The sequence below is a fragment of the Paracoccus fontiphilus genome, from assembly GCF_017356265.1.
GTDB lineage: Bacteria > Pseudomonadota > Alphaproteobacteria > Rhodobacterales > Rhodobacteraceae > Paracoccus > Paracoccus fontiphilus.
The window spans coordinates 1-48,890 of sequence record NZ_JAFNAW010000023.1 but is presented as its reverse complement, the minus strand read 5'-3'; the positions used below and the strand labels follow the sequence as shown (position 1 = coordinate 48,890).

Below are 48,890 nucleotides of genomic sequence, written 5' to 3'. Positions count from 1 at the left end.
GATTGGCCGCGGCCCGCGCCGGCCTGTCCCAGGCCCGTCAGGCCAGCGACCGGGCCGAGGCGCTGCTGGCCCGCGGCGTCGGCACCCGCGCCGCCCGAGACGATGCGCTTCGTGTCCTGTCCGAGGCGCAGGGCACGGTCGAACGCGCCGAAAGCACGCTGGAACAGGCCCGGCGCGCGGTCCAGGACACCATCCTGCGGGCGCCGGAAGAAGCCGTCGTCACCGCGCGCGACATGGCGCCGGGACAGATCGTCGGCGCGGCGCAGGTGGTGCTGACCATTGCCACGCTGGACGGGCTGGAGGCCGTGTTCGACGCTCCCGACCACCCCCGGCTGGACAGCGCCATGGGCGGCCCGGTGCGCCTGGACACCATCGACATCGACCGCCCCGAGATGCACGGAACCGTCACGGAAATCTCTCCCCTGGTTGATCCGGCCACGGGAACGGTAACGATGCGGGTTAGGATCGACGACATCAGGGGCGACACCGCCCTGCTGGGCGCGGCCGTGCGGGGGCATGTGGACATCGCCACCGACGCGGGGATCGCCGTGCCCTGGACGGCCCTGATGCGGGACGGGGACCACCCCGCGGTCTGGCGGGTGGACCCCGACAACCGCGTCAGCCTGGTGCCCGTGACCATCGGCCAGTTCACCAATGACGTGGTTTATCTGTCCGACGGGATCGAGGCGGGCGACATCGTCGTGGGCGCCGGCTCGCAACTGCTTTACCCGGGCCGCCAGGTCCAGCGGGCCGAGGTGCTTCCATGACGCGGATCATCGCCCTTCTGGCCGCGCTGGGCATGGCCGCGCCGTCCCATGCCCTTGATCTGCCGGCATGGCTCGATTTCAGCTCCCATGCCGAGGATGTGGTCCATGTCCGCCCCGTCGTGTCCGAGATCGTCGAGGACAGGGGAGAGGACGCGCGATGGGTTCCCGGCGTGGTGGCATCCCGCACCCAGGTGACGATGGCCTTCCAGACGCTGGGGCGGATGGTGTCGCGCAATGTCGATCTGGGCGACCGGGTGGCGCAGGGCGACGTCCTGGCGAACCTTGCGGCCGAGGATCTGGCGGCGACCACCCGCGCCGCCGAGGCGGCCCTGGCCGCGGCCGAGGTGCAGCGCGACACCGCGCGCCTGACGCTGGAGCGGACGCAGGCCCTGGCCGAACGCAACGTGGCGACGGCCGCGCAACTGGAACAGGCACAGCGCGCCGCCGCCGCCGCCGAGGCCGGGGCCGAGCAGGCGCAGTCCGCGCTGCTGCAGGCAAAGGACACCCAGGGTTTCGCCCGGATGACGGCGCCCTTTTCCGGCGTGGTCAGCGCGGTCTACGAGGCGCCGGGCAGCGTCCTGAGCGCGGGAACGCCGGTCCTGCAGCTCTCGGCCGAGGACCGGCGCGAGGCGGTGATCGACCTGCCGGAAGCCGCCCTGGCGGGCCTGCCCGACCAGGCGGTCTTCACCGTCTGGCAGCGCACCGACCCCACCCGAGAGGTCCGGGCCGTCCTGGACCGCATCGACCCGATCGCCGATGCCGCCACCCGGACGCGGCGGCTGTACCTGACCCTGCCGCCTGATTCGCCCTTCCGCCTGGGCGCGCTGATCCGCGCCCGGCTCGGCACGGCCGGAGAGCCGGCGCTGATGCTGTCCAGCGCGGCGATCTTCCGGCGCGACGGCGCCCCCCATGTCTGGCGCGTCCTGCGCCAGGGCGACGGGGCGCATGTCGAGGCCGTGCGGATCACCCCCGCCGCCGAACTCCACGGCCGCGTGCTGATCGGCGAAGGGCTTCGGCCCGGCGACGAGGTGGTCGTGCGCGGCGTCAATTCCCTGACGGACGGCCAATCCGTGGGGCCAAGGGTCCAGCCATGAACCGCTTCAACCTGTCCGACTGGGCGCTGAAACACCGCAGCTTCGTGTGGTTCCTGCTGATCATCTCGCTGGTGGCGGGAACGATCGGCTACAACAACCTCGGGCGCGAGGAAGACCCGAACTTCACCATCAAGATCATGGTCATCAGCGCCTCGCTGCCCGGCGCCACCGTGGACGAGACTCTGACCCAGGTCACAACCCGGATCGAGAAGAAGCTCGAGGAACTGGACGAGCTTTACTTCACCCGCTCGGTCACGGCGCCCGGCCAGGCGGTGGTCTATCTCGAGCTTCTGCCCACGGTCCGCGGCCCCCAGGTCCCCGAGGTCTGGAAGCGCGTGCGCGAGATGATGTCGGACATCCGGCCGGAGTTTCCGCAGGAATTCGCGGGCTTTCAGTTCAACGACGATTTCGGCGACGTGTTCGGCAACATCTATGCCTTCACCGCCGACGGCTTCAGCCCGCGCGAGTTGCGCGACCGGGTGGAGCGTATCCGCAAGCAGGTCGCGGCGCTTGACGCGGCCGGCAGGACCGACCTTCTGGGCGAGCAGGAGGAACAGATCTACCTCGAGTTCTCGGCCGCGCGGCTGGCGGCGCTGGGGCTGAACCAGCAGCAGGTCGTCGCCACCCTGGCCCAGCAGAACGCCATCCTGCCCTCGGGCGTCATCCAGGCCGGGCCGGAACAGGTGCTGGTCCGCGTCGGCGGGCAGTTCGACGACGCCGACGCGATCGCCGCCGTCAACCTGCGCGTGGGCGAGCGGTTCTTCAACCTCGGCGACGTGGCCACCGTCACGCGCGCCTATGCGGACCCGCCGCAGTCGCTGTTCCGCTACAACGGCCGGCCCGCCATCGGCCTGCAGATCGGTATGCGCGAAGGCGGCAACATCCTGGAGTTCGGCAAGGATCTGGACGCGCTGATGGCGCGCGTGGCCGCCGACCTGCCGGTCGGGATCGAGATGGCCAAGGTCGCGGACCAGCCGCATGTGGTCGATCATGCCGTGGGCCATTTCGTCCAGGCCCTGGCCGAGGCTGTGCTGATCGTCCTTGTCGTCAGCTTCATCAGCCTGGGCCTGCGGGCGGGTTTCGTCGTCACGCTGACCATCCCGCTGGTCTTGGCGATCACCTTCGTGATCCTGGATCTGTATGGCATCACCTTGCAGCGCATCTCGCTGGGGGCGCTGATCATCGCCCTGGGGCTTCTGGTCGATGACGCGATGATCGCCATCGAGACGATGATCTCGCGCCTGGAAATCGGCGAGTCGCTGGAAAACGCCGCCAGCTATGCCTGGACCTCGATCGCTTTCCCGATGCTGACCGGCACGCTGGTCACGGTGGCGGGCTTCATCCCCATCGGGCTGAACAGTTCCGCAGCGGGCGAGTTCACCTTTTCGCTGTTCGTGGTGATCGCCGTTTCGCTGGTCATCTCGTGGATCGTCGCGGTGCTGTTCGCCCCCCTTCTGGGGGTGACATTCCTGCGCACCTATGCGGCCCATCACCAGCCAAGGCCCGGCTGGTTGCGGCGGCGGTTCCACGGGCTGCTGCTGTGGTCGATGCGCTGGAAATGGATCGTCATCGCGATCACCCTGGCCTTGTTCGCCGTGTCCGTCTGGGGAATGCGCTTTGTCGAGCAGCAGTTCTTCCCGACATCGGACCGGACCGAGGTTCTGGTGGACATCGTCGAACGCCAGAACACCGCCATCGCCAGGACCCGCGCCGACATGGACCGTCTGGAATCGATCCTTGCGGACAATGAGGACGTGCTGTTCTGGACGTCCTATGTCGGCAGCGGTGCCCCGCGCTTCGTTCTGGCGATGGATGTGCCGACGCCGGGCCCCTACATGGGCCAGATCGTCATCCAGACGCCCGATCTGGCCGCGCGCGACCGGCTGAAGGCCTTGCTGATGGACACCGCCGCCCGCGAATTCGCGGGCGTGGACATCTACGTCAAGAACCTGGAGATCGGCCCGCCGGTCGGCAAGCCCGTCCAGTATCGCGTCAGCGCCCCCGATGCCGACGCCGCCCGCGACGCCGCGCGCAACTTGGCGGCCGTCCTGGCGGGCGAGCCGAGGCTGCGCGACATCTCGATGGACTGGAACGAGCCCGCGCGGGTGGTGCGGTTGGAAATCGACCAGGACCAGGCCCGCAGGCTGGGCGTGACCACGCAGGACGTGGCCGACATCCTGTCGGCGCTGTTTTCCGGCCAGACCATCACCCAGCTGCGCGACGACATCTTCCTGATCGACGTGGTCGGACGCGGAGAGGCGGACGACCGCACCTCGCTCGATTCGATCCGCAACCTGCAACTGAGATTGGCCAGCGGGCAGGGCACGCCGCTGTCCTCGATCGTCTCGCTGGACTACGGGACCGAGCAACCCTTGATCGCGCAGCGGGACGGCCTGCCCACCGTGACCGTCAAGGCGGATATCGCGACCAAGGACCAGCCCGCCACGCTGGTCAATGCGCTGGCTCCCGCCGTGGCCGAGTTCCAGGCGGGCCTTCCCTCGGACGTGACCATCACCGTGGGCGGCACGGTCGAGACCTCGGCCGACAGCCAGGAACCCATCGCCGCCGTTGTGCCGGTCATGCTGCTGGTCATGGCGCTGCTGGTCATGGTTCAGATGCAAAGCTTCCGCTTGACGTTGATCGTCTTTGCCGCGGCCCCCCTGGGCCTGATCGGGGTGGTGGCCGTGCTGGTCCCCTTCGGCGTGCCGATGGGCTTTGTCGCGATCCTGGGGATCCTGGCGCTGATCGGCATCCTGATCCGAAACTCGGTCATCCTGGTGCACGAGATCCAGGAACTGCTGCACAAGGGCCGCAGCCAATGGCAGGCCGTGTTCGAGGCCTCCGACAGCCGCGCCCGCCCGATCCTGCTGACGGCGGCGGCGGCGTCGCTGGCGCTCATCCCGATCGCGCGGCAGGTGTTCTGGGGTCCGATGGCCTTCGCGATGATGGGCGGCATCATCGCGGGCACGCTGATCACGCTGGTCTTCGTGCCAGCGCTTTATTGCGCGGTGATGCGGGTCAGGCCGCCGGCGGACCGGGCCTGACTTCTTGCCGCCCGTCTGCCTGCACCGTCGCGGTGCGGGCGGCATCCCCAGGCAACGCCTGCCGGCGGTGCCATCGCGGGACGCAGATGGCGGGTCAGCCCAGGTCGGGGAAGAACCTGTCGGACCCCGTGAAGATCTCGCAGCCGTTCGCCGTCACGCCGATGGAATGCTCGAACTGCGCCGACAGCGACTTGTCGCGCGTCACCGCGGTCCAGTCGTCGGCCAGGACCTTGGTTTCGGGGCGGCCCAGGTTGATCATCGGCTCGATGGTGAAGAACATGCCTTCCTCCAGCACCGGGCCCTTTCCGGGGCGGCCGAAATGCAGGACGTTGGGCGGCGCGTGGAACACCCGGCCCAGCCCATGTCCGCAGAAGTCGCGCACGACCGACATGCCGTGGCCTTCCGCATAGGTCTGGATCGCCGCGCCGATGTCGCCGAAGGTCGCGCCCGGGCGAACCGCCTCGATCCCCTTCATCAGCGCGTCATGCGTCACCTGGATCAGGCGGCGCGCCTTGATCGAGGCCTTGCCCGCCACGTACATCCGGCTGGAATCGCCGTACCAGCCGTCCACGATCACCGTCACGTCGATGTTCAGGATGTCGCCGTCCGCCAGGATCTTGTCGCCGGGAATGCCGTGGCAGACGACATGGTTCACGCTGATGCAGCTTGCGTGTTCATAGCCGCGATAGCCGATGGTGGCCGAGGTCACGCCCAGTTCCTCGACGCGGCGGGTGATGAAATCGTCCAGGGCGCCGGTCGTGACGCCGGGGCGGACCAGCGGCCCCACCTCGTCCAGGATCTGCGACGCCACGGCCCCCGCCTTGCGCATGCCCGCGAAATCCTCGCGCACATGGATGCGAATGCCTTCCTTGGTGATGTGGCTCTGGTCCATCGGTGATCCTTTCGTTCGCTCGCATAGATAGACCCGCATGGCCACTTGTTCCAGCCCCGCGCGAGGGCATAGAACCGGAGCGAGGCAAGTTTCAGGGGCAGGCGATGCAATCCGACAATCCGACGGCGGCGATCCTGGTGATCGGGGACGAGATCCTGTCCGGCCGCACGCGCGAAGGCAATGCCCATCACCTGGCGCAGGTGCTGTCCGCGACCGGCTTCGACCTGCGCGAAATCCGCGTCGTGTCCGACGACCACGACGGGATCGTCGCGGCCATCCGCGCCTTGGACCGCAGCCTGGGCGGGGCCTACGACCTGCTGTTCACCTCGGGCGGGATCGGACCCACCCATGACGACATCACCGCCGATGCGGTGGCCGATGCGCATGGCACCACCGTCGAGATCAATCCCGACGCGCGCGCCTTGCTGCAGGCCCGCTGCGACCGCATGGGCTACGAGTTGACGGAAAACCGCCTGCGCATGGCGCGCATCCCGGTCGGCGCCCGGCTTATCGACAATGCGGTGTCGGCCGCGCCGGGCTTCTCCATCGGCAACACCCATGTGATGGCGGGCGTCCCCGAGGTGTTTCGCGGCATGGTGGACTGGCTGATCCCGCGCCTGTCGGCCGGCCGCCCCGTCCAGTCGCAAAGCGTCGAGGTCCGGCGAGGCGAAAGCGACGTGGCCGAGGGGCTGAAGGCCGTGGCGGGCGAATATCCCGACCTGTCGCTGGGGTCCTATCCCTTCCACGACGACACCGGCTGGGGCACCAACCTGGTGGTGCGCGGCCTTGACGCGGCGCGCGTGGCCGAGGCGATGGCGGTGCTGAAGCAGCGCCTGGCGCTGTGATGGACGCCGCCCTGGCCCGCGCGTTCGAGGACACCTGGCCTGCTGCGGAATACGCCGATGCCGGGGGCCTGCGGGTCGGGCGGGGCCTGGGTGCCGGGGGCCGGGTCAGTTCGGCCCGTGCGGTCGGGACATGGCGGCCTGACGACATCGGGGCCGCCGAGGCGATCCACCGGGGCTGGCACCAGCAGCCGATGTTCCGGGCCTTGGACGACGACACCCGCCTGATCGATGCGCTGCGTGCCGCCGGATACCGGCGCGAGACGCCGACCGCGATCATGGAGGCTCCGCTGTCCGCGCTGACCGGCCAGCCGATCCCGCCCTTGACGACCTTCGCAATCTGGCCGCCCTTGGCGATCCAGCGCGACATCTGGACGGCGGGCAACATCAATCCGGCGCGGCAGGCGGTGATGGACCGCGTGGCCGGGCCCAGGACCGCCATCCTGGGCCGCATCGACGACCGCGCGGCGGGGGCGGGCTTTGCCGCGCTGCTGGGCGAGGTGGCGATGGTCCATGCCGTCGAGGTCCTGCCGCAGTTCCGCCGCCGGGGGCTGGCGGGCTGGATGATGCGGCAGGCGGCGGCTTGGGCGGCGGACCGGGGCGCCACCCGGATCGCCTTGGCCGTCAGCCGCGCCAACACGGGTGCCCGCGCGACCTATGACCGCCTGGGCTTCGTCGAGGTCGCGGGCTATGCCTATTACGCCAAGCCGCTATAGGGCGGCGCGGATGCTGGCGGCGATCAGGGCTGGCACCTCGGGCGCAAGGCCGATCGGGTCCAGCCGGGGGCCGCGGAAGCCGGCCTGATCCAGCGCCGCCGGCAGGTCGTCCAGGACATGCTCGGCCCGCAGCGCGAAGAAGGGCAGGCTGACGGCGCGGTCCAATCCCCGCGCGGCATCGGCGATGAAGGGTTCCTGTTCCACGAAGCCCGTGACGACGCGCGCGAACTGCGGGGCGATGCTTTCGGCCAAGGCCGTGGCGATGGTGTAGGACGCCTGCGACCGCTGCGAACCATGGGCGGACAACAGAAGGGTGGTGTCCTGCGGCGCCCAGCCCTGGGCAGCGGCGGCGGCATGGGCCTGGGCCACGATCAGGCCCGGCAGGGCCGGATCGGTGCCGAAGGGCCGCAGCACCCGCGCACCGCCCGCGCCCGCCTTTTCCAGCCGCCGGGGCAGTTCGCTGCGCGTGAACCAGCCCTCGGCCATGAACATCGGATAGATCAGGCTGTCGCCATCCGCGACGGCCGCAAGTGCCCCCGGCATCGCCAACGTCGCACCGGCGACCGGGCAACCGGGGTCACAGGTGGCGACGCGGGCGGCCAGATCCTCGATGGCCTGCTGCTGCGGGCCGGGATCGCCCGGCTGGCCGTGGGAGACGATGATTGCTTTGGCTGTCATGGTCGCATCAGTCGCGGAAATATTGCGCCAGGGCCTCGGGCATCGGAAACTCCTCCAATGCGCGGGCACGGCCTTCGGGAGACATCTTGGCGGCGGTCTTCTGGATGATGCGGTCCATCTTCTCGTCCGGGATCGCCGCCATGAAGTCGCCCAGATACCAGCGGATGAAGGTGAAGCAGATCACGTCCTCCAGCGCCTGCACCTCGGGGTCGCGCTTGAGACCCTGCTTGGTCAGCATCCTGCGGGCCTGGGCGATGTCGTCGTCGGCGTATCCCGCATCGGCCATGATGCCCGCGATGCGGTCCGCGTGGCGGCGGCCCTGTTCCTGGCGCCATTGCAGATAGCCCGCCCGGTCCATGGGATAGGCGTCGCGCGGCAGAAGCCAGCGTTCGATGTGCTGGCCCCGGCAGGCGATCCGCAGCGCGTCCGAGGCCTGGGGGAACAGATGCTGCTGCTGTTCGGTCATGCGCTGGCCGTAGAGCAGGTTGGCGGGCTTGCCCTCATCGAGGTTCGGGTCACGGGCATTGGCGGCGTCGATGGCCTGGAAGGCGTGGTCCAGTTGCGTGGTCATGGGGCGTCCTTTTTGCCGCAGTTTCACCCGCTGGCGGTCCGCGCCGCAAGCGGGTATCGAAGGGCCATGACCGGATGGATCGAATATGCGGCCGCTTGGGCCTGTTTTCTGGGCGCGCACATGATCCCGGCGCTGCCGGGGCCGCGCGGCTGGTTGATCGGTCGTCTGGGGCGGCGGGGATACCTGGCCGCCTTCAGCCTGCTGTCGATCGGGCTTCTGTACTGGCTGATCGTCGCGGCCGGACGCGCGCCTTACGTGCATCTTTGGGACCAGCCGGCCTGGAGCCGCTGGCTGGTCAACATCGCGATGCCCGTGGCGATCCTGATCGGGGCGCTTGGCGCCGGCATGTCGGGGCTTGTTCTGGCCTTCGCCTTGTGGGCGGGCGCGCATCTGGTCGCCAATGGCGATCTGGCCCACGCGATCTTCTTTGGCGGGATGGGGGTCTTTGCGCTGTCGGGCGTGGCGCGGTCGGGCCTGCCGGGGGCGTTTCGGGTGACATGGCAGCGGCTGGTGCTGGCGGTGCTGGTCTGGGCCGCGTTGCTGCACCTGCATCCGCTGGTGATCGGCGTATCGCCGTTGCCTGCCTGACGGCAGGCGAAGGCCGGGGCGCTGCCCCGGACCCCGGGATATTTTCGCCAAGATGAAATCAGGCCAGGCGGAAACCGTCCGGGATGGTGTCATGGCCGTCCAGGATCAGGTCGGCCATGACCCGTGCGATCTTCGGCGCCATGCCGAAGCCGATCTTGAAGCCGCCATTGGCGACGAAATGGCCAGGGCGGCCGGGCCAGGGACCCAGGATCGGGGCGCGGGTCCGGGCGCGGGGGCGGGCGCCCGCCCAGCGGTCGATCACCGGGGCGTCGTGCAGCCGCGGGCAGGTGGCGCGTGCCTTGGCGATCAGGGCGTCGATCTGGTCGTCGGGGTTCAGGTGGGCGTAGTCGTTTTCCGAGGTTGAGCCGATTGCCACCGTTCCGTCGGCATGGGGCACGATATGCAGACCGTCGGCAAAGACCTGAGGCGCATCGGGGGCGGCGTGGCGCATCAGCGCGGACTGCCCCTTGACGCCCTTGCCGATGGGGCGGCCCAGGTCGCGGGACAGATCCTCCAGCCCCGGCGTGCCGGTGGCCCAGAGGACCGGGCCGCCGAGGGTATCGGGGTCGTGGCCCTCGATGATCTCTCCGCCTTGGTTGCGGATGGCTGTCGCAAGCGCCGCGCCTGCCGCGCGGGGGGACAGGCGGGCGGTCAGCCCGTCGAACAGCCACAGGCCCGAGGGGCTGTCGGGAACCAGGTCGTCAGCCGGGGCGTCAGTCAGGCGCATGGCGCAATCCTCGGGCCAGCGGTCGGCCGCGGCGGCGATGCGGTCGCGCAGGCGTTCGGCGGCAGAGGCATCGGCGACGGGCTGCAGCCGTCCGGTGCGCGCGTAGCCAGGGGAAAGGCCGGACGCGGCCTCGACCCCGGACCAGAAGGCCGGGGCCATCAGCAGGCTGTCCAGCTGGAAGGCCTTCTTGGGGTTCCAGTTGTCCGGCGCGTGCGGGGCCAGGGCGCCGACATGGCCGCCGGACGATCCGGCGCCGATCCGCCGGGCCTCGAACAGCCGGACGCGGGCGCCGCGCCGGGTCATTTCCCATGCGCAGGACAGGCCGAAGATGCCGCCGCCGATGATCGTGACGCTTGTCAAAGCCGGTTCCCTTCCCCTAGCTGCAGGTCATGAGCGCGTTATCCGATCAAGACCCCGCCCGCCACCCGCAGCTTGACTGGCGCGACGGCGGCGTGCCGGTCTCCACCCGCTTCGACGATCCCTATTTCAGCCTGGCGGGCGGGTTGGCCGAGACGCGGCACGTGTTCCTGGACGGCAATGGCCTGCCCGGGCGGCTGCGGCCGGGGTTCCATGTGGCGGAACTGGGCTTCGGCACGGGGCTGAACTGCCTGGCCTTGGCGCAGGTGGCGGCGGTCCCGGTCGTGATGACCAGTTTCGAAGCCTGGCCGATGAGCCTGCCGCAGCTTGAACAGGCCCATGCCGCCTTTCCTGAACTGGCGGATCTTTCGGCGCAGCTTCGCGCAGGCTGGGGTGGCGGCGTGATCCGGGTGGGGCAGGTGGAGTTGCGGCTGGTGATCGGCGATGTCGCGCGGACGCTGCCGGACTGGCAGGGGCGGACGGATGCCTGGTTTCTCGACGGCTTCTCGCCCGCGAAGAACCCCGAGATGTGGGGCGAGGCCATCATGGCCCATGTGGGGCGCTGCACCGCGCCGGGCGGCAGCTTCGCGACCTATACGGCGGCTGGCGCGGTGCGGCGCGCCCTGGCCGAGGCGGGCTTCCAGGTCACCCGCCGCCCCGGCTTCGGCCGCAAGCGGCACATGAGCGCAGGGATCAAGCCCTAGCGCCCCACCCGAGGGATGCGGGTCGGGGCATAGACGATTTCGGGATGCGGGGGATGGCCGTGGGTGCGCGCCCAGAAGGTCCGCCCGCCAAGCCGCAGGAAGCGCGGCAGGGCAAGCACCGCCCCGGCCCCGAAGCCGCCGGCATGGGCCCAGTAGGCGACGCCGCCCCCGTCGGTGGGCGTGGTGGTGCCGCCGAAGATCTGGATCGCCAGCCAGACACCCAGCACGATCCAAGCGGGCAGCGTGAAGACCTTGAAGAAGATGATGAAGATCGCGATGATATCGACCCGGGCGCGCGGAAACAGCAGCAGATAGCCGCCCATCACCCCCGCGATCGCGCCCGAGGCGCCGACCATGGGAATGGTCGAGAAGGGATCGGCGGCGATCTGGGCGGCCGCCGCGACCAGACCGGCGGCCAGGTAGAAGGCGAGGAAGCCCAGCCGGCCCAGCTGTTCCTCCAGGTTGTCGCCGAAGATGTAGAGGAACAGCATGTTGCCCGCGAAATGCATGATCCCGCCATGCAGGAACATATGGGTCAGCAGGCCCCACAGCAGCTCGCCCTGGATCACTGCCAGGGGATAGAGCGCCAGCCGCGTCCACAGCCATTCGCCGCCCTGCACCATCGGCAGGGTCAGCAGGAACATCGCCCCGTTGATCGCGATCAGCGCATAGGTGACCCAAGGCCTTTGCTGCGACGGGTTGTGGTCGCGGATCGGGAACACCGGGTCAGCTTCCGCCGGCCGGGACGAGGCCGATGCGTTCCTTGCCCTCGGGGTCGATCAGGGCGATGCCGTCGGCCACGCGGCGGGCGGCGGTGACGCTGCCCAGGGCATTGCCGAAGCGCATCTCGGCCAGGTTGCGGTCCGCTTCCGCGCAGGCCATGCGGGTCATCACGGTGCCGCTGACCGTCATGGCGCCGTCGCGTTCGGTCAACTGCGCGCTGTAGCGGTTGCAGGGCGCGCGGCCCGTGACGCGGCTGCCCTCGCCGACCTCGAAGGTGACGGCGGCGGGGGCGGGGGCGCCGTCGATGCGGGCCACGGTGAAGCTGCTGCCCGGCCGCAGCATCGACACCGACCGTTCGCCCGCGTCCTGACAGGCGGCAAGGGCTGCTGTGGCGGCAAGAACGGCAAGGGCGCGGGCGATGGGCATGGGAAACTCCTGCTGTCCGGGCAGCATCGCGCGGCCTGCCGTCCGGCGCAAGGGCAGGCTGTTCGGCGGCCAGGCGCTGCGCTAGCATCCCCGCAAACCCAACAGGGGAGAGCGATTCCGATGACGACCATGACCGACCGCAAGAACGCCGCCATTTCCCGGGGCGTCGGCATGACCACGCAGATCTATGCCGAACGGGCCGAGAATGCCGAGATCTGGGACCGCGACGGCAACCGCTATATCGACTTCGCGGCGGGCATCGCGGTCGTGAACACCGGCCACCGCCATCCGAAGGTGATCGAGGCCGTCAAGGCGCAGTTGGACCGCTTCACCCACACCTGCCACCAGGTCGTGCCCTATGAAAACTACGTCGCCCTGGCCGAGCGCCTGAACGCGCTTGTTCCCGGCGATTTCGCCAAGAAGACCATCTTCGCCACCACCGGGGCCGAGGCGGTGGAAAACGCCATCAAGATCGCCCGCCATTACACCGGACGTCCCGGCATCGTCAGCTTCGCGGGCGGCTTTCACGGGCGCACCTTCATGGGCATGGCGCTGACCGGCAAGGTCCAGCCCTACAAGGCGGGCTTCGGGCCGATGATGCCCGATGTCTGGCACCTGCCGTTCCCCAACCCGCTGCACGGCGTCAGCAAGGAAGACGCGCTGAAGGCCCTGCAGCAGCTGTTCAAGGCCGACCTGGAACCCGCCCGCGTTGCCGCCATCATCCTGGAGCCGGTGCAGGGCGAGGGCGGCTTCTACGAGGTGCCCGCCGGCTTCATGGCGGAACTGCGCGCGCTGTGCGACCATCACGGGATGCTGCTGATCGCGGACGAGGTGCAGACGGGCTTCGCCCGCACCGGCAAGCTGTTCGCGATGGAACACCACGGCGTCGCCGCCGATCTGGTGACGATGGCCAAGGGGCTTGGCGGCGGGCTGCCGATCAGCGCCGTCACGGGCCGCGCCGAGGTGATGGACAGCCCCAACCCGGGGGGCCTGGGCGGCACCTATGCGGGCAATCCGCTGGGCGTGGCTGCGGCCCATGCCGTCCTGGACGTGATCGAGGAGGAGGGCCTTTGCGACCGCGCCACCCGCCTGGGCCAGCGGCTGAAGCAGCGGCTGGCGGCGGCGCGCGACCAGATCCCGCAGATCGCCGACATCCGCGGCCCCGGTTTCATGAACGCGGTGGAATTCAACCTGCCCGGCAGCGACAGCCCCAACCCCGATTTCACCAACCGCGTCCGCGAGGAGGCCTTGAAGCGCGGGCTGATCCTGCTGACCTGCGGCGTCTACGGCAACGTGGTCCGCTTTCTGGCCCCCCTGACCATCCCCGACGCGGTGTTCGAGGAGGCGCTGGACATCCTGGACGAAAGCCTGCTGGCGGCGCGGGGATAAGGCCGGGGCGGGAACCCTTGCGCCCTGATCCGGCTTTTTGAACGTCGGCGTCGGGGCGGCTGTCGCCCTGTTCGACGCTTTCGCCTTGTCCTGCCGTCAGGATCGGGGTTCAACGGTCATCCCGGACTGGAAGCTGCAAGGAACAACCATGGCGGAACGCAAGTGCATCGGGGTGATCCTGGGGTCCATCCGGGAAGGCCGGATCAACGACCGGGTGGCCTTCTGGGTCATCCGTCAGCTGGAAGGCCATGGATTCGCCACGCGCACCATCGACCCTGCCGATCCCGATCTGCTGCCGGTGCAGACCGGCGACGCGGCTGCGATCAAGCGCCTGCGCGAAAGGATGGCGAATCTCGACGGCTTCGTCATCGTGACGCCCGAATACAACCACGCCGAGCCGGGCCAGTTGAAGACGCTGATCGATTCCGTCACCGCGGAATGGTGGGCGCGGCCGGTGGGGCTGATCGGCTATGGCGGCATCTCGGGCGGCTTGCGCGCGCTGGAGGCCTTGCGGATCATCCTGGCGGAATTACATACCGTGACGCTGCGCGATACGGTCAGCTTTGCTTCTCCCTGGCGGAAGTTCGACGAGTTGGGACACATGACGGACCCCAACGACGCGGCTGCGGCCGAGGCGGCGATGGCGGTCTTCGCGCATCGGCTGGAATGGTGGGTGGACGCCCTGGCCGACGCACGCCACGCCCGGCCCTACCACCCCGAGGACGAGTGAAAGGAACCCCGATGACAGGCATCATCCAGATCGAGAGCCTTTCCAAGCAGTATGGCAGCGGCACCAAGGCGCTCAGCGATGTCAGCCTGACCATCGAGGAAGGCGAGATCATCGCCCTGCTCGGCCCGAACGGGGCGGGCAAGACCACGCTGATCTCGATCATCTGCGGGCTGGTGGTGCCCACCGGCGGCACGGTCCGCGTGGGCGGCCACGACATCCGCACCGACTGGCGCGCGGCCCGCAAGCTGATCGGCCTTGTGCCGCAGGAAATCGCGTTGGAGCCGTTCGAGAAGGTCATCAACTGCGTCCGCTTCACGCGCGGCCTTTACGGCGAGGGGCCCGACGACGCCTATATCGAAAAGGTGCTGCGCAGCCTTGCGCTGTGGGACAAGCGCGACGCCATGACCCGCGAGCTGTCCGGCGGCATGAAGCGTCGCGTCCTGATCGCCAAGGCCCTGGCGCACCGGCCCAAGGTGCTGTTCCTGGACGAACCCACGGCCGGCGTGGACGTGGCCCTGCGCCGCGAGATGTGGGAGGTGGTGGACCAGCTTCGCCGCGACGGCGTGACCATCATCCTGACCACGCACTACCTGGAGGAAGCCGAGGAAATGGCCGACCGCATCGGCGTCATCAACAAGGGACAGCTTCTGCTGGTGAAACCCACGTCGGAGTTGATGGGCGAATTCGGCAAGAAGACCCTCACGGTCGAACTGTCCGAGCCTCTGGCGGCGGTTCCCGCGGTGCTGGGGGATCGCGGCCTGCGCCTGTCGCCCGACGGCCGGTCCCTGGCCTATGAATATGACACGCGCGCCGACCGGACGGGCATCGCGCGCCTGCTGGGTGATCTGGCGGGGCAGGGGATCAAGGTGCGCGACGTGTCCACCCGGCAGTCCAGCCTGGAAGAGGTGTTCATGACGCTGGTTGCCGAACCGCGTCAGGAGGTGACGGCATGAGCGGCATCAACTGGCCCGGCGTGGGGGCGATCTTTCACCACGAGATGACGCGGTTCTTCCGCACCGTCATGCAGTCGCTGCTGTCGCCGGTGGTGTCCACGGTGCTGTATTTCGTGGTCTTCGGCGCGGCCATCGGCGGGCGCATCCAGTCGGTCGAGGGCGTGGAATACGGCGCCTTCATCGTGCCCGGCCTGATGATGCTGACGATCCTGCAGCAATCGGTCAGCAACGCAAGCTTCGGCATCTACTTCCCCAAGTTCAGCGGGACCATCTATGAATACCTGGTGTCCCCGGTCGGCTGGATCGAGGTCACGCTGGGCTTTGTCGGCGCCGCCGCAATGAAGGCTGTGCTGATCGCCCTGGTGATCCTGCTGACCAGCTTCTTCTTCGTGGGGGTCCATATCCTGCACCCGTTCTGGATGCTGGCCTTCCTGGTGCTGACCGCGACGGGCTTCAGCCTGCTGGGTTTCATCATCGGCCTATGGGCGAAGAGCTTCGAGCAGTTGCAGATCGTGCCGATGATGGTCATCACGCCCTTGGTGTTTCTGGGCGGCGCGTTCTATTCGTCGGACATGCTGCCGCCATTCTGGGAAGGCGTGGCCAAGCTGAACCCGGTCCTGTACCTGGTGTCGGGCTTTCGCTGGTCGTTCTTCGGCCTTGCCGACGTGCCGGTCGGCGTGTCCCTTGTGGCGGTCAGCCTGATGATCGCGGCGTGCTGCGTGGCGATCCGCTGGATCTTCGCGACGGGCTGGCGGCTGCGCGAGTGAGCCTTGCCGGTCCGGGCCGCAAATCCGCGCCTGCGGGTCCATGCGGACATATTGCCGGGCGGTGATGACCTGCATCTCCATGGACCTGTTCCAGCCGCCGAACCAGCGGTCGCGGATGCCGCCGCGGTAGTAGTTGCCCATGATCTGGTCCACCAGGGGCGGGATGATCTGGGTGTTCGGAATGCGCGGGGCGTGAAAGCCGATGCGCGCGCCGCCGCCCAGGCAGGCATTGGGCAGCGTCGTCAGGATGGTGCAGGCCGAACGGCAATAGCCGCGGATGCGCACCGTCTTGCCCGACTGCGCCAGCCGTTCGCGCAACTGGACCATCTGCAGGACGTTGCCGCCGCGATGGTTTTCCACGTCGATGAAGCGGCCGCGCTCGACGATGTCGGCATGGCTGGTGGCGGCCAGGGCGGCCAGCAGGGCGGCGGCAAGGATCAGGCGCATTTTGCTCATGCGGTCATCTTGCCGATCGGCCCCGGTTCTGGAAATCACGTTCTGGCGACAACGCGACAGGTCGCATCCCCCTTTTCTGGCGGCACCGAATCACCTATCTGCGGCGGATGCACATGAACCCGCCCGATCTGCGCCCCGACCTGGCGCGCGCCCGTATTCCCGATGAACGGCGGGAAGGCCAGCCAACCATTGGCATGGTCAGTCTTGGCTGTCCCAAGGCGCTTGTGGACAGCGAACGCATCCTGACCCGCCTGCGGGCTGAAGGCTATGCGATCAGCCCCGACTACAAGGGCGCGGACGCGGTGATCGTGAACACCTGCGGCTTCCTGGACAGCGCCAAGGCCGAATCCCTGGACGCCATCGGCGAGGCGCTGCGCGAGAACGGCAAGGTGCTTGTCACCGGCTGCCTGGGGGCCGAGCCTGAATACATCACCGGCGCGCACCCGAAGGTGCTGGCCGTGACCGGCCCGCATCAATACGAAGCGGTTCTGGATGCCGTCCATGCCGCCGTGCCGCCGCAGCCCGACCCCTTCATCGACCTGCTGCCCGCATCGGGTGTCAGCCTGACGCCGCGCCACTACAGCTATCTGAAGATTTCGGAAGGCTGCAATCACAAGTGCAAGTTCTGCATCATTCCGGACATGCGCGGCAAGCTGGTCAGCCGCCCCGCCCATGCCGTGGTGCGCGAGGCCGAGAAGCTGGTGCAGGCCGGGGTCAAGGAACTGCTGGTCATCAGCCAGGACACCAGCGCCTATGGTCTCGACCGCAGGTTTGAAACCGAGCGCGGCCACCGCGCGCATATCACCGATCTGGCGCGCGACCTGGGCTCCTTGGGGGCATGGGTGCGGCTGCATTACGTCTATCCCTATCCCCATGTCCGCGACTTGATCCCGCTGATGGCGGACGGCCTGGTGCTGCCCTATCTGGACATCCCCTTCCAGCACGCCCATCCCGACGTGCTGCGCCGCATGGCCCGCCCCGCCGCCGCCGCCCGGACCCTGGACGAGATCGCCGCCTGGCGCGCGATCTGCCCCGAGATCACCCTGCGATCCACCTTCATCGTGGGCTATCCGGGCGAGACCGAGGCAGAGTTCCAGACCCTGCTCGACTGGCTGGACGAGGCGCAACTGGATCGCGTGGGCGCCTTCCAGTACGAGAACGTCAAGGGCGCGCGGGCCAACGACCTGCCCGACCATGTCCCCGCCGAGATCAAGCAGGATCGCTTCGACCGCTTCATGGAAAAGGCGCAGGCGATCAGCGAGGCCAAGCTGCAAGCCAAGGTGGGCAGCCGGATCGAGGTGATCGTGGACAGCGTGGACGATCAGGGCGCGACCTGCCGCACCAAGGCCGATGCCCCGGAAATCGACGGCAACCTGTTCATCGACGAGGGCTTTGAAAGCCTCGCCCCCGGCGACATCGTGACCGTCACGGTGGACGAGGCGGGCGAATACGACCTTTGGGGCCGATTGTAACGCGGTCGCGCCGGCTACCCTGGATTGAAGGTGGCGGCGCGGCAGGCTGTCCGCTAATGGTGTTCGGGATCGCGAACCCTTTGGCGGAGGCCCAGCTTGAGCAGCGCGTCTGACGATCTTCTGGCCACCGCCGGCGCGGTCAGGTTCGGCACCATCCTGGCCGACCCGCCCTGGCAGTTCCAGAACCGCACCGGCAAGATGGCCCCGGAACACAAGCGCCTGTCGCGCTATCCCACGATGACGCTGGACGAGATCTGCGACCTGCCGGTCGCAACCGTCGCGGACACCCGGTCGCATCTCTACATGTGGGTGCCCAACGCGCTGCTGCCGGAAGGGTTGAAGGTCATGGAGCGCTGGGGCTTCACCTACAAGTCCAACCTGATCTGGTACAAGACCCGCAAGGATGGCGGTCCCGACCGGCGCGGCGTGGGGTTCTATTTCCGCAACGTGACCGAAATCCTGCTGTTCGGCGTGCGCGGCAAGGACGTCCGCACGCTGGATGCGGGCCGGTCCCAGGAAAACGTCATCGCCACCCAAAAGCGCGAGCACAGCCGCAAGCCCGACGAGCAGTACCCCCTGATCGAAGCCTGTTCCTGGGGTCCCCGGCTGGAAATGTTCGCGCGCGGCCCACGCCCCGGCTGGACCGTCTGGGGCAATCAGGCCGAGGCGTATCAACCCGACTGGCCGACCTATGCGAACCACTCGCAAAGCACCGTGGTGAAGTTGCCTTGAGTAGTCTGGGCACGGTCATGGACCCCGCGGGTCAACCGCGAAAGCCCGGCGCGCTCTGCATCGGGGCGCAGAAGGCGGGCACAAGCTGGCTGGCGCAGATGCTGGGCCAGCATCCGCAGATCTGGATTCCTCCGTTCAAGGAGGTGCAGTATTTCAACCACCTGTTCATTCCCGGCCACCAGAAATGGATCGGCTGGCATTACCGCCAGAAGCCGCAGGAAATCCGCGATCGCCACGCGAAGCGCGGCATCCCTGTTCCGCCAGATCTGGAAAGCTATCTGCAGTCCGTGACGCGCGGCAAGATGTTTCACAACCAGTGGTACAAACGCGTCTTCGCCCCCGCGCCACGCGTCGCCATGCCGATGGACTTCACGCCCGAATACTCGACCCTGCCGGACGAGGGGGTCGATTACATCGCGAACTTCCTGCCCAAGGCCAGGATCATCTACCTGATCCGCCATCCGGTCGATCGCGCCGTGTCGCAATTGCGCATGAACCTGCAGCGCGAAAAGCGGCGCCCCGAGACGCTGGCCGACTGGATGGCCGAGATCGACAATCCGGTCCTTTATGACCGGGGCGACTATGCCAGCTACCTGCCCCGCTGGCAGGCCCGCTTTCCCGACATGCTGGTCCTGCCCTTCGGCCGCATCGCCCGCGATCCGCAATCGGTGATGGATGCGGTCGAGGCCTATCTGGGGATCGGTCCCTATCTTTATTCCCATATCACCGAGAAGGTCTTCGCAAACCGCAACCCGCTGCAACCCCATCCCGAGGCCGTGGCAGCTTTGGCGGAAAGGATGGCCCCTCAGATGGCCTTCCTGGCGGACCATCTGGGCACTGATTTCGTCGAGGAAACGCGCTGACCTTTCCCATGCCCCCGCTTTCGCCTAAATAGCAGCAAAACCTGCAGGAGATTCTGATGGCGTCCTATCAGTTCGTGTACCACATGGACGGCGTGTCCAAGACTTATCCCGGCGGCAAGAAGGTCTTCGAAAACATCCGCCTGAACTTCCTGCCGGGCGTCAAGATCGGCGTGGTGGGCGTCAACGGAGCAGGCAAGTCCACCCTGCTGCGCCTGATGGCAGGCTGGGACAAGGATTTTTCCGGCGAGGCTTGGGCCGCCAAGGGCGCGGTCGTGGGATACCTGCCGCAGGAACCGGAACTGGACCCGGCGCTGAACGTGCGCGGCAACGTGATGGAAGGCGTGAAGGCCAAGCAGGCCAAGCTCGACCGCTACAACGAACTGGCCATGAACTACTCGGACGAGACCGCCGAGGAGATGGCGAAGCTTCAGGACGAGATCGACGCCGAGAACCTGTGGGATCTGGACAGCCAGGTCGATGTCGCAATGGAGGCGCTACGCTGCCCGCCGGACGATGCCGACGTGACCAGCCTGTCGGGCGGGGAACGCCGCCGCGTGGCGCTGTGCAAGCTGCTGCTGGAAGCGCCGGACATGCTGCTGCTGGACGAACCGACCAACCACCTGGACGCGGAAACCATCGCCTGGCTGCAAAAGCACCTGATCGAATACAAGGGCACGATCCTGATCGTGACCCACGACCGCTATTTCCTGGACGACATCACCAGCTGGATCCTGGAACTGGATCGCGGCCGGGGCATCCCCTACGAAGGCAACTATTCCGCCTGGCTGGAACAGAAGGCCAAGCGGCTGGAACAGGAATCGCGCGAGGACAAGTCCAAGCAGAAGACGCTGGAACGCGAGCTTGAATGGATCCGCGCCGGCGCCAAGGCCCGCCAGGCCAAGCAGAAGGCCCGGATCAACGCCTATAACGAACTGGCCAGCCAGTCCGAGCGCGAAAAGCTGTCGCGCGCCCAGATCATCATCCCGAACGGCGAACGCCTGGGCAACCGCGTGATCGAGGTCACGGGCCTGAAGAAGGCCATGGGCGACAAGCTTCTGATCGAGGATCTGGACTTCGCCCTGCCGCCCGGCGGCATCGTCGGCGTGATCGGCCCCAACGGCGCGGGCAAGTCCACCCTGTTCCGCATGCTGACGGGCCAGGAAAAACCCGACGCGGGCGAGATCGCCTATGGCGACACGGTGCACCTGTCCTATGTGGACCAGTCGCGCGATGCCCTGGACGCGCAGAAGACCGTGTGGGAGGAAATCAGCGGCGGCGCCGAGCAGATCGTCCTGGGCGACGCGCAGATGAACAGCCGCGCCTATTGTTCGGCCTTCAACTTCAAGGGCGGCGACCAGCAGAAGAAGGTGGGCCAGCTGTCGGGCGGCGAACGCAACCGCGTCCACATGGCGAAGCTGCTGAAATCGGGCGGCAACGTGCTGCTGCTGGATGAACCGACCAACGACCTGGACGTGGAAACCCTGCAGGCCCTTGAAGCCGCGCTGGAGGATTTCGCCGGCTGCGCCGTCATCATCTCGCACGACCGCTTCTTCCTGGACCGCCTGTGCACGCATATCCTGGCGTTTGAAGGCGATGCCCATGTCGAGTGGTTCGAGGGCAACTTCGAGGCCTACGAGCAGGACAAGGTGCGGCGTCTGGGGCCCGACAGCATCGAACCGAAGCGGGTGAAGTACAAGAAGTTCGCGCGCTGAACCGTATGGTGGGTTTCACCCCACCATCGCGACGTCGATGAAAGGTGGGGCGAACCTCCACCCTATGCCAGGAAACGCAACGCCCGCGGGCGTTGCGCAGGCTTCAGGCATTCACCGGCGGCTTGCCGGGGCAATCGGCCACGATCAGCGTGGGCGCCGGACCTGCGGCCTTGTCTGTCCCGATCGGACCTTGAGAGGCCAGAACCGGCGCGGCAAGCAGGCAGGCGGTGAGAGTGGCAAGGGAAAGTCGCGTCATGAGGGCTCCTGTCTCTTGTTGCGGTGGTTCAGCGTGACCCGAATCAGCCAATCACCCAAGACACAGGCGCGTTACCGGGCCCTTCTGCCCGGCGGGCGGTGTTCGGCCTGCGGCATGGAGGGGCAAGGCCGACGCATGGCGGGACGGACCGCATCGCTGTCGTCTAGGCCGTTGCCAGCATCCGGTCGAAGCTGCAAAGCTCCATCCCCTCGGCCGTCAGATAATCGAAATGCCGCTCGATCGCGCGCTCCACGTCGGCCCGGCTTGCCGGGCGCATTCCCCGCTTGCGCAGGATCTCGGGCGCGTGACGCGGGGTATCATTGTCGCCGCGATGTGTCACGATGTTGGGGAAATGCGGATCGGTGACCGCCACCAGGCGCGTGGGGATGGCATAATGACCATAGTCGAAGATCGTGCGCGATGAATGGCGGATTGCAGCGCCTGCACTGAAGAAGGGGCTGTACCAGTCATAGATGCCCTCGGTCGGTCCGTCCGTGATGCAATAGAAGATCGACGGGAAGCTGACGGCGAAATGAGCGTTGCGCCACATGCTGGCCGCATGGCGGCGCAGGCGGCGTATATAGTCCTTGGACACGCAGTCGTCGTCATCCAGGCGGAACTGGACCGTGTCGGCCAGATCTAGGCCGACCTCGGGCGCGATCTGCTGGATGGCATCGGAAATATGGGTCGGAGGAAGGAAGCGCAGCACGACCTGCTCCACGTCCCGGCAGATGGTTTCCAGACGCTTGCGATATTTGTCCGGCATCCGGTCCGACGAGGCGACCAGCAGGCGGAAGTCCCCATCCGACTGGTTCGCCAGCGACCGCAAGGTCAGATGCTCGAATGTCGCCAGACGGGCTTCGAGGCGCTCCGGCGCGAACAGGTCCTGCGCCTGCTTCAGGTAGATCGTCTCCAGCGCCTCGTCCGGCTGGTTGCGATAGGCTTTCCAGTCGCCCCGGCCCAGCATGGAAAAGCGGCAAATGCCAAGGATGTTGACGTCGCGGTCATTCATGAGGCGTTCCTATATTCGGGCGGGGCAACTTGCGACCGCGACTCGGGCAGACTTGTTGTCGTGTTTCGACGGAAGCCAGGTCAGGCTGCCGGCAAAGCCGTGCTGAACCGGTTTCCGGACCAGGCCACTGGGACCGGTCGCGTCCTGTCCCAGGTGGTCGGAAACCGTACCCTCTGTCACCCGGCTTACGGCCAATAGCGCGATGATCGGGTGGCGCCCCGTCCTGCTTCTGATCGGGGCGGCAGGGGATTTGCGGGCATTATTGGTTCGCGCGGAACAAGGCCGATGCGCCTGGCAGAATTGACGGCCACGCCTGATGCGGATTTCGCGCCGGTCGGCGGGACCTCCTGTCGTCAGCTTTGGCACGGTTGTGGGAAATTCCCGTGGGTCTTCAGTCCTACCCAAGCCGAAGTCCTGGCCGGCAACTGCCTGGTCCTCAACGGCCAGCGACTCGCGCGATATCAGTGCTGACACCGCGACGCCCGACACCGCCCAAAGACAGGACAGGCCCTGCTGAACGTCCGTAGGGCTGTCATGCTCAGGTATGACGTTGATGGTTTCAATGTCGTTCTGGTGAAAGGCCCGCCAGGACGCCATGGCTTCCGTCAGGAAGGGACCATGGGAGAGGTCGTCCCAGACAGCCTGCTCCTCGGGAAATACCGCTGCGTTCCCGATGGCCACGGTTTCACGTGACCAGCCTGCCTTCGGGAGTAGTTCGCTCATCGCCTGTCCTTGCTGCAGCCGGCAGGTTCGCCTTAAACGGTATTAACCAAAGCGCAGCTACACTTAAAGCGCGATCCCGCCAGAAGGTGGGACTGGTGTTCTAGGACCACTCCCACGGCCGCGTGAACTCACCCAGCTTGGCCTTGACCGCCGCTTCATCGACGTCTTGGGTGCGTGACAGCCGGGCCACCAGGCCGCGCTTCTTGTCCTCGACCACTTCGGCCACGCTGGCGCCGGTGCCGTGAAGGGCCGTGTCGTAAACGCGCTTGATGGCCATGCGGCGCAGGTCGGGCTTGAAGATCTTGCCGACGGCGGTCTTGGGCAGCTCGGGCAGGATCTCGATGTGCTTGGGAATGGCGGCGCGCTCGTGGATGTGGGCCTTGGCGTGGTCCAGAAGCTCGGTCTCGGTCGCCGTGGCGCCCGAGACCAGTTCGACATAAACGCAAGGCAGCTCGCCCGCGAAGCTGTCGGGTTGGCCGATGGCGCCTGCGAAAGCCACGGCCGGATGGGAAAGCAGCGCTTCCTCGATCTCGGCCGGGTCGATGTTGTGGCCGCCGCGGATGATCAGGTCCTTGGCGCGGCCGGTGATCCACAGATAGCCGTCCGCGTCCAGCCGCCCCAGGTCGCCCGTGCGCAGGTAGATGCTGTCGGCGAACAGCCTGTTGTTCTTGTCGGCCTCGGTATAGGTCGAGCCGGGAAAGACGCCGGGATTGGCCACGCAGATCTCTCCCACCACGTCGGTCGGGCATTCATGGACACGGCCCGCATCGTCGTGGTTCAGGATGCGGACATTGGTATAGGGCAGGGGGATGCCCACCGAGCCCACCTTCTTGACGCCGTCGATGGGGTTGCAGCTGACCAGGCAGGTCGCCTCGGTCAGGCCGTAGCCTTCGGCGATCTCGACCCCGGTGGCGGACTTGAAGCGGTTGTAAAGCTCGACCGGCAGGGGGGCCGAGCCCGAGATGGCGATCCGCAGCGACGAGACGTCGGCGTTGACCGGCCGCTGCATCAGCGCCGAGATCGCCGTCGGCACGGTGATGAGAAAGCTGCACTGCCAGCGTTCGATCAGCTTCCAGAAGTTGTCGAAGACCCCCTCGCCCCGGTATCCGGCGGGTGTGGGCATGACCACATGGGCGCCCGAGGCGATGCAGGACATCAGCACCGGATAGGCCGCGAAGACGTGAAACATCGGCAAGGGGCACATCAGCACGTCGTTCTCGTCAAAGAGCAGCGTTCCCCCAAGCCAGCCGTTGTAGATCATGCCGGAATACTTGTGCTGCGCGACCTTGGGCGTGCCGGTGGTGCCGCCGGTATGGAAGAAGGCCGCGACGCGGTCCTGCTGCACGTCCTCGAATTCGAGCCTCGTGTGGCGCTGCCCGCTGGTCGCGGCCTCGAAGTTCAGCACCTTGGCCTTGCCGCGGCGCTTCACGCGGGGGCGGATCAGCGGCACGATGTATCGCTTGATGCCGCGCAGGTGGCGGTTCAGGTCCACCTCGATCACATGGGTGACGCCGGGGGCGTTGGCGACGGCCTCGGCCGCCTTCTGGGCCACGTCGGTTTTGGGAAAAGCGCGCAGCGTCACCAGCACCTTGGCGCGGGTTTCGCGCAGGATGCCCGCGATCTGCTGGGCGTCCAGAAGCGGGTTGATCGGGTTCACGATCCCGGCGGTCGCGCCCGCCAGCAGGACCACCGGGGTCTCGATGCTGTTGGGCAGCAGATAGGCCACGGTGTCGGTCGGGCCGACGCCCAGCTTGCGGAACAGGTTGGCGGTCTCGGTCACGCGCTCCAGCAGGTCCTGCCAGGTCAGCGTGGTCGCGTGATCCTTGGGGCCGGACAGAAGCTGGAAGCTGATCGCGGGCCGGTCGGGAAACCGTTCGGCGGTGCGGGCCAGGAACCCGTAGATCGTGACCGGAAGACCGCGCGCCTCGTAGGGCATCTCCGCTTCCAGGGCATTGCGGTCTTCATAGCTGACGAAACGGCTCATCCATCCTCCCCCAGGGACCATCCTCCTGATCCCGCTTTTGGATACAATGGTCTATCGGCGGGAAAAGGGGCAAGGGCCTTGGCCCACGGTGTCGCCGGGACGCGGCGTCAGGGGTGCGGGACGCCGCGTCAGCAAAGTGTCAGGCCTGGGGGATGCGCAGGGTCTGGCCGGGATAGATCCTGTCGGGGTCGGACAGCATCGGCCGGTTGGCCTCGAAGATGGCGTTGTACTTGCTGGCGCTGCCCAGATAGGCCTTGGCGATCTCGGACAGGGTCTCGCCCTTCTTGACGGTGTGGAAGACCGGGGCCTTGTCATCCGAGGGCAGATCGGCCTCGACCTTGGCGATGCCCTCGATGTTGCCGACGGCAAGGACCAGCTTTTCCAGCGTCTCGCGGTCGGCGCCCTTGCTTTCGATCTTCACGGTGTCGCCGCCGCGCAGGGTCAGGTGGACGTCGTCCTTGTCCAGGTTCAGCGCCTTGAGTTCCGCCTTCAGCGCCGCGACCTTGCGCGTGGTTTCAGGGTCCTGGGCGGGCTTGGCGGCGGCGGGCGCCTGCGCCGGCGCTGCGGCGGGGGCCTTGGCCTCGGCTGCCTCGGCCTTGCCGAAGACCGATTTCCCGGCGTCCTTCACGAAATCCCAGATGGCCATCATGCGTCCTTTCGGCTGTGTTTCCGGCTGATTTGATGAAAAACGCGGGGTTGAAGCAAGCGTTCCATCTGGTTATTGGCTGTCCGGCTGCCTAGATTGCAACCGTGCATTGTTAATCGATTCATACTTTCACTCGTAGGATGCACCTGCTTCAAAGGTGGGAACTCTATGACTCGATCAATCCAACTTTCAGCCGCAGCGCTGCTTTGCGTCCTCATGGCGGGCTGCGCCCAGACGACACCCGACATCGCGGCGCGCGGCGATGATCCCCATGCCATGCAACTGATGCCGGCGGGCAAGGCGACATGCCTTTCCACCAGCTCCAGCCAGAACGGCCACGGCGCGTCGGCGACCAATGCCGTGCGCCGCAGCGCGGGCCTGGCCCCGGTGCAGCCCGATCCCGTGCTGGCACGGGTGGCGGCGCAACATGCCTGCGACATGGCGCAAAGGGGCCGCATGACCCATGCCGGCAGCAGGACCAGCGGGCCGGGCCCGCGGGTCAAGGCCGCGGGATACGCCCCGAGCGTCACGGCCGAGAATATCGCCGCCGGCCCGTTCTCTCAGGACCGTGTCCTGGCGGAATGGAACGCCTCGGGCGGGCACCGGGCGAACATGCTGATCCCGCAGGTCCGCGACTATGGCATCGGCCAGGCGATCGGCCCGGACGGGCGGACTCGGTTCTGGGCGGCCGTCTATGCCGCGCCGAAGTGATCAGGCGGGTTCCGGCAGGACGGCCAGGTCGGTGAACTGCATCCGCGCCAGCCGGGCGTAAAGGCCGCCTTCGGCCACCAGGGCATCGTGGGTGCCCTGCGCCACGATGCGGCCGCCGTCGAAGACGACGATCCGGTCGGCCTTCTTGACGGTCGCCAGCCGGTGGGCGACGACAACGGTGGTGCGGCCCTCGGACAGGCGGCTGACCGCGGCCTGCACCAGGGATTCGGATTCGGCGTCCAGGGCACTGGTCGCCTCGTCCAGCAGCAGCACGGGCGCGTCGCGCAGGATCGCGCGGGCGATGGCGATGCGCTGGCGCTGTCCGCCCGACAGCATCACCCCGCGTTCGCCCAAGGGCGTGTCATAGCCTTGCGGCAGGGTGCTGATGAAGTCATGGGCATGGGCGGCCCGCGCCGCGGCCTCGACCTCGGCCGGGGTGGCATCGGGGCGGCCCAGGCGGATGTTTTCCAGCGCCGTGGTCGCGAAGATCACCGGGTCCTGCGGCACAAGCGCCATCGCCTGACGGAAATCCGCGCGGGCCATGTCGCGCAGGTCGATGCCGTCCAGCGTCACCTGGCCCGTCGCAGGGTCCCAGAACCGCTGGATCAGCTGGATCACGGTCGTCTTGCCCGCGCCCGAGGGGCCGACCAGGGCCACCGTCTCGCCCGGCCGGATGGTCAAGGCGACCCCGTCAAGGGCCGAGACATCGGGCCGGGTGGGATAACGGAAGCTCACGTCCCGCAGGACGATATGGCCGCGCACGGGGCGAGGCAGGGCCTTGGGTTGCGCGGGATCGGTCAGCACGTCCTCGGCTGCCAGAAGTTCGCCCAGACGCTCGGTCGCGCCGGCCGCGCGCTGCAACTCGCCCCAGATTTCCGACAGCGCGCCGGTCGAGCCCGCGACAAGGATCGCATAGATCACGAACTGCACCAGCTGGCCCGCCGTCATGACGCCGGTGCGCACGTCGCGCGCGCCGATCCACAACACGCCGATGACGCCCGCGAAGATCAGGAAGATCACGATGGCGGTCATCAGCGCCCGCGTGCGGATGCGCGACAGGGCCACGTCGAAGGACCGTTCCGTCACGTCGTCGAAGCGCGCGATGCTGCGGCCTTCATGCGTATAGGCCTGCACCGTCTGCGCGGCCAGAAGCGTTTCCGACGCCGCCCCGGACGATGCCGCGATCCAATCCTGGTTGGCGCGCGACAGCCCGCGCAGCCGGCGGCCCAGCCCGATGATGGGCACCAGGATCGCGGGCACGATCAGCAGGACCAGCCCCATCAGCTTCAGCGAGGTGAAGGCCAGCATCGCCAGCCCGCCCGCCAGGATCAGCATGTTGCGCAGCGCGATGGACAGCGACGATCCGATCACCGACTGGATCAGCGTGGTGTCGGTGGTGATGCGCGACAGGATCTCTCCGGTCATCACGCGCTCGAAGAAGGCGGGGGACAGGGTGACGACCCGGGCGAAGACCGCCTTGCGGATATCGGCCACGACCCGTTCGCCCAGCCGGGTGACGAAGTAGTATCGAGCGGCCGTGCCCAGGGCCAGCAGGGCCACGATGATCAGGGCCGCGCCGAAATATTCGTCCAGCAGCCCCGCCCCGTCGTCGAAATTGTCCACCACCCTCCGGGCCGCCAAAGGCAGGACCAGGCTGATGGCCGAGGTGGCCGCCAGCGCGATCAGCGCCAGCGCCACCTGGACGCGGTAGGGCCGGACAAAGGGCCACAACGCGCCCAGGGCGCCCACGCGCTTGCTGGTGGGCCGGTCGGAGATGATCGTCGTGCCGCGTGCCATGTCTGCCCTTGCCGGTCGATGTGCCCCTAGGGGTTTTAGGGGGTGCAAGGCCCTAGGACAAGCGCGGGGCGGCCGGCACCAGACGTCCGTCCGCCAGTTGTTCGGCGATGCGGTCCACCGCCATCGCCAGCTTTTCGTCGATGATGTGCAGGTACTGGGTCCAGTCGGACAGGTGCTGCAATTCGGCCACCCCGTCCGAGATTCCGCGCAACCCGATCAGCGGAACCCCGAAATGCTGGGACGCGCGCAGATGGGCGAAGGTCTCCATGTCCACCATGTCCTCGGCGATGGCGGCGTAGGCGGCGCCGCTGACGATGTTGGCGCCGGTGGACAGGGTCGCACCCGCGACCCCCTCGACTCGATGGGGCATGTCGACGCGGACGGGCAGGTCCAGGAGCGGCGTGCGCCCCTTCTCGAACCCCAGGGGCGAGGCGTCCATGTCGCGATAGGCGACCGCCGTGACCTGGTAGACCTCGGCCTGTTCCAGCCGGGCCGAGCCCGCCGATCCCAGCGACACGACCAGCCGGGGCCGTTCGCGCATCCCGGCCAGGGCGGCGGCCAGTTGCACCGCGCCCTCGACCGGGCCGATGCCGGTGATCAGCGGGTCGATGCGGGCGCGCAGGGCGGGGCCGTATTCGGCAGGGGCCGCCATGACGAACAGGACGGGGATGTCTGCGATCCGGTCGGGGGTCTTGGGGGGCATGGCTTCGCTTTCGGTTTCCCTTGCAGGGGTGGCATGGCGGGCGGCGGGCGGTCAAGCATTGGCCCTTGCGGGTCTTCGGCCTTCCGTGGCAACTGCGGGCCATGGGCAAGGTCAGCGAACTTTATCGGCAGCGCGTGGCGGAAGGGCGGATCGAGCCCGATCCCGCGCAGCAATCCGTCCTGCCGCATCTGGACCGGGTGCTGGATGACATCGCCGCAACGCCCCCGCCCGAAAAGCGGTCCGCCTGGCGCGCCTTTCTGGGCGTCGGCAACCCCGCGCCCGCCGCCCCCGCAGCCAGGGGCCTTTACCTCTGGGGCGGCGTCGGGCGCGGCAAGTCGATGCTGATGGACCTGATGGCCGAGGCCGCGACGGTGCCGGTGCGGCGCGTGCATTTCCACGAGTTCATGCAGGAAATCCAGGCCGGGCTGAACCGCGCCCGCCAGCGGGGCGACCAGGACACCGTGCGTCCCGTGGCGCTGGAGGTCGCGTCCACCGTCCGCCTGCTGTGTTTCGACGAGATGCAGATCACCGACATCGCGGACGCGATGATCGTGGGGCGGCTGTTCCAGGTCCTGCTGGAGCAGGGGGTGGTGATCGTCACCACCTCGAACCGGGTGCCCGAGGATCTCTACAAGCACGGGCTGAACCGGCAGTTGTTCCTGCCCTTCATCGACCTGATCCGCCAGCGGCTTGAAGTCGTGTGCCTGGACAGCGCCGTCGATCACCGGCAGGGCAGGGTGACAGGCGGGCAGGTCTGGTTCTGCCCGGCGGATGCATCGGCCAAGGCCGCGATGGACGCGATCTGGTCCGACCTGACCGGCGATGCGGCGGGCAGCCTGCAACGGATCGATGTCGGCGGGCGCAGCTTCGATCTGCCCTTGTTTGCCGAGGGGGTCGGCCGGTCGGGCTTCTGGGACCTGTGCGGCAAGCCGCTGGGGCCTGCCGACTACTTGGCGCTGTCGCGCGCGGTCGAGGTCCTGATGATCGACGGCATTCCCCGGCTGTCGGCCTCGAACTACAACGAGGCCAAGCGCTTCGTGACCCTGATCGACGCGCTTTACGAGGCCAAGGTGCGCCTGATCGCCAGCGGCGCCGACCAGCCGGAGCAGCTTTACAACGAGGGCGAGGGCTCCTTCGAGTTCGAGCGCACGGCCAGCCGCCTGCGCGAGATGCAGGACGCCGGCTGGGGCCGCGAGGCCTGAGCCGTCAGCCGTTTTCCCGCAGAACCCGGCCCGCCAGATACAGCGATCCGCAGATCAGCACGCGGGCCTGCGGGTCGCGGTCGATGATCCGTGCGATGGCTGCCGCCGCATTCCGCGCGGTGGTCGCGGTCATGCCGACGCTGCCCGCCACCTCTGCCGTGGCGGCGGCAGGCAGGGTGTTCGGCTCTCCGGGGATGTCGATGGCCGTCAGGGATCGGGCATGGGTGGCCAGGGGCCGCAGGTAGCCCGCGATGTCCTTGGTGTTCAGCATCCCGCAGACCAGATGCGTCGGGCGGGGCGGCATGGCGGCCAGGGTCGCGGCCAGGGCCTCGCCCCCCGCCGGGTTGTGGCCGCCGTCCAGCCACAGTTCGGCCTGCGGGCCTGCCAGATCGACCAGGGGACCGCGCTTCATGCGCTGCATCCGGGCGGGCCATTCGGCCTGCGTCACCGCCGCGCGGGCCTGGGCCTCGGTCGCGCCCAGATGGCGCAGGGCGGCAAGCGCAGTGCCCGCGTTCTGGATCTGGTGGGCGCCGATCAGGTTCGGCAAGGGCAAATCCCACAGGCCGTGGTCGTCCTGGTAGACCATGCCGTCGCGGTCGCGCGCGATCATCCAGTGCTGGCCATGGGCGAAGACGGGCGCCGTCAGGCCGGAAGCCTTGGCCTCGATCACGCGCAGGGCTTCATCCTGTTGCGGGCCGACGATCACCGGCACGCCGCGCTTGATGATGCCGGCCTTTTCCCCTGCGATCAGGGGCAGCGTGTCGCCCAGGTACTGCGTGTGGTCGATGCTGACGGGGGTGATGACCGTCAGGTGCGGGTTGTCGATCACGTTGGTGGCGTCCAGCCGGCCGCCGAGGCCGACTTCCAGCAGGGTGTAGTCGGCGGGTGTTCGCGAGAAGGCGAGGAAGGCCGCCGCCGTGGTGATCTCGAAGAAGGTGATCGGCTGGCCGTCGTTGGCGGCCTCGCATTCTTCGAGAGTCGCGGCAAGGTCGGCTTCCGCGATCAGGTCGCCCGCCAGCCGGATGCGTTCGTGGAAATGCGCAAGATGCGGCGATGTATAGGCATGGACGCGCGCGCCCCCGGCCTGGAGGCCCGCGCGGATCATCGCCTGGGTGCTGCCCTTGCCGTTGGTGCCCGCGACATGGATGACGGGCGGGATGCGGCGTTCGGGGTTGCCGAGGGCGGACAGCAGGCGGTGCATCCGGCCCAGCGACAGGTCGATGACCTTGGGATGCAGGGACATCAGGCGGTCAAGGATGACGTCGGAATGGCTCATGGTGGACAAGCCGGGGGCCAGCCCCCGGACCCCCGGGATATTTGGACCAAGATGAAGGAAGGCCGTGTTCAGACGGCCTTCTCGGTGACCGGCTCGGCCGCGACAGGGGCGGCCGAGGGTTCGGCGGGCGCGGGCAGGTCGGCGCGGGTGGGCGCGGGCAGGCCGCCCAGCATCCGAAGGATCGAGACCAGCTCGTCGCGCAACCGCTTGCGATGGGTCACGCGGTCCAGCATCCCGTGCTCCAGCAGGTATTCGGCGCGCTGGAAGCCTTCGGGCAGTTTCTCGCGGATGGTCTGTTCGATCACGCGGGGGCCGGCGAAGCAGATCAGGGCATTGGGTTCGGCGATCTGGATGTCGCCCAGCATGGCGTAGGAGGCGGTGACGCCGCCCGTGGTGGGATGGGTCAGCACGACGACATAGGGCAGGCCCGCCTCGCGCAGCATCTCGATCGCGACGGTGGTGCGGGGCATCTGCATCAGCGACAGGATGCCTTCCTGCATCCGCGCGCCCCCGGCGGCGGAAAACAGCACCAGCGGGCGCTTGGTCTTCACCGCGCGTTCGGCGGCGGCGATGATGGCGTTGCCCACATACATGCCCATCGACCCGCCCATGAAGCTGAAGTCCTGGGCGGCGGCGATGATGGGGGTGCGGCCGATTTCCCCTTCGGCCACCAGCATGGCTTCCTTTTCCCCCGTGGCCTTTTGCGCGGCCTTCATGCGCTCGGGGTATTTCTTCTGGTCGCGGAACTGCAGCGGGTCGGCTGTGGGTTCGGGCACCTTCACCTCGACAAAGGCGCCGCCGTCGAACAGCGCCGCGAAGCGGTCGCGGGGGCTGATCGCCAGGTGGTGGTCGCAGTTGGTGCAGACGTTGAGGTTGTCCGACAGCTCGCGGTGGAACAGCATCGTTCCGCATTCGGGGCATTTCGTCCACAGGTTCTCGGGCACCTCGCGGCGCGAGAACAGCGAATTGATGCGCGGGCGGACGTAGTTGGTGATCCAGTTCATTCGCGGGCGACCCATGCTGTTGCAAGCCCCCGAAATAGGCCGCGACGGGGGGAATTGCAATTGCCGCGGCGGGCGGGAATGATGCGCGCCATGTGGGCCTCGATCCTTGTCACGCTGCATACGACGGTCACCCTGGCCCTGATCGCGCGCGTCCTGATCCGCCCGCGGCTGGACCCGTCCGTCCGCCTGGCCTGGATCATGGTGATCGAGGCGCTGCCGGTGGTCGGCATCCTGGCCTATGTGCTGTTCGGCGAGGTGCGGCTGAACCAGGCCGAGGTCCAGCGCATGGCCGACGTCCGCGACCGGCTGACCAACCTGCGCGTCCCGAACCCCGCCGTCATCGCGGAGCCGCCGCATTACGCGCTGCCCGTGGTCGCGGCGAATGCGGCCGTGGGCGGCATGTCGGCGCTGACCGGAAACCGCATCCACCTGCTGGAGGAGGGCGACGAAGCCATCGACCGCCTGATCCACGCGATCGACAGGGCGGCGGATCACGTCCACATCCTGTTCTACATCTGGCTGCCCGACCATTCGGGGCAGAAGATGGCCGAGGCCGTGGCCCGCGCCGCCCGGCGCGGCGTCGAATGCCGGGTGATCGTGGATGCGCTTGGCTCGCGGCTGCTGGTTCGATCTCCGTTGTGGGCGCAGATGCAGGAGGCAGGGGCCGAATGCGTCACCGCCTTTCCCTGGGGCTTGCCCTTCATCAGCGTGCTGTTCCGCAGGCTGGATCTGCGCAACCACCGCAAGATCCTGGTCGTGGACAACCGCGTGGCCTTTTCGGGCAGCCGCAACTGCGCCGACATGGCCTTTGCCATCAAGCCGCGCTTCGCGCCCTGGGTGGACATCCTGATGTCGGTCGAGGGGCCCGTGGTGCGGCAGTTCCAGTCGGTCTTCCTGGGCGACTGGATGAGCTATACCGGCAAGGATCTGGGCGACATGCAGCAGCCCGTCGCACCCGTCGCCGATCCCGGAGAGATCGCGCAGGTCATCGCCACCGGGCCGGACCGGCGGCAGGGGTCCATTTCCGATTGCCTGGCGGGGATGCTGCACGCGGCGCGCGACCAGGTGGTCATCACCACGCCCTATTACGTGCCCGACACCGCCGTGGACGCCGCCGTCCGCGCCGCCGCCCGGCGGGGGGTCGAGGTCACGATGATCCTGCCCGCCCGCAACGATTCCCTCGTCGTGGGCGCCACCAGCGAGGGGTTCTACTTCGGGCTTCTGTCGGCGGGCGCGCGGATCATGCTGTTCCAGGACGGCTTGCTGCATTCCAAGATCATGACCGTGGACGGCCGCATGGGCATGGTCGGCAGTGCCAATCTGGACCGTCGCAGCTTCGAGCTGAACTACGAGGTCAACATGGCCGTCTTCGACCGGGAGTTCGTGGCCGAACTGGACGCCCGGCAGGACGGCTACATCGAGCGATCGCGAGAGATCACGCTTGAGGAGGTTCGCGGCTGGTCCATCCTGCGCCGGATTCGCAACAACCTGCTGGCGCTGGCCTCTCCGTTGCTGTGAGGAGGACATGATGGAACCGGACCGGATCGCGGCGCGACTGGAAGCCCTGGACGGCTGGCGGCTGTCGCCCGACGGCAGGGCGATCCTGCGGCGCTTCGAGTTCAAGGGCTTCGCCAAGGCGGTGGAGATGGCCAATCTGGCGGCCTGGCTGGGCAACAGGCGGAACCACCATCCCGACGTGTCCTTCGGCTGGGGCTATTGCGAGGTCGCCTTCACCACGCACGACGCGGGCGGGCTGACGGATGCGGATTTCGCCTGCGCCGCCCGGTTGAACGAATTGGTGGCCTAGCGCGCTTGTTCGCGCTGTGGTTGCAGTCTATCCACGAGGGGCGAGCGGAAAGGGCCCCGAATGGTCAAGCGTCTGTTTGAAATGCTGCGTGCCGGCGGGGACCGCGTCGACTGGGCGCGTGTCGCCGACAGGCAGGATCGCAGGCCGCGCCCGGTCGACCCCGAGTTGCGAAGCCGCGCGCAGGTCCTGCATCGCCAGCTGGGCCGGTTCCTGCAAGCCTCGGACCCGTGGATGCTGCGCCCCCTGGGGGTGCCGGACGACGACCTGCCGCCCGGCACCGACTGGCACTGGCGCCCGCGCCTGCTGCGCGGGCGGATCAGCCCGCAGGCGGTCGCGGCCCCCGGCAACGGGCACCGCCTGGGCGAGGACGCGGCCTTGTGGCACGACTGCCCGCACCGCGCCATGATCCTGCGCCAGACGGCCCGTCCGCGCCCCGGACAAGGGTCCGGCTATGCGATGCACCTGGAGATGCTGGGCTTCTCGGGCAGCTTCCTGTCCCTGGCGATCGACCTGCCGGACGACGTGCTGGCGCGGCTGGGCGCCGACCGCATCCTGCAGCTTGACACCAGGCTGGATGCCGAGCGCCCGATCACCATCTATGCCCGGATCAACCTGGTCCAGGGCCCGAACACCGAAACGATGCTGCGCCAGCTTGGCCATCCGGTCGAAGGCCAGGGCGCCGCGAGGCGGGTCGAGTTCGACCTGGCCTATGCCGATCTGGCGAACCGCCCCATCGAGAAGGCCTGGCTGGATCTGATCTTCGAATCGCCGCGCATGAACGCGGTCGGCATCAATGACGCGGTGGTATCGTGCCGCCCGCGTGCGCAGGCCTGAAGGAACGGCAATGAAATTCGAAAGCCATGGCGTCTCGGGCGGGTGCTGGAACGGCGCGCTGCAGGCGGCCAACCCGCCGGCCGCCCTGTCCGTGCTTCATCGTGGAGAGGTCGTGGCCGAGGCGAGCCTGCGCGATGCGGGTCCCGGCGTCTGGGCGGTGTCAGTCAGCCTTCCGCCGGCCGTCATCGACCAGGGCGCGCACAGCCTGCTGCTGGTCGCGGGGGACGAGGTCCTGTCCAGCCTTGCCCTGACCGCGGGAACGGTCGCGGGCGACGACCTTCTGGCCGAGGTCGCGCAACTGCGCGCCGAACTGGACCTGCTGAAACGCGAATTCCGGCGCCTTGCCGCAGGCGGCTGACCGCCCGCGCCCGCCCTGTCACCCGGCTGTCACGCTTTCTTGCGAAAACCTCGTGCCGTGGCTATATCGGCCCTTTCGCATTTGACCCCAAAGGTTTCGCATGGCCCGGATGCAGACGCCGTTCTACCTCATCGACAAGCCGGCGCTGCGCCGCAACATGGAAAAGGTCGCCCATCTGCGCGAGGCGTCGGGGGCCAAGGCGCTGCTGGCGCTGAAATGCTTTGCCACCTGGTCGGTCTTCGACTTCATGCGCGACTACATGGACGGCACGACCTCCTCGTCGCTGTTCGAACTGCGCCTGGGGCACGAGGAGTTCGGCAAGGAAACCCATGCCTATTCCGTCGCCTGGGCCGATCACGAGATCGACGAGGCGGTAGGTTACGCCGACAAGATCATCTTCAACAGCCTGTCCCAGCTTGACCGCTTCGACAACAAGGCGGCGGGGATCGCGCGCGGCCTGCGCCTGAACCCGCGCTTTTCCACCAGCGGCTTCGACTTGGCCGACCCGGCGCGGCCCTTCAGCCGCCTGGGCGAATGGGACCTGTCGCGGCTGGAGGCCGCGATGGACCGGATCGGCGGGGTGATGATCCACTACAACTGCGAGAACCGCGACTTCGACCTGTTCGACAGCCAACTGACCCGGATCGAGACCGAGTTCGGCCCCATCCTCAAGCGCCTGGACTGGGTGTCCTTGGGCGGCGGCATCCATTTCACGGGCGAGGGCTATCCGCTGGACCGGTTGGCCGACCGGCTGAAGGCGTTCCAGGACCGCTGGGGCGTCCAGGCCTATCTTGAACCCGGCGAGGCCAGCATCACCCGGACCACCTCGCTCGAGGTGAGCGTCCTGGACATCATTGACAACGGCAAGCAGGTCGCCATCGTGGACAGCAGCATCGAGGCGCACATGCTGGATCTGCTGATCTATCGCGAAACGGCCAAGCTGCCGCAGGACGGCGGCCACGAATACCAGATCGCGGGCAAGACCTGCCTTGCGGGCGACATCTTCGGTGATGCGCGCTTTCCGCAGCCCTTGCAGGTCGGCGACCGGATCAGCATCGCCGACGCGGCGGGCTATACGATGGTCAAGAAGAACTGGTTCAACGGCGTCGCCATGCCAGCCATCGCCATTCGCGAGGACGACGGCACCATCCGCACCGTCCGCGATTTCCCCTATGAAGACTACAAGTCCAGCCTGTCGTAAGGCACCCTCTCTGCAACCCGGAAAGGATCCGTAATTGGCCAAGAAGAACGTCCTCATCATCGGCGCGGGTGGCGTCGCGCAAGTCGTGGCGCACAAGGTCGCGCAATGGGCTGCCGAATTCGGCGAACTGCATATCGCCAACCGCACGCAGTCCAAGGCCGATGCCATCATCGACAGCCTGCGCGGCAAGGGCCACCAGATGCCCTTCGCCAGCCACGCGGTCGATGCGATGGACGCAGGCGCGGTCGAGGCGCTGATCCGTCAGGTGGACGCCGGGATCGTGGTGAACGTGGGGACGGCCTTTATCAACATGACGGTGCTGGAAGGCTGCATCCGCGCCGGGGCCGCCTATATCGACACGGCCATCCACGAGGACCCGTCGAAGATCTGCGAAACGCCGCCCTGGTACGGCAACTACGAATGGACGCGGCGCGAGGACGTGGCGGCGGCCGGGATCACCGCGATCCTGGGCGCGGGCTTCGATCCGGGCGTGGTCAACGCCTATGCCCGCCTGGCCGAGGATGAATACTTCGACAAGATCGACTCGATCGACATCGTGGACATCAACGCGGGCAGCCATGGCCGCTGGTTCGCCACCAACTTCGACCCCGAGATCAACTTCCGCGAATTCACCGGCGTGGTCTATTCCTGGCAGGGCGGCGAATGGCGCACGAACAGGATGTTCGAGGTCGGCCGCGAGTGGGATCTGCCGGTCGTGGGCAAACAGAAGGCATACCTGTCCGGCCATGACGAGGTCCACAGCCTTTCCGCCCGCTACAAGGACGCCGACGTGCGCTTCTGGATGGGCTTCGGCGACCATTACATCAACGTCTTCACGGTGCTGAAGAACCTGGGCCTCTTGTCCGAGCAGCCGGTGAAAACCGCCGAGGGGCAGGAGGTCGTGCCCCTGAAGGTCGTCAAGGCCGTGCTGCCCGACCCGGCCAGCCTGGCGCCCGACTACGAGGGGAAGACCTGCATCGGCGACCTGGTCAAGGGCACCCGCGACGGCAAGGCGGGCGAGGTCTTCATCTACAACGTCGCCGACCACAAGGAGGCTTTCCAGGAGGTCGGCAGCCAGGGCATCAGCTACACGGCGGGCGTGCCCCCGGTCGCGGCCGCGATCCTGGTCGCGCGCGGCATCTGGGACGTGAAGGCGATGGTCAATGTCGAGGAACTGCCCGCCCGCCCCTTCCTGGAGCTTCTGGGCGAGATGGGCCTGCCCACCCGCGTGATCGACGCGACGGGCGACCACCCCCTCTAGGCCGCCATCGCGGCCGACATGCGCGGCGGCCCGGAACGACCGGGCCGCCGCTTGCGTTTGCTGCCAAGGCATTGACCTAAGGGGGCGTCCAGGCCGTGGCCGACAAGCAATTCAGCTTTCCGCGTTTTCGACCGGAAGGCAGTGGCGCCAGCGGGCGCGCGGCCAACTGGGCTGTCATCGGAATCTTCCTGATCCTGGCCTTCGCGGCGATCGCCGCCGGGCGCGACTTCCTGATGCCGGTGACGCTGGCGGCGCTGCTGTTCTTCGTCTTCACCCCCCTGCGCCGCCTGGCCCGCCGCCGCGGCATTCCCGATGCGCTGACGGCGACGGGGGTGACGCTGGGACTGATCGTGACGGTGGCCCTGATCGCCCTGGCCGCCAGCGGCCCGATCAACCAGGCGGCCCAGAACCTGCCCACCATCAAGATCCGGCTTGAACAGAAGTTCAGCGAACTGCGCGAATCCTTCGAGGAATTGCAGCAGGCCGCCCAGGAGATCGAGGAGGTCCAGAACGCCGACGACAACGGCGACGAGCCCCCGACCGTGAGGGTCGAGGAGGTGGGCGACAGCCCCCTGACCTCCATGATGAAGTTCACGCCGGCGATCCTGGGGCAGGTGGTCTTCACGCTGTTCCTGCTGTTCTTCATGCTGGCCTCGGGCGATCTGCTGTATCTCAAGATCGTGCAAAGCTTCGATTCCATGGCCGAAAAGCGCAGCGCCTATCTGGCCCTGCGCCAGATCGAGGATTCGCTGGGCAACTACCTGGGCGCCATCACCATCATCAACGCGGGGCTGGCGCTGGCCATCGGCCTTGCCATGTTCGCTTGGGGGATGCCCGGCGCGATCCTGTTCGGCATCAGCGCCTTCGTCCTGAACTACATTCCTTATCTGGGCGCCATCATGGGCGTGGTGGTGTCCGGGACCGTGGCGCTTGTGGTCATGCCGGGCGTCTTCTGGCCCTTGATGGTGGCCGGGACCTATATGCTGCTGACCGCGCTGGAGGGGCAGGTGATCACCCCCTATTTCGTGTCGCGCCGGTTGCAGATGAACACCGTGGTCGTCTTCCTGGCCGTGGCCCTGTGGGCTTGGCTGTGGTCGGTGATCGGCATGATCATCGCCGTGCCGGTGCTGGTCGTGTTGCGGGTTCTGGCCGACTATGTCCCCGGCTGGGAAAAGTTCGGCAACTTCCTGGCGGGCGAAGATCCCCCGACCATCGAGGATGAGGACGAGGAGGAAGCCCGCGACATCGTCGAGGCCGGCGCCGAGGCCGAGGACGAAAGCGCCGCGCGCGACGCGACCGCCGCGGTCCTGACCGAGGACAAGGCCGACCGCTGAGATTTTTTCCGAACGGCAGAAAAACTTTCCAACTGCGCTTGGAAATGCGCGGGCCTTGACGTAAGCAATGGGAAAGTGCGCGATGGTATACCGTCGCCCGAGTCGGAAAGGATTTGTCGGATGAGCGAGACCAGTTACACTCAAAGGCATGGCCTCGACGTGGCCGAGGAACTTGCGGCCTTCGTGGAAACCAGTGTGCTGCCGGGCATCGGCGTAGAGGCCGACCGCTTCTGGTCGGGCTATGCCGAACTGCTGGGCGAATTCGCATCCGAGAACCGCGTGCTTCTGGATCGCCGCGCCGACCTGCAGGGCCGGATCGACGCCTGGCACAAGGCGCGCGGCAACCAGCCTTGGGACGTGGCCGCCTATCGCGCCTTCCTGACCGAGATCGGCTACCTGGTTCCCGAACCTGCGCCCTTTGCAATCGACAACGGCCGGATCGACCCCGAGATCGCGCAGGTCGCCGGTCCGCAGTTGGTGGTTCCCGTCAGCAATGCCCGCTTTGCGCTGAACGCCGCCAATGCGCGCTGGGGTTCGCTGTATGACGCGCTTTACGGGTCCGACGTGATGGGTCCGCCTCCGGCAGGCGGGGGCATCGACCCCGCGCGCCGGGATGCCGTCGTGGCCCGCGCCGCCCGGTTCCTGGACGAAGCCTTCCCGCTGGAAAGCGGCAGCCATGCCGAGGTGACGGCCTATCATGCGGATGACGGCGGGCTGACCGCCACGGTCGGGTCGTCCGACGGTGCGCTGCGCGATCCCTCGGCCTTCGTCGGCCGCCGGGTCGAGGGCGGGGACACCGGGCTGGTCCTGCGCCACAACGGCCTGCATGTGGAACTGGTCATCAACCCCGACCACCCGATCGGCGCGGCCTCGGCGTCGGGCCTGCGCGACGTGGTGCTGGAGGCGGCGCTGACCGCCATCCAGGATTGCGAGGACAGCGTCGCCGCCGTCGATGCCGCCGACAAGGTCGGCGTTTACGCCAACTGGCTTGGTCTGATGACAGGCGACCTGGCCGACACCTTCGAAAAGGGCGGCAAGCCCATGACCCGCCGCCTGGCTGCCGACCGCGAGGTCACGCGCCCCGACGGCAGCACCGTCACCCTGCAGGGCCGCGCGCTGCTGCTGGTCCGCAACGTGGGCCTGCTGATGACCACCGATGCGGTGCGCCTGAACGGTCAGGACACGCCGGAAGGGCTGATGGACGCCATGGTGACGGTCGCCTGCGCGATGCACGACCTGAAGAAGACCGACGGTCCCCGCAACAGCCGCGTCGGCGCGGTCTATGTGGTCAAGCCCAAGATGCACGGCCCTGACGAGGCCGCCTTCGCCGACCGCACCTTCACCAAGGTCGAGCAGATCCTGGGCCTGCCCGCCAATACCGTCAAGCTGGGCCTGATGGACGAGGAACGCCGCACCAGCGCCAACCTTGCCGCCACCATTCAGGCCCTGCGCAACCGGCTGTTCTTCATCAACACCGGCTTCCTGGACCGCACGGGGGACGAGATTCACACCTCGATGCAGGCGGGGGCGTTCGCCGGGCGCGATGCCACGCGCCGGTCGGGCTGGCTCAAGGCCTATGAGGATCGCAACGTGCTGATCGGCTTGAACGCCGGGCTTCGCGGCAAGGCCCAGATCGGCAAGGGCATGTGGGCCAAGCCCGATGCCCTGGCCGAGATGCTGCAGGCCAAGATCGCCCATCCGCAGTCGGGCGCCAACACCGCCTGGGTGCCCAGCCCGACGGCCGCGACGTTGCACGCGCTGCATTACCATATGGTCGATGTCGCCGCGCGCCAGGATCAGTTGCAGGGCCAGCCCGTCCCCGACCTGGACGCGCTGCTGACCCCGGCGCTGGTGGGCGAGACGCCCTTGTCGGCCGACGAGATCGCGCGCGAGGTGGACAACAGCGCGCAAGGCATCCTTGGCTATGTGGTGCGCTGGGTGGACCAGGGCGTCGGCTGCTCCAAGGTGCCCGACATTGACGACGTGCCGATGATGGAGGACCGCGCCACCTGCCGCATCAGTGCGCAACTGCTGGCGAACTGGCTGGAACAGCGGCTGATCACCAGCGAGCAGGTCGAGGACGCCCTGCGCCGCATGGCCGCCAAGGTGGACGGGCAGAACGCGGGCGACCCGAACTACATTCCCATGGCGCCCGGCTTCGACGGCCCCGCCTTCGAGGCCGCCCGGGATCTGGTGCTGACGGGCACCACGCAGCCCTCGGGCTATACCGAGCCCGCGCTTCACGCGCGGCGGCGGGAAGCGAAGGCCCTGCGCCGCGCCTGACACGAAAAGACCGCCGGTCCGATGGGCCGGCGGTTTTTCCTTGGGGCAGGGCGGGGGCGGGTCAGCCCTGCTTCTGGAACTCGAACTGGCGCACCAGCCACAGCGCGATGGCCGTCGCGACCGCGCCCGACAGCAGGTAAAGCCCCGCCGCGAACAGGCCCAGCGTGGTGGACAAGGTCAGCGCCGTCAGGGGCGCCAGCCCCGCGCCGAACAGCCAGGCCAGCGCCGAGGCGAAGGCCGAGTCCGTATAGCGGTTGCGGCTGTTGAAGGCCGACGCCACCGCGCCCGAGGATTGGCCGAAGCTGATGCCCAGGATCAGGAAGCCCGCGATCAGATAGGTGGACACGCCGGTCTTGCCGCCCGACAGCAGCAGGGGCGCCAGCAGGCTGAAGGCGCCGATGCCCAGCGATCCCCACAAAAGGACGCGGCGGCGACCGAACCGGTCGGACAGCCAGCCCGACACCAGGGTCGAGACCAGCCCGCAGGCCGCGCTGACCGCCAGCAGGTTCAGGAAGAAGGTCAGCGTTTCGTCGGTGTAAAGATAAACCCAGGACAGCGGAAAGACCGTGACCATGTGGAACATCGCGAAGCTGGCCAGCGGCACGAACGAGGCCAGCCAGATGGCCCGCCAGTCGGCCCGGAAAGTCTGGCGGATGCGGGTGGGCTGCAACTCGCGCGTCTCGAACGCCTCCTGGAACTCGGGCGAGGCGATGATGCGCAGGCGCGCGAACAGCGCCACCACGTTGACCGAGAAGGCCACGAAGAACGGATAGCGCCAGCCCCAGTCCAGGAAGTCCTGTTCCGACAGGTTCGACACCAGATAGGAAAACAGCAGCGCCGCCACGATCAGGCCGATGGGCGCGCCAAGCTGCGGCACCATGGCATAGAAGCCGCGCTTCCGCTTCGGCGCGCTCAGCGCCAGCAGCGAGGCAAGGCCGTCCCAGCTTCCGCCGATGGCAAGGCCCTGGCCGATGCGCAGCAGGGCCATGACCACGATGGCCCATTCCCCCGCCACCGCATAGGAGGGCACGAGGCCCATCGCCACCGTCGAGGTGCCCAGCAGGAACAAGGCCAGCGTCAGCTTGGCCACGCGGCCCTGCTTGCGGTCGATATACATGAAGATCGCAGTGCCGACGGGCCGGGCGACAAAGGCAAGCAGCACCAGCAGGAACGACAGAAGCGTTCCCTGCAACGGGTCCGCGAAGGGAAACAGCCGCGCCGGAAAGACGATCACCGAGGCGATCGCGAAGACGAAGAAGTCGAAGAATTCCGATGTCCGCCCGATCACCACGCCCACCGCGATGTCCGAGGGCGAGACGTGGATGTCGTCGGCATCCTTGCCGGGGCTTTGACGGTCAGGGGTTTGGGCGGATGTCACCATTGCGTGAAACACTCCGGTTTGGGCAAGACGGCTTGAAAGGCAAGACAGGCGGGATCCCGACGGACTCGCGCGGTTTGGACAGCCATGCACCAGAACGGCGGAAAAGAATACGCGACAAATTGTCTTATGTTTGACTTGGATCAAGGCGTTTATCTGGGCCGCAATCTCAGGGCGTCGTCGTCTGAACAACCGTGTGATTCGCGCGGTCAACGGGGTCATTACCGATCATGACACATCACTTGAAACGTTTATCCTGGCTTGCCCCCCTTCCGCTGCTTGCGGGCTGCAAGCCGGTCGTGCTGGCCCCCTCGGGCGACGTCGCGGCGCGCCAGGCAGAACTGCTGGTGCAATCGACCTTGCTGATGCTGATCATCATCGTTCCCGTGATGGCGCTGACCGTGTGGTTCGCCTGGCGCTACCGCGCCACGAACAAGAGGGCCAGCTATGACCCCGACTGGGACCATTCGACCAAGCTGGAACTGGTGATCTGGGCGATCCCGCTGATGATCATCATCTGCCTGGGCGCGCTGACCTGGGTCGGCACGCATCTGCTGGACCCCTACCGTCCGCTGGACCGGATCAGCGCCGAAAAGCCGGTGGAACAGGCGCCGTTGCAGGTGCAGGTCGTCGCGATGGACTGGAAATGGCTGTTCATCTATCCCGAACAGGGCGTGGCTTCGGTGAACCAGCTTGCCGTGCCGGTGGACCGCCCGGTCGAGTTCACGCTGACCTCGACCTCGGTGATGAACGCCTTCTACATCCCGGCGATGGCGGGGATGATCTATGCCATGCCGGGGATGCAGACGACGCTGCATGGCGTCTTCAACGCGCCGGGCGAATACCAGGGCCTTGCCTCGCACTATTCGGGGCACGGTTTCTCGGGGATGCGCTTCAAGGCGGTTGCCCTGGACGGCGCGGGCTTCGAAGACTGGGTCGCCCAGGCGGCGGACAGCGGCCGGACGCTTGACCGCGCCCGCTATCTTGAACTGGAAAAGCCCAGCGAGAACGTCGCGCCCATGGCCTTTGCTTCCGTCGATCCGCAGCTGTTCCAGCGTGTCGTGAACATGTGCGTCGAGGAAGGCCGCATGTGCATGGCCGAGATGATGGCCTATGACGCGCAGGGCGGCCTGGGCCTGCCCGGCATCGCCAACATCGCGGCGCTGACCGACCCGGACATCCGCGGCGCCGCGCGCCCCGTCCTGGGTCTGCCGCCCTTCCAGGTGTCCGGCATCTGCAGCGTCGAGGAGCTGGAGCAGATGCTTGCCAGCGCCGGCACGACCGAGCCTGCGGCGCCGCGCGACCTGTCGCCCATCCGCGGCCGCGGCCTTGACGCCCCGCAGGGCATCTTCGGGCGCCAGCCGGTGCCCGGCCAACTGACCCAGTCCGTGCCGCAGGACGGCGCCGACCAGAACCTGTAAGCGGAGCCGACCATGGCGATCAGCGCTGACGACATCCAAACCACCTTCCTGCTGGGCCGTCTGGACTGGCACGCGATCCCGCAGGACCCGATCGTCTGGGCGACCTTCGTGGTCGTCGCCATCGGCGGCGTCGCGATGCTGTGGATGCTGCACAAGTACCGCTTGTGGTCCTGGCTGTGGACCGAATGGTTCACCTCGGTCGATCACAAGAAGATCGGCATCATGTATATCGTGCTGGCGCTGGTCATGTTCGTGCGCGGCTTTGCCGATGCGATCATGATGCGGCTTCAGCAGGCCATCGCCTTCAACGGGTCCGAGGGCTATCTGAACGCCCACCACTACGACCAGGTGTTTTCCGCCCATGGCGTGATCATGATCTTCTTCGTGGCGATGCCCTTCGTCACGGGGCTGATGAACTATGTCGTGCCGTTGCAGATCGGCGCGCGAGACGTGTCCTTTCCGTTCCTGAACAATTTCTCGTTCTGGATGACGGTCGGCGGCGCGGTGCTGACCATGATGTCGCTGTTCGTGGGCGAGTTCGCGCAGACCGGCTGGCTGGCCTTCCCGCCGCTGTCGGGCCTGGGCTACAGCCCCTATGTGGGCGTGGACTACTACATCTGGGGCCTTCAGGTCGCGGGGGTGGGGACCACGCTGTCGGGCATCAACCTGCTGGTGACGATTATTAAGATGCGCGCGCCCGGCATGACCATGATGCGCATGCCGATCTTCACCTGGACGGCGCTGTGCACGAACATCCTGATCGTGGCCTCCTTCCCGGTGCTGACCGCGACCCTGGTCCTGCTGACGCTGGACCGTTACGTGGGCACCAACTTCTTCACCAACGATCTTGGCGGCAACGCCATGATGTATGTGAACCTGATCTGGATCTGGGGCCACCCCGAGGTCTACATCCTGATCCTGCCGCTGTTCGGCGTCTATTCCGAGGTCGTGGCGACCTTCACCGGCAAGCGGCTGTTCGGCTATACCTCGATGGTCTACGCGACGGTCTGCATCACCATCCTGTCCTATCTGGTCTGGCTGCACCACTTCTTCACGATGGGGTCGGGGGCGTCCGTCAACTCGTTCTTCGGGATCACCACCATGATCATCTCGGTGCCGACGGGCGCCAAGATCTTCAACTGGCTGTTCACCATGTACCGCAGCCGCATCCGGTTCGAGCTGCCGATGATGTGGACCATCGCCTTCATGCTGACCTTCGTGATCGGCGGCATGACGGGCGTGCTGCTGGCGGTGCCGCCTGCCGACTTCGTGCTGCACAACTCGCTGTTCCTGGTCGCGCATTTCCACAACGTCATCATCGGCGGCGTGCTGTTCGGCCTGTTCGCGGCGGTTTATTACTGGTGGCCCAAGGCCTTCGGCTTCCGCCTGGATCCGTGGTGGGGCAAGGTCAGCTTCTGGTTCTGGGTGGTGGGCTTCTGGACCGCCTTCGCGCCTCTCTACATCCTGGGCCTGATGGGCGTGACGCGGCGGATGCGGGTCTTCGATGATCCCAGCCTGCAGATCTGGTTCATCATCGCGGCCTTCGGCGCCGTCCTGATCGCCATAGGCATCGCCGCGATGTTCATCCAGTTCGGCGTGTCGATCATGCGCCGCGACCGGTTGCGCGACGAGACCGGCGACCCCTGGGACGGGCGCACACTGGAATGGGCGACCTCCTCGCCGCCGCCGGCCTACAACTTCGCCTTAACCCCGGTCAGCCACGGGCTGGACACCTGGTGGGACATGAAGCGGTATGGCCAGACCCGCCCGCGCGCGACCTATGTGCCGATCCACATGCCCAGGAACACCGGGGCGGGGGTCGTCATCGCCGGCTTCGCCACGATCTGCGGCTTCGCGCTGGTCTGGTACATCTGGTGGCTGGCGGTCCTGTCCTTCGCGGGCGTCGTCGCGGCCTCGATCCTCCATACCTTCAACTATGCCCGCGACTACCACATCCCGGCCGAGGAGGTGCGCGCCACCGAAGACGCGCGCGACCGCCAGCTGGCAAGCGCAGGGGTCTGATCCATGAGCACCGTTTCCCCCCAGGCCCCCGGCGATTTCTGGGAAGTCGAGCCGCACCACCATCACGAGGGCGCCTCGACCTCCATCGGGTTCTGGGTCTACCTGATGAGCGACTGCCTGATGTTCGCGATCCTGTTCGCGACCTTCGGGGTGCTGGGCGGCAGCTATGCCGCCGGGCCGGGGCCGAAGGATCTGTTCGACCTTGAACTGGTGGCGCTGAACACGGCCTTTCTGCTGCTGTCGTCCATCACCTATGGGCTCGCGATGCTGGCCATGGTCAAGAACAACAAGGGGGGCACGCTGGGATGGCTGGCCGTCACGCTGGTCTTCGGCCTCGCCTTCCTTGCGGTCGAGCTTTACGAGTTCAGCCACCTGATCCACCTGGGCGCCGGGCCGCAGCGGTCGGCCTTCCTGTCGTCCTTCTTCGCCCTGGTCGGCACCCACGGGCTGCACGTGGCCTTCGGCTGCTTGTGGCTGGTCACGCTGATGATCCAGGTCGGCCAGCGGGGGCTGATCCCCGCGAACCGCCGCCGCCTGTCCTGCCTGTCGATGTTCTGGCACTTCCTCGACGTGATCTGGATCGGCGTCTTCACCTTTGTCTATCTGCTGGGGATGATCTGATGCCCTCTATCCAGGCCGAAGGCGACAAGCACCACGCGGAACGCCGCGCGGAAGCGCATGGCGACCATCACGAGGACAGCCACGACCACGGCAGCGTCCGCTCCTACATGACCGGCTTCGTGCTGTCGGTGGTCCTGACGGCGATCCCCTTCGCCGTGGTCATGGGCGGGGGCTTCGAAAGCCGCCTGCTGACGGCGGCCGTGGTGGTCGGGCTGGCGGTGGTGCAGATCCTGGTCCACATGGTCTATTTCCTGCACATGAACACCCGCAGCGACGAGGGCTGGACCATGATGGCCCTGATCTTCACGGTGGTCATCCTGGTCATCGTGCTGGCCGGTTCCCTGTGGGTCATGTATCACATGAACACCAACATGATGCCGCAGATGGATCACGAGGCCCTGGGCCTGGGATCGTGACCGCCCACCGCCGCCCTGTCGCCCTGCTGGTCGCGGCGGGGGCCGTTTTCCTGGTGCTGATGGCGCTAGGCGTCTGGCAGGTGCAGCGGCTGGGCTGGAAGACCGACCTGATCGCGCGGGTGGATGCGCGTGTCGCGGCGGACCCCGTGCCCGCGCCGGGTCCTGCCGACTGGGCAGGGCTGACGGCGGACAATGCCGAATACCGCCGCGTCACGGTGACGGGGGAATATGCCCCCGGCGGCGACGTGCTGGTGCAGGCCGTGACGGAGCGCGGGCCGGGCTTCTGGGTGATGACCCCGCTTGAAACGCGGCAGGGTTGGCACCTGCTGGTCAACCGGGGTTTCGTCGCCACCGACCGCCGCGACGACCGCCCCCTGCCGGCCGGGCCGCAGACCGTGACCGGCCTGCTGCGCCTGTCCCAGCCCGGCGGCGCCTTCCTGCGCGCCAACGATCCCGCCGCGGGCCGCTGGTATTCCCGCGACACGCAGGCCATCGCTACCACCCTCGCCCTGCCCGAGGTTGCTCCCTATTTCATCGACGCCGACCGGACGGGAGAGGGCCAGCCCACCGGCGGCCTGACCGTGATCGCCTTTCGCAACAACCACCTCTCCTATGCGCTGACCTGGTTCGCCATGGCGGGCGGGTTGGTCGTCCTGACCGCCTGCGCCCTGCGCCGCTAGGGGCTTTCAGACCAAAGTGGCAGGAAGAATTCCCCTTTAACGCTGGAACCCGTCCCCGCGCAGTTGCACACTAGGCATGTTCAGCGCGAGGGGAGGATGCGATGGACGATCACAGCGAACAGGCCACAGAACAGGCCCATGCCGTCCGCCGTCTGGGGGCCGAGATCGGCGCGACGCTGATCGGCCATGACGTCTTGGTCGAACGTCTGCTGATCGCCTTGCTGGCGGGCGGCCACGTCCTGATCGAAGGCCCGCCCGGCATCGCCAAGACCCGCGCGGTCAAGGCGCTGGCGGCCCACCTGCCGGGCAGCCACGCGCGCATCCAGTGCACGCCGGACCTGCTGCCATCCGACCTGACCGGCACGCAGGTGTTCCGGCCCGAAACCGGCGGCTTCGACTTCATCCCCGGCCCGATCTTCCACAGCCTTGTCCTGGTGGACGAGATCAACCGTGCGCCCCCCAAGGTGCAGTCCGCGCTGCTCGAGGCGATGGCCGAGGGGCAGGTGACGACGGGCGGCATCACGCGGCCTCTGCCAGATCCCTTCATGGTCGTGGCGACCCAGAACCCCATCGAGCACGAGGGCACGTTCCCGCTGCCCGAGGCGCAGCTCGACCGCTTCCTTCTTCACCTGCGCCTTGACCTGCCGGGGGCCGAGGCCGAGCGCGCGATCCTGGATCTGGTCGAGGCCGAGGCGGTGGCGCCCGCCCCCCTGCGCGGCACGGCGGTCACGGCGGCAGACCTCGCCCGCGCGCGGGC

At 67.5% G+C, this 48,890-nt stretch carries 48 protein-coding genes; 32 read left to right on the top strand and 16 right to left on the bottom strand.

Annotated elements, in window-relative coordinates:
• From J0F76_RS10200 to J0F76_RS10190, 3 genes are all read left to right on the top strand, one after another.
• A partial coding sequence (locus J0F76_RS10200; RefSeq protein ID WP_207468805.1) for an efflux RND transporter periplasmic adaptor subunit occupies nucleotides 1-767 on the top strand: 767 nt, incomplete at its 5' end.
• Nucleotides 764-1,861 (top strand): efflux RND transporter periplasmic adaptor subunit, encoded by a 1,098-nt coding sequence (locus J0F76_RS10195; RefSeq protein WP_207468803.1) that lies wholly within the window; start codon nucleotides 764-766, stop codon nucleotides 1,859-1,861. The genes J0F76_RS10200 and J0F76_RS10195, both read left to right, overlap by 4 nt.
• Nucleotides 1,858-4,905, top strand: a complete 3,048-nt coding sequence (locus tag J0F76_RS10190; RefSeq protein WP_207468802.1) for an efflux RND transporter permease subunit — start codon at nucleotides 1,858-1,860, stop codon at nucleotides 4,903-4,905. The genes J0F76_RS10195 and J0F76_RS10190 overlap by 4 nt, the downstream gene beginning before the upstream one ends.
• Nucleotides 4,906-4,999: 94 nt before the next feature.
• Here the strand turns inward: J0F76_RS10190 and map are convergent, their stop codons facing one another.
• Nucleotides 5,000-5,797, bottom strand: coding sequence for a type I methionyl aminopeptidase (map, locus tag J0F76_RS10185; protein WP_207468801.1), 798 nt, complete (start codon nucleotides 5,795-5,797; stop codon nucleotides 5,000-5,002).
• Nucleotides 5,798-5,901: 104 nt separating this feature from the next.
• Here map and J0F76_RS10180 point away from each other — a divergent pair, with 104 nt between their 5' ends.
• Both J0F76_RS10180 and J0F76_RS10175 read left to right on the top strand, forming a co-directional pair.
• Entirely contained in the window at nucleotides 5,902-6,642 is a 741-nt protein-coding gene (locus tag J0F76_RS10180; RefSeq protein ID WP_207468800.1) for a competence/damage-inducible protein A, read from the top strand.
• Nucleotides 6,642-7,355 (top strand): GNAT family N-acetyltransferase, encoded by a 714-nt coding sequence (locus J0F76_RS10175; protein WP_207468799.1) that lies wholly within the window; start codon nucleotides 6,642-6,644, stop codon nucleotides 7,353-7,355. Before J0F76_RS10180 ends, J0F76_RS10175 begins: the two co-directional genes overlap by 1 nt.
• On the opposite strand, the gene J0F76_RS10170 is transcribed toward J0F76_RS10175, so the two are convergent.
• Both J0F76_RS10170 and J0F76_RS10165 read right to left on the bottom strand, forming a co-directional pair.
• The gene (locus J0F76_RS10170) at nucleotides 7,350-8,033 is read right to left on the bottom strand and encodes a CbiX/SirB N-terminal domain-containing protein (RefSeq protein ID WP_207468798.1); all 684 of its coding nucleotides are present in this window, start codon (nucleotides 8,031-8,033) and stop codon (nucleotides 7,350-7,352) included. The genes J0F76_RS10175 and J0F76_RS10170 overlap by 6 nt on opposite strands.
• 7 nt (nucleotides 8,034-8,040) lie before the next feature.
• Entirely contained in the window at nucleotides 8,041-8,604 is a 564-nt protein-coding gene (locus tag J0F76_RS10165; RefSeq protein ID WP_207468797.1) for a DUF4202 domain-containing protein, read from the bottom strand.
• 66 nt (nucleotides 8,605-8,670) lie between these two features.
• Between J0F76_RS10165 and J0F76_RS10160 the strand changes: the two genes are divergently transcribed.
• Nucleotides 8,671-9,192: an NnrU family protein gene (locus tag J0F76_RS10160; protein ID WP_207468796.1), complete on the top strand. Its 522-nt coding sequence runs from the start codon at nucleotides 8,671-8,673 to the stop codon at nucleotides 9,190-9,192.
• 58 nt (nucleotides 9,193-9,250) lie between these two features.
• Here J0F76_RS10160 and J0F76_RS10155 read toward each other — a convergent pair whose 3' ends face one another.
• Nucleotides 9,251-10,279, bottom strand: a complete 1,029-nt coding sequence (locus tag J0F76_RS10155; protein ID WP_207468795.1) for an NAD(P)/FAD-dependent oxidoreductase — start codon at nucleotides 10,277-10,279, stop codon at nucleotides 9,251-9,253.
• 29 nt (nucleotides 10,280-10,308) lie between these two features.
• Between J0F76_RS10155 and mnmC2 the strand changes: the two genes are divergently transcribed.
• Nucleotides 10,309-10,980 carry a tRNA (5-methylaminomethyl-2-thiouridine)(34)-methyltransferase MnmC2 gene (gene mnmC2, locus J0F76_RS10150; protein ID WP_207468794.1) on the top strand — a complete coding sequence of 224 codons (672 nt, stop codon included), beginning with the start codon at nucleotides 10,309-10,311 and terminating at the stop codon, nucleotides 10,978-10,980.
• Here mnmC2 and J0F76_RS10145 read toward each other — a convergent pair.
• Both J0F76_RS10145 and J0F76_RS10140 read right to left on the bottom strand, forming a co-directional pair.
• Complete coding sequence (locus tag J0F76_RS10145; protein WP_207468793.1) at nucleotides 10,977-11,702, bottom strand: rhomboid family intramembrane serine protease; 726 nt, start codon at nucleotides 11,700-11,702, stop codon at nucleotides 10,977-10,979. The genes mnmC2 and J0F76_RS10145 overlap by 4 nt on opposite strands.
• A 4-nt stretch (nucleotides 11,703-11,706) precedes the next feature.
• Complete coding sequence (locus tag J0F76_RS10140) at nucleotides 11,707-12,129, bottom strand: META domain-containing protein (protein ID WP_207468792.1); 423 nt, start codon at nucleotides 12,127-12,129, stop codon at nucleotides 11,707-11,709.
• 120 nt (nucleotides 12,130-12,249) lie between these two features.
• On the opposite strand from J0F76_RS10140, the gene J0F76_RS10135 reads away from it, so the two are divergent.
• From J0F76_RS10135 to ettA, 9 genes are all read left to right on the top strand, one after another.
• Nucleotides 12,250-13,518: a 4-aminobutyrate--2-oxoglutarate transaminase gene (locus J0F76_RS10135; protein WP_207468791.1), complete on the top strand. Its 1,269-nt coding sequence runs from the start codon at nucleotides 12,250-12,252 to the stop codon at nucleotides 13,516-13,518.
• Nucleotides 13,519-13,666: 148 nt separating this feature from the next.
• A complete protein-coding gene (locus tag J0F76_RS10130) occupies nucleotides 13,667-14,248 on the top strand; it encodes an NADPH-dependent FMN reductase (protein ID WP_207468790.1) in 582 nt (193 codons plus the stop codon).
• 11 nt (nucleotides 14,249-14,259) lie between these two features.
• Nucleotides 14,260-15,201: an ABC transporter ATP-binding protein gene (locus J0F76_RS10125; protein WP_207468789.1), complete on the top strand. Its 942-nt coding sequence runs from the start codon at nucleotides 14,260-14,262 to the stop codon at nucleotides 15,199-15,201.
• Nucleotides 15,202-15,206: 5 nt separating this feature from the next.
• Nucleotides 15,207-15,968 carry an ABC transporter permease gene (locus J0F76_RS10120; RefSeq protein ID WP_374299801.1) on the top strand — a complete coding sequence of 254 codons (762 nt, stop codon included), beginning with the start codon at nucleotides 15,207-15,209 and terminating at the stop codon, nucleotides 15,966-15,968.
• A gap of 192 nt (nucleotides 15,969-16,160) precedes the next feature.
• Nucleotides 16,161-16,541 carry a hypothetical protein gene (locus J0F76_RS10115; protein WP_207468787.1) on the top strand — a complete coding sequence of 127 codons (381 nt, stop codon included), beginning with the start codon at nucleotides 16,161-16,163 and terminating at the stop codon, nucleotides 16,539-16,541.
• Nucleotides 16,532-17,896: a 30S ribosomal protein S12 methylthiotransferase RimO gene (rimO, locus tag J0F76_RS10110; protein WP_207468786.1), complete on the top strand. Its 1,365-nt coding sequence runs from the start codon at nucleotides 16,532-16,534 to the stop codon at nucleotides 17,894-17,896. Before J0F76_RS10115 ends, rimO begins: the two co-directional genes overlap by 10 nt.
• Before the next feature lie 96 nt (nucleotides 17,897-17,992).
• The gene (locus tag J0F76_RS10105; RefSeq protein ID WP_207468785.1) at nucleotides 17,993-18,628 is read left to right on the top strand and encodes an MT-A70 family methyltransferase; all 636 of its coding nucleotides are present in this window, start codon (nucleotides 17,993-17,995) and stop codon (nucleotides 18,626-18,628) included.
• Nucleotides 18,625-19,491, top strand: a complete 867-nt coding sequence (locus J0F76_RS10100) for a sulfotransferase family protein (protein ID WP_242690122.1) — start codon at nucleotides 18,625-18,627, stop codon at nucleotides 19,489-19,491. Before J0F76_RS10105 ends, J0F76_RS10100 begins: the two co-directional genes overlap by 4 nt.
• Nucleotides 19,492-19,547: 56 nt before the next feature.
• Nucleotides 19,548-21,203 (top strand): energy-dependent translational throttle protein EttA, encoded by a 1,656-nt coding sequence (ettA, locus tag J0F76_RS10095; protein WP_207468783.1) that lies wholly within the window; start codon nucleotides 19,548-19,550, stop codon nucleotides 21,201-21,203.
• A gap of 103 nt (nucleotides 21,204-21,306) precedes the next feature.
• Here the strand turns inward: ettA and J0F76_RS10090 are convergent, their stop codons facing one another.
• The 5 genes from J0F76_RS10090 to lysM all read right to left on the bottom strand — a co-directional run bounded on the left by J0F76_RS10090 (nucleotide 21,307) and on the right by lysM (nucleotide 25,824).
• Nucleotides 21,307-21,459, bottom strand: a complete 153-nt coding sequence (locus J0F76_RS10090; protein ID WP_207468776.1) for a hypothetical protein — start codon at nucleotides 21,457-21,459, stop codon at nucleotides 21,307-21,309.
• A 163-nt stretch (nucleotides 21,460-21,622) separates the two neighbouring features.
• On the bottom strand, nucleotides 21,623-22,471 hold the full coding sequence (locus J0F76_RS10085; protein WP_207468774.1) for a glycosyltransferase: 849 nt from the start codon (nucleotides 22,469-22,471) through the stop codon (nucleotides 21,623-21,625).
• A 9-nt stretch (nucleotides 22,472-22,480) separates the two neighbouring features.
• Nucleotides 22,481-23,194, bottom strand: coding sequence for a hypothetical protein (locus tag J0F76_RS10080; protein WP_207468772.1), 714 nt, complete (start codon nucleotides 23,192-23,194; stop codon nucleotides 22,481-22,483).
• A 100-nt stretch (nucleotides 23,195-23,294) separates the two neighbouring features.
• On the bottom strand, nucleotides 23,295-25,178 hold the full coding sequence (locus J0F76_RS10075; protein ID WP_207468770.1) for an acyl-CoA synthetase: 1,884 nt from the start codon (nucleotides 25,176-25,178) through the stop codon (nucleotides 23,295-23,297).
• 139 nt (nucleotides 25,179-25,317) lie between these two features.
• The gene (lysM, locus tag J0F76_RS10070; protein WP_207468768.1) at nucleotides 25,318-25,824 is read right to left on the bottom strand and encodes a peptidoglycan-binding protein LysM; all 507 of its coding nucleotides are present in this window, start codon (nucleotides 25,822-25,824) and stop codon (nucleotides 25,318-25,320) included.
• A 216-nt stretch (nucleotides 25,825-26,040) separates the two neighbouring features.
• Between lysM and J0F76_RS10065 the strand changes: the two genes are divergently transcribed.
• A complete protein-coding gene (locus J0F76_RS10065) occupies nucleotides 26,041-26,535 on the top strand; it encodes a CAP domain-containing protein (RefSeq protein WP_242690121.1) in 495 nt (164 codons plus the stop codon).
• Here the strand turns inward: J0F76_RS10065 and J0F76_RS10060 are convergent, their stop codons facing one another.
• Both J0F76_RS10060 and J0F76_RS10055 read right to left on the bottom strand, forming a co-directional pair.
• Complete coding sequence (locus J0F76_RS10060; RefSeq protein WP_207468767.1) at nucleotides 26,536-28,332, bottom strand: ABC transporter transmembrane domain-containing protein; 1,797 nt, start codon at nucleotides 28,330-28,332, stop codon at nucleotides 26,536-26,538. It lies immediately after the preceding gene.
• A gap of 52 nt (nucleotides 28,333-28,384) precedes the next feature.
• On the bottom strand, nucleotides 28,385-29,035 hold the full coding sequence (locus J0F76_RS10055) for a 5'-methylthioadenosine/S-adenosylhomocysteine nucleosidase (RefSeq protein ID WP_207468759.1): 651 nt from the start codon (nucleotides 29,033-29,035) through the stop codon (nucleotides 28,385-28,387).
• 101 nt (nucleotides 29,036-29,136) lie between these two features.
• On the opposite strand from J0F76_RS10055, the gene zapE reads away from it, so the two are divergent.
• Complete coding sequence (gene zapE, locus J0F76_RS10050; protein WP_207468757.1) at nucleotides 29,137-30,237, top strand: cell division protein ZapE; 1,101 nt, start codon at nucleotides 29,137-29,139, stop codon at nucleotides 30,235-30,237.
• 4 nt (nucleotides 30,238-30,241) lie between these two features.
• Here zapE and J0F76_RS10045 read toward each other — a convergent pair whose 3' ends face one another.
• Both J0F76_RS10045 and accD read right to left on the bottom strand, forming a co-directional pair.
• A complete protein-coding gene (locus J0F76_RS10045; RefSeq protein ID WP_207468755.1) occupies nucleotides 30,242-31,513 on the bottom strand; it encodes a bifunctional folylpolyglutamate synthase/dihydrofolate synthase in 1,272 nt (423 codons plus the stop codon).
• Nucleotides 31,514-31,581: 68 nt separating this feature from the next.
• Nucleotides 31,582-32,517, bottom strand: coding sequence for an acetyl-CoA carboxylase, carboxyltransferase subunit beta (gene accD, locus J0F76_RS10040; RefSeq protein ID WP_207468753.1), 936 nt, complete (start codon nucleotides 32,515-32,517; stop codon nucleotides 31,582-31,584).
• A 78-nt stretch (nucleotides 32,518-32,595) separates the two neighbouring features.
• Here accD and cls point away from each other — a divergent pair, with 78 nt between their 5' ends.
• The 8 genes from cls (at nucleotide 32,596) to J0F76_RS10000 (ending at nucleotide 41,595) form a co-directional block, all read left to right on the top strand.
• Nucleotides 32,596-34,035 carry a cardiolipin synthase gene (gene cls, locus J0F76_RS10035; protein ID WP_242690120.1) on the top strand — a complete coding sequence of 480 codons (1,440 nt, stop codon included), beginning with the start codon at nucleotides 32,596-32,598 and terminating at the stop codon, nucleotides 34,033-34,035.
• Nucleotides 34,036-34,042: 7 nt separating this feature from the next.
• The gene (locus tag J0F76_RS10030; protein ID WP_207468751.1) at nucleotides 34,043-34,324 is read left to right on the top strand and encodes a 4a-hydroxytetrahydrobiopterin dehydratase; all 282 of its coding nucleotides are present in this window, start codon (nucleotides 34,043-34,045) and stop codon (nucleotides 34,322-34,324) included.
• 60 nt (nucleotides 34,325-34,384) lie between these two features.
• A complete protein-coding gene (locus J0F76_RS10025) occupies nucleotides 34,385-35,158 on the top strand; it encodes a DUF6478 family protein (protein WP_207468736.1) in 774 nt (257 codons plus the stop codon).
• Nucleotides 35,159-35,168: 10 nt separating this feature from the next.
• Nucleotides 35,169-35,516 (top strand): hypothetical protein, encoded by a 348-nt coding sequence (locus J0F76_RS10020; RefSeq protein ID WP_207468733.1) that lies wholly within the window; start codon nucleotides 35,169-35,171, stop codon nucleotides 35,514-35,516.
• Nucleotides 35,517-35,616: 100 nt separating this feature from the next.
• A complete protein-coding gene (nspC, locus tag J0F76_RS10015) occupies nucleotides 35,617-36,717 on the top strand; it encodes a carboxynorspermidine decarboxylase (protein WP_207468731.1) in 1,101 nt (366 codons plus the stop codon).
• A gap of 34 nt (nucleotides 36,718-36,751) precedes the next feature.
• Nucleotides 36,752-37,978, top strand: a complete 1,227-nt coding sequence (locus tag J0F76_RS10010; protein ID WP_207468729.1) for a saccharopine dehydrogenase family protein — start codon at nucleotides 36,752-36,754, stop codon at nucleotides 37,976-37,978.
• A 95-nt stretch (nucleotides 37,979-38,073) separates the two neighbouring features.
• On the top strand, nucleotides 38,074-39,312 hold the full coding sequence (locus J0F76_RS10005) for an AI-2E family transporter (protein WP_207468727.1): 1,239 nt from the start codon (nucleotides 38,074-38,076) through the stop codon (nucleotides 39,310-39,312).
• A 120-nt stretch (nucleotides 39,313-39,432) separates the two neighbouring features.
• Nucleotides 39,433-41,595 carry a malate synthase G gene (locus J0F76_RS10000; RefSeq protein WP_207468724.1) on the top strand — a complete coding sequence of 721 codons (2,163 nt, stop codon included), beginning with the start codon at nucleotides 39,433-39,435 and terminating at the stop codon, nucleotides 41,593-41,595.
• Between the two features lie 61 nt (nucleotides 41,596-41,656).
• Here the strand turns inward: J0F76_RS10000 and J0F76_RS09995 are convergent, their stop codons facing one another.
• Nucleotides 41,657-42,976 (bottom strand): MFS transporter, encoded by a 1,320-nt coding sequence (locus J0F76_RS09995; RefSeq protein ID WP_207468715.1) that lies wholly within the window; start codon nucleotides 42,974-42,976, stop codon nucleotides 41,657-41,659.
• 239 nt (nucleotides 42,977-43,215) lie between these two features.
• On the opposite strand from J0F76_RS09995, the gene cyoA reads away from it, so the two are divergent.
• The 6 genes from cyoA to J0F76_RS09965 all read left to right on the top strand — a co-directional run.
• Entirely contained in the window at nucleotides 43,216-44,394 is a 1,179-nt protein-coding gene (cyoA, locus tag J0F76_RS09990) for a ubiquinol oxidase subunit II (protein WP_242690119.1), read from the top strand.
• Nucleotides 44,395-44,406: 12 nt separating this feature from the next.
• Entirely contained in the window at nucleotides 44,407-46,416 is a 2,010-nt protein-coding gene (cyoB, locus tag J0F76_RS09985) for a cytochrome o ubiquinol oxidase subunit I (RefSeq protein ID WP_207468709.1), read from the top strand.
• Between the two features lie 3 nt (nucleotides 46,417-46,419).
• Entirely contained in the window at nucleotides 46,420-47,037 is a 618-nt protein-coding gene (gene cyoC, locus J0F76_RS09980; RefSeq protein ID WP_207468707.1) for a cytochrome o ubiquinol oxidase subunit III, read from the top strand.
• Nucleotides 47,037-47,453: a cytochrome o ubiquinol oxidase subunit IV gene (cyoD, locus tag J0F76_RS09975; protein WP_207468704.1), complete on the top strand. Its 417-nt coding sequence runs from the start codon at nucleotides 47,037-47,039 to the stop codon at nucleotides 47,451-47,453. Before cyoC ends, cyoD begins: the two co-directional genes overlap by 1 nt.
• Nucleotides 47,450-48,133, top strand: a complete 684-nt coding sequence (locus J0F76_RS09970) for an SURF1 family protein (RefSeq protein ID WP_341351581.1) — start codon at nucleotides 47,450-47,452, stop codon at nucleotides 48,131-48,133. The genes cyoD and J0F76_RS09970 overlap by 4 nt, the downstream gene beginning before the upstream one ends.
• A gap of 101 nt (nucleotides 48,134-48,234) precedes the next feature.
• Nucleotides 48,235-48,890, top strand: a 656-nt coding sequence (locus J0F76_RS09965) for an AAA family ATPase (protein WP_207468701.1), incomplete at its 3' end; no start/stop codon positions are given.

Coding starts and splice junctions, on each gene's coding strand:
- zapE (WP_207468757.1), top strand. CDS start 29,137: ATGGGCAAGGTCAGCGAACTTTATCGGCAGCGCGTGGCGGAAGGGCGG.
- cyoC (WP_207468707.1), top strand. CDS start 46,420: ATGAGCACCGTTTCCCCCCAGGCCCCCGGCGATTTCTGGGAAGTCGAG.
- J0F76_RS10130 (WP_207468790.1), top strand. CDS start 13,667: ATGGCGGAACGCAAGTGCATCGGGGTGATCCTGGGGTCCATCCGGGAA.
- J0F76_RS10195 (WP_207468803.1), top strand. CDS start 764: ATGACGCGGATCATCGCCCTTCTGGCCGCGCTGGGCATGGCCGCGCCG.
- J0F76_RS10080 (WP_207468772.1), bottom strand. CDS start 23,194: ATGAGCGAACTACTCCCGAAGGCAGGCTGGTCACGTGAAACCGTGGCC.
- cls (WP_242690120.1), top strand. CDS start 32,596: ATGATGCGCGCCATGTGGGCCTCGATCCTTGTCACGCTGCATACGACG.
- J0F76_RS10175 (WP_207468799.1), top strand. CDS start 6,642: ATGGACGCCGCCCTGGCCCGCGCGTTCGAGGACACCTGGCCTGCTGCG.
- rimO (WP_207468786.1), top strand. CDS start 16,532: ATGCACATGAACCCGCCCGATCTGCGCCCCGACCTGGCGCGCGCCCGT.
- J0F76_RS10020 (WP_207468733.1), top strand. CDS start 35,169: ATGAAATTCGAAAGCCATGGCGTCTCGGGCGGGTGCTGGAACGGCGCG.
- J0F76_RS10140 (WP_207468792.1), bottom strand. CDS start 12,129: ATGCCCATCGCCCGCGCCCTTGCCGTTCTTGCCGCCACAGCAGCCCTT.
- J0F76_RS10190 (WP_207468802.1), top strand. CDS start 1,858: ATGAACCGCTTCAACCTGTCCGACTGGGCGCTGAAACACCGCAGCTTC.
- ettA (WP_207468783.1), top strand. CDS start 19,548: ATGGCGTCCTATCAGTTCGTGTACCACATGGACGGCGTGTCCAAGACT.
- J0F76_RS10085 (WP_207468774.1), bottom strand. CDS start 22,471: ATGAATGACCGCGACGTCAACATCCTTGGCATTTGCCGCTTTTCCATG.
- J0F76_RS10180 (WP_207468800.1), top strand. CDS start 5,902: ATGCAATCCGACAATCCGACGGCGGCGATCCTGGTGATCGGGGACGAG.
- accD (WP_207468753.1), bottom strand. CDS start 32,517: ATGAACTGGATCACCAACTACGTCCGCCCGCGCATCAATTCGCTGTTC.
- mnmC2 (WP_207468794.1), top strand. CDS start 10,309: ATGAGCGCGTTATCCGATCAAGACCCCGCCCGCCACCCGCAGCTTGAC.
- cyoB (WP_207468709.1), top strand. CDS start 44,407: ATGGCGATCAGCGCTGACGACATCCAAACCACCTTCCTGCTGGGCCGT.
- J0F76_RS10160 (WP_207468796.1), top strand. CDS start 8,671: ATGACCGGATGGATCGAATATGCGGCCGCTTGGGCCTGTTTTCTGGGC.
- J0F76_RS10045 (WP_207468755.1), bottom strand. CDS start 31,513: ATGAGCCATTCCGACGTCATCCTTGACCGCCTGATGTCCCTGCATCCC.
- J0F76_RS10165 (WP_207468797.1), bottom strand. CDS start 8,604: ATGACCACGCAACTGGACCACGCCTTCCAGGCCATCGACGCCGCCAAT.
- J0F76_RS10055 (WP_207468759.1), bottom strand. CDS start 29,035: ATGCCCCCCAAGACCCCCGACCGGATCGCAGACATCCCCGTCCTGTTC.
- J0F76_RS09995 (WP_207468715.1), bottom strand. CDS start 42,976: ATGGTGACATCCGCCCAAACCCCTGACCGTCAAAGCCCCGGCAAGGAT.
- J0F76_RS10090 (WP_207468776.1), bottom strand. CDS start 21,459: ATGACGCGACTTTCCCTTGCCACTCTCACCGCCTGCCTGCTTGCCGCG.
- J0F76_RS10135 (WP_207468791.1), top strand. CDS start 12,250: ATGACGACCATGACCGACCGCAAGAACGCCGCCATTTCCCGGGGCGTC.
- lysM (WP_207468768.1), bottom strand. CDS start 25,824: ATGGCCATCTGGGATTTCGTGAAGGACGCCGGGAAATCGGTCTTCGGC.
- J0F76_RS10075 (WP_207468770.1), bottom strand. CDS start 25,178: ATGAGCCGTTTCGTCAGCTATGAAGACCGCAATGCCCTGGAAGCGGAG.
- nspC (WP_207468731.1), top strand. CDS start 35,617: ATGGCCCGGATGCAGACGCCGTTCTACCTCATCGACAAGCCGGCGCTG.
- J0F76_RS10025 (WP_207468736.1), top strand. CDS start 34,385: ATGGTCAAGCGTCTGTTTGAAATGCTGCGTGCCGGCGGGGACCGCGTC.
- J0F76_RS10030 (WP_207468751.1), top strand. CDS start 34,043: ATGATGGAACCGGACCGGATCGCGGCGCGACTGGAAGCCCTGGACGGC.
- J0F76_RS10170 (WP_207468798.1), bottom strand. CDS start 8,033: ATGACAGCCAAAGCAATCATCGTCTCCCACGGCCAGCCGGGCGATCCC.
- J0F76_RS10125 (WP_207468789.1), top strand. CDS start 14,260: ATGACAGGCATCATCCAGATCGAGAGCCTTTCCAAGCAGTATGGCAGC.
- J0F76_RS10060 (WP_207468767.1), bottom strand. CDS start 28,332: ATGGCACGCGGCACGACGATCATCTCCGACCGGCCCACCAGCAAGCGC.
- cyoD (WP_207468704.1), top strand. CDS start 47,037: ATGCCCTCTATCCAGGCCGAAGGCGACAAGCACCACGCGGAACGCCGC.
- map (WP_207468801.1), bottom strand. CDS start 5,797: ATGGACCAGAGCCACATCACCAAGGAAGGCATTCGCATCCATGTGCGC.
- J0F76_RS10065 (WP_242690121.1), top strand. CDS start 26,041: ATGGCGGGCTGCGCCCAGACGACACCCGACATCGCGGCGCGCGGCGAT.
- J0F76_RS10000 (WP_207468724.1), top strand. CDS start 39,433: ATGAGCGAGACCAGTTACACTCAAAGGCATGGCCTCGACGTGGCCGAG.